Here is a 56,328-nt window from a genome sequence, read left to right as displayed (position 1 = left end):
ACGCCCATGCCCCAGAAGATCAGACCCGCCTTGGCGTTGGCGAAAATCCGGGCCACGCGGCGCAGTTGATCGGGCTCGATTCCGCAGATCGGCGCCATCTTCTCGGGGGTGAACTGGCGCAGGTGCTCCTTCTCGGCCTCCCAGTTCTCGGTCCAGCGGTGGATGTACTGGCTGTCATACAGCTCTTCCTCGACGATCACGTTCATGATCGCGTTCAGCGTCGATACATCGGCGCCGGGCCGGAACTGCAGCATCTCGGTCGCGAATTTGCGCATGCCCACGCCGCGCGGGTCCATCACGATCAGATTGCCGCCGCGCTTGGCGAACTGCTTGAAATAGGTCGCCGCGACGGGGTGGTTCTCGATCGGGTTGGCGCCGATGATGATCGCCACATCGGCGTTCTCGATTTCGTTGAAGGTCGCGGTCACCGCGCCCGAGCCCACGTTCTCGATCAGCGCGGCAACCGACGAGGCGTGGCACAGCCGCGTGCAGTGGTCCACGTTGTTGTGGCCAAAGCGCTGCCGGATGAACTTCTGGAACAGATAGGCCTCTTCGTTGGTGCATTTGGCCGAGCCAAAGCCCGCCACACTGCGCGGATCCTCATCTCGCAGCTTCATCAGCCCCTTGGCGGCCAGGTCCAGCGCCTCGTCCCAGGTGGCCTCGCGGAAATGGGTGCTCCAGTCGGCGGGATCGACGTTCAGGCCCTTCGGCGGCGCATCCTCGCGCCGGATCAGCGGCTTGGTCAGGCGGTGCGGGTGGTGGATGTAGTCGAACCCGAACCGTCCCTTGACGCACAGGCGGCCTTCGTTGGCGGGGCCGTTGATGCCCTCGACATATTTGACCTTGCCGTCCTTGACCTTGAGGCTGACCTTGCAGCCCACCCCGCAGAAGGGGCAGACGCTTTCGGTCTCGCTGTCGTAATCCTTGCTGCCGCCGCGCTGCTGGTCGTCAAGCACGGTGGCGGGCATCAGGGCGCCGGTGGGGCAGGCCTGAACGCATTCGCCGCAGGCGACGCAGGTCGACTCGCCCATCGGGTCGTTCTGGTCGAACACCACCTGCGCGGTATGCCCGCGACCGGCCATGCCGATCACGTCATTGACCTGTACGTCGCGGCAGGCACGGACGCAGAGGTTGCAGTTGATGCAGGCATCCAGATTGACCCGCATCGCCACATGGCTGTCATCCAGCAGCGGGATCTTCTCGGGTTCTTTCGCCGGGAAACGGCTGTCGCTGACATCGTTCAGCTTGGCCATGTCCCAGAAATGGCTGGAGGCATCGTGCGGCTGCTCGGGCTGGTCGGCCACCAGCAGCTCCATCACCAGCGCGCGGGATTTCTCGGCGCGGTCGGTGTCGGTTTTCACCACCATCCCCTCGGCCGCCGGGCGGATGCACGAGGCGACCAGCGTACGCTCGCCCTCGACCTCGACCATGCAGGCGCGGCAGTTGCCGTCCGGGCGATAGCCCGGCGCGGGTTTATGGCACAGATGCGGGATAACCAGGCCCTTGCCGTTGGCCGCTTCCCAGATCGTGGTGCCCTCGGGCACCGTCACGTCTTCGCCGTTCAGATTGAAGGTGACGGTCTTGGTTTCGCTTGCATCAAGCATGGCTGTCTCCCTCAGATCTCATTGGCGAAGTGTTTCATGACCAGGCGGATCGGGTTCGGGGCCGCCTGCCCCAGACCGCAGATCGAGGCATCGCCCATCACCTGGCACAGGTCTTTCAGCAGGTCGGTGTCCCACCTCTCGGCTTGCATCAGTTTGACTGCCTTTTCGCAGCCCGCCCGGCAGGGGGTGCACTGACCGCAGCTTTCGTCCTCGAAGAACCGCAGCATGTTCAGCGCGGCATCCCGCGCGGTGTCCTGGTCGGACAGGACCACCACCGCAGCGGACCCGATGAAGGTGCCGTGCGGCTGCAGCGTGTCGAAGTCCAACGGGACGTCGTCCATCGACGCGGGCAACAGACCCGACGACGGACCACCCGGTTGATACGCCTTGAACACATGGCCCTCGGCCATGCCCCCGGCGGCATCAATCACGTCAAGAATGGTCGAGCCGGCCGGCAGCAGGTAGACGCCGGGTTTCGCCACCCGGCCCGAGACCGAGTAGCTGCGCAGGCCTTTGCGGCCGTTCTTTTCGACCGAATTGAGGATTTCCGGGCCTTCCCGGCAGATCTTGGACACCCAGTAGAGCGTTTCCACGTTGTGCACCAGCGTCGGGCGGCCGAATACGCCGACCTGCGCCACAAAGGGCGGGCGGTGACGCGGCAGGCCCTTTTTGCCCTCAATCGATTCGATCATCGCGGATTCTTCGCCGCAGATGTAAGCGCCCGCACCGCGGCGCAGGTCGATATAGCCTTTCTCGACGATTCCGGCCTGTTCCAGCGCCGCTATCTCGCGCCGCAGGATTTCCAGCACCGCCGGGTATTCGTCGCGCATGTAGATGAAACAAGTCTCAGCCTCGACCGCCCAGGCGGCGATCAGCATGCCTTCGAGGAAAACATGCGGGGTGCGCTCCAGATAGTAGCGATCCTTGAACGTGCCCGGTTCGCCCTCGTCGCCGTTCACGGCCAGGTAACGCGGGCCGTCATTCATGCGGACAAAGCCCCATTTCTTGCCCGACGGGAAACCGGCACCGCCCAAACCGCGCAGGCCCGAGGCCAGAACCTGTTCCTGAACCTCTTCCCAGTCGCCGCCCTCACGCAGTTCTTTCAGCTTGGCGTAACCGCCGTTCTCGACATAGGCCGCGAAGGTCTCATACTCCGGCAGATGGGCGTGGGTGTCGCCGGCCGCGATGGCGGCCTGCACCTTTTCGGGGGTCGCGTGGTCGATATGGTTGTGCCCGATTTCCAGCACCGGCGCGGTGTCGCAGCGCCCCATGCAGGGCGCGCGCAGAACGCGCACTTCGGACGGGTCCAGCCCATCCTCCAGCGCCTTTTTCAACTGTTGCGCCCCGGCCATTTCACAGGACAGGGAATCGCAGACGCGGATGGTCAGGGCGGGGGGTGGCGTTTCACCCTCTTTCACCACATCGAAATGGGCATAGAAGGTTGCGGTCTCGTAGATCTCGGCCTGACCGATCCGCATCTCGACGGCCAACGCGGCGATGTGGTCGGAACTGATATGGCCGTGCGTGTCCTGGATCAGGTGCAGAAACTCGATCAGCAGATCGCGGCGGCGCGGGCGGTCGCCTAGCAGGCGCTGAATCTCGGCCTGCGCCTCGTCGGTGAATTGCCGTCCCTTGGGCGTGTGCCGCCCCTTGCCTTTACCTGACTTCCAGACGCCCTTTGGCGCGCCTGATGGCTTGGTATCCAATGGTGCCATGATGCCCTCCGCTCGAGCCTCGTCTCTCATCAGAATAGCATATCGTCAAATCGCAAAACCCAATGGCACGATAACGACAGTTTATCACCGCAAAGACGTCACGACCTGCCGCAATGCGCCAACGGTGGGCAATTCCGGATCCCGCGCCAGCGTCGCCAGACAGATCGGCTTGCTGACCACAGGATCAACCAGAGGCAGGACACGCGTGCCTTTCAAATCGCCGAGCGCCCGCACCAGAACCCGTGGCACGACCGTCGCCGCCAGCCCTTCGCGCGCCATGACCATCGAGGCAGTAAACCCGCTGGTTTCGGCCACTACACGCGGATGCAACCCCAGTTCGGCAAATATCCTGTCGAGGATGCGCCTGTTCTGCATCTGGGGCTCCAACAAGCTGAGCGGGAACTCGGCGACCTGCGCCCATGGGATCGGGCCCGTGCCCTGAGTCATATGCTCGGGAACGAGCAAAACATAGGTTTCCTCGTACAGAGGCTGCACATAACGCAGGTCAGTGCCGATGCTGTCGCCATAGGTGATCCCGGCATCCAGGCTGCCTTCGTCCAGACGGTGCTGGATTGCCGTGGCCGACATCGTCTCGATCCGCGACAGGATACGCGGATGCGCCTGCTGCAGCCGCTTGACCAAGCGGCCAGTAAACGCGATGGCGGTCGGGATCACGCCCAGGATCAGTGTACCGGTGATCTCGCCCTTGATCGCCTGCACCTCCTGCTCGAGCGCTTTGGCGTCATCCAGTATGCGGCGAGCGCGGCGGACGATCATCTCGCCCTCTTCGGTCAGGCCCTGAAAGCGGTTCGCACGGCGGACGATGGACACGCCCAGCCGATCCTCGAGGTTGCGGATCCGCATCGAGAACGCGGGCTGCGAAATACCACACTCTTCGGCCGCCTTGGCAAAATGGCGATGGCGCGCCAAGGCGCTGAGCAATTGCAGATCGCGGATTTCGAACACGTGCGGGCCTCGGGCGGACAGGAGCGATACCGTAAGATACCGCCAATGCCGGCCCAGAAAAGCTGTTTCGTGATCAGGTGTTGAACAGGAAGTGCATAACGTCGCCATCCTTGACGACATAGCTTTTGCCTTCTGCACGCATCTTGCCGGCCTCTTTGGCACCCTGTTCGCCATTGCACGCTACGAAATCATCATAGGCAATGGTCTCGGCGCGGATGAAACCCTTTTCAAAGTCGCCGTGGATAACACCGGCCGCCTGAGGCGCTGCAGTGCCCCTGCGAATGGTCCAGGCGCGGGCCTCTTTCGGGCCGACCGTGAAATAGGTTTCCAGTTTGAGCAGGTCGTACCCCGCACGGATCAGCCGATCGAGGCCCGGTTCTTCAAGCCCCATCTCTTCGAGGAACATCTGCGCCTCTTCAGGCTCCAGCAGACTGATCTCTTCTTCGATCTTGGCGCTGATGATGACATGCGCATTGCCCTGCGCCGCGGCCATCTCGGCCACACGCGCGGAATATTCATTGCCTTCGGCAGCGTCTTCTTCCGAGACATTGCAGACATACAGGACCGGCTTGGTGGTCAGCAACTGCAGCATCTTCCAGGCTTTTGAATCCTCGTCGGACACCTCGACCAAGCGGGCGGGTTTACCGCTTTCCAGCATCTCTTGCGCGGTGGCCAGCAACCGATCCTGCTGCTGCGCCTCTTTGTCGGTGCCCTTGAGCTTGCGCACGAGGTTGGCGCGACGCTTTTCGATGCTTTCCAGATCGGCCAGCATCAGTTCGGTCTCGATGGTCTCGGCATCGGCCACCGGATCGACCTTGCCTTCGACATGGGTCACGTCGCCATCTTCGAAACAGCGCAGCACATGAGCGATGGCATCGGTTTCGCGAATGTTGGCCAGAAACTGGTTCCCCAGCCCCTCACCTTTTGAAGCGCCTTTGACCAGGCCTGCAATATCCACGAAGGTCATCCGGGTCGGGATGATCTGCTTCGACTTGGCGATCGCAGCCAACTTGTCCAGACGCGCATCGGGAACGGCCACGTCACCCACATTGGGTTCGATCGTGCAGAAAGGGAAATTCGCCGCCTGCGCGGCCGCGGTCTTGGTCAGCGCGTTGAACAGGGTCGACTTGCCGACATTCGGCAGACCCACGATACCCATTTTAAAGCCCATGACGGCCTCCTGATGCCATTCGCGGGCTGCTTCTATGCGGGTCCGGTGCAATGCGCAAGGCACCTGCGGCTGCTGGCCCTGAGTCCAATCCGCAACATCACGAAAATGTAGGGAAAACGTGTGCTTGTTGCCATTGAACACGAGAGAATAGTGTCAAACTTTAACTTTGTAACGAATATCAACAGCGAACATCCCCATGAAAAACCTCCTTTCAAGCGCCGCTTTTCTGGCTTTTTCAACAGCCGCGCAGGCGCAGTCGGTGATTTTCGGCGCCGGCTACGCCGACTATTCCGACAGCAGTTCGATTGACCAGGCGATCTTTTCCCTCGAATACCAGCACCGGCCATTTCACGAGGCCACCCGCTTCAGCGCTGCGCTGGGGGCCGCGCTGTCGGTGGACGAGGATGGAAACACACATATCGGCGCCGGGGTGATCGGGGTCTATTCCTTTGCCGACAGATGGTTCGTGGAAGGCAGCGTGATGCCGGGTTTCTACAGCGAAGCCAACGAATTGAACGACCTTGGCGGGAGTTTCGAAATCCGAAGCCTTTTTGGGCTGGGTTATACGTTGAACAACGGCAATGACATCTCGTTGGCCGTGACCCACAAATCGAACGCCAGCACGCAAGAGGAAAACCCCGGCGTGAACGCGCTGTTGCTGCGGTATCACTTGAACTTCTGACCCCACCGCTCAGGACGGGATTGATTTTCGGCCAAAGTTTCTGCACATCAGGTCCAAACCTGTATGCAAGGATCGTCCATGACCCGTATCGACGCCAAGTTCGCCGCCCTTAAAGCCGAGGGGAAGAAGGCCTTTGTCGCCTATATCATGGCCGGGGATCCCGACTATGACACCTCGCTTGAGATCGTTCGCGGCCTGCCGGGGGCCGGCGTGGACGTGATCGAACTGGGCCTGCCCTTCACCGATCCGATGGCGGACGGCCCCACCATTCAGGCGGCTGGTCAACGGGCGCTGGATGGCGGCATGACGCTGCAACGCACGCTGGATCTGGCCAAGGCGTTCCGGGAAACCGATGACACCACTCCGATCGTACTGATGGGCTATTACAACCCGATCTACAGCCGCGGCGTAGACAAGTTCTTGGCCGACGCCAAAGAGGCCGGCATCGACGGCCTGATCGTCGTCGACCTGCCGCCCGAGGAAGATGACGAGCTGTGCCTGCCCGCGCAGGCGGCCGGTCTGAACTTCATCCGGCTGGCCACGCCCACCACGGATGACAAGCGCCTGCCGCGGGTGCTGCAGAATACCTCGGGCTTTGTCTATTACGTCTCGATCACCGGCATCACCGGCGCGGCCGAAGCCGAGGCCACCGATGTCGGCCCCGAGGTCGCGCGCATCAAGGCGGCGACCGATCTTCCGGTGATCGTGGGGTTCGGCATCAACACGCCCGAGAAATCACGTGCCATCGCCAGCGTTGCCGACGGGGCGGTGGTCGGCTCGGCCATCGTCAGCCAGATCGCCGCCGGCAAACCCGTGGCCGAGGTTCTGGACTTCGTGAAATCGCTGGCAGACGGCGCCCACAGCGCCTGAGGCCAAAATCCCAAACGAATTGCAACCGCTGCAGGGCCGCACGCCTGCGGCGGTTTTTCTTTGCGCCTTTGACCCACCTGACCACATGCGCAACTGGCCGTTGCGCCGCGGCCGAAGAATTGGTAAAGAAACCTAACCAATCTGCAGAAGGGCGCGGCCATGCCTGTCATTACCAATATCGAAGACCTGAAACGCATCTATGAACGCCGGGTGCCCCGGATGTTCTATGACTATGCCGAAAGCGGCAGCTGGACCGAGCAGACCTTCCGCGACAACAGCTCGGACTTCCACGACATCCGCCTACGCCAGAAGGTTGCGGTGGACATGTCCGGCCGCTCGACCGCGTCGCAGATGATCGGACAGGACGTGGCCATGCCGGTGGCCCTGGCACCCGTGGGCCTGACCGGGATGCAGCATGCGGATGGTGAAATGAAGGCCGCCAAGGCCGCGCTGGATTTCGGCGTGCCCTTCACGCTGTCGACCATGTCGATCAACTCGATCGAGGATGTGGCGGAACATACCGGCGCGCCGTTCTGGTTCCAGCTGTACACCATGAAGGACGAAGATTACGTCCGCCGCCTGATCCAGCGCGCCAAGGATGCCAACTGCTCGGCCCTGGTCATCACCCTTGACCTGCAGATCCTCGGCCAACGGCACAAGGACCTGAAGAACGGCCTGTCCGCCCCGCCGAAACTGACCGCCAAAACGATCGCCAACCTGATGACGAAATGGGCCTGGGGCATCGAGATGCTGGGCGCGAAGCGGCGCGAGTTTGGCAATATCGTGGGCCATGTCGAGGGCATCTCGGACGCCTCATCGCTGGGCGCGTGGACCGCCGAGCAGTTCGATCCCAGCCTCGACTGGAAGAAGATCGAGAAACTGATGGAGCAATGGGGCGGCAAGGTGATCCTGAAGGGCATCCTTGATCCCGAAGACGCCAAGATGGCGGCCAAACTGGGTGCCGACGCCATCGTCGTGTCGAACCACGGCGGGCGGCAGTTGGATGGCGCGCTCAGCTCGATCCGGATGCTGCCGCGGATCATGGATGCGGTGGGCGGCGACGTCGAAGTGCATCTCGACAGCGGCATCCGCTCGGGGCAGGACGTGCTCAAGGCGCTGGCGCTGGGGGCAAAGGGCACCTATATCGGGCGCGCTTTCGTCTACGGGCTGGGCGCGATGGGACAAAAGGGCGTGACCACCGCGCTGGAGGTGATCCAGAAGGAACTGGACACCACCATGGCCCTGTGCGGCGAACGCAACGTGGCCGATCTGGGGCCGCACAACCTGCTTGTCCCGCAGGATTTCTGCGGCCGCTGGCAGGAATGACGCGGAAATCGTTTTTACCCCTTTCCAAATGGCCGGATTCGGTCTAAGGACGCCGCTTCACGCGGGGTGACAGCCTTGGAGGCACCCTGCCCTAACATTGGAGATTTATCATGGCTGGTGAGATTCCTGATCTCGTAGCTCTGGAACGGACGGGGACGGGCAAGGGCGCCGCTCGTCAGGCACGCCGCGACGGCATGGTTCCGGGCATCGTATTTGGTGGCGAGAAAGACCCGCTGCCGATCCAGATTCCGTTCAACGAACTGTTCAAGCGCCTCAAGGCAGGCCGCTTCAAGTCGACCCTGTGGAACCTGAAGGTCGAAGGCCACGAAGACGTCCGCGTCATCTGCCGCGACGTTCAGCGTGATGTCGTCAAGGACCTGCCGACCCACCTAGACCTGATGCGTCTGCGTCGTACGACCAAGATCGCCCTGTACATCCCCGTCGAATTCATCAACGAGGAAGAGGCCCCCGGCATCAAGAAGGGCGGCGTTCTGACCGTTGTCCGTCCCGAGGTCGAGCTGGTCTGCACCGCCGGCGACATCCCCGAAAAGATCACCGTCGATCTGACCGGTCTGGAAATCAACGACGTTGTCACCATCTCGTCGGTTGACCTGCCCAACGGCACCAAGCCGACCATCGACCGTGATTTTGTGATTGCGAACATCTCGGCACCGACCGGCCTGGCGTCCAGCGACGATGAAGAAGGCGAAGGTGAAGAGGAAGTCGCAGCCGACGAAGTTGAAGTCGTAGGCAAAGACGAAGAATAAATCCGGATCATTCGGAGTGGAATTTGAAGCGGGGCCTCGTCCAGGGCCCCGTTTTTCTTTGAACGACCGGCTGGCACTGGAAAGGCATCTCGTGCAATTCTGCGCCGGACCGAAACGCACAAGGAATTCGCGATGAAGCTGTTTGTCGGATTGGGCAACCCGGGCGCAAAGTATGCCCGCAACCGGCACAATATCGGTTTCATGGCGGTGGATGCCATCGCCAGGGATCATGGCTTTGGGCCATGGCGTTCGAAATTTCAGGGTGAAATATCCGAAGGAATGCTGGGCCGAGAGAAGGTCCTGCTGCTGAAACCCATGACCTTCATGAACCGCTCGGGCCAATCGGTCGGCGAGGCCATGCGGTTCTTCAAGCTCGACTCAACCGATGTGACCGTTTTTCATGACGAACTGGACCTTGCACCCGGGAAGGTTCGCGCCAAGGCCGGTGGCGGCCATGCCGGGCATAACGGCCTGCGGTCGATCCACGACCATATCGGTGCCGCGTATGACCGTGTCCGGCTGGGGATCGGCCATCCCGGACGCAAAGAGCTGGTTTCGCCCTATGTTCTGGGCGATTTCGCCAAGGCCGACGCCGACTGGCTGGACGATGTTCTGCAAGGTGTTGCAGACGGGGCGGTCCATCTGGCTGCGGGCGATGCGGCCAAGTTCATGAACGCCGTGGCGCTGCGAACAGCGCCACCGCGCAGTTCCACCACGACGCCCAAATCCGAAACCAAGACCTCTCCTGCCCCGCAAGCCGAGACGCAAACGCCCGATGACCGCACGGCGATGCAGAAGCTGTTGGACAAGTTCCGATAGCGGCAAAGACCTTCCGCAACGTAGCAATTGCAGAATTTCCGTCATCACGATCCAATGCCGCCAAACGGGAGGAAAATCATGAAAACAGGTCTGAAGTGGCTGCTGCGAATCGTCCTGACGCTGGTCTTGGCCGCTGCAGTTGTCGGTTTCTGGAAGCGCGAGGAAATCCAGCGCCTTCTGGCGGTGAACTCTCTGTTTTCCGAAGAAAAGATCGTTCAGAATTTCTCTCACATGGACGCGGCGTTTCTGACTGTCGACCTCCCTCGCGGGAATGGTCCCACCTGGGACCTGCCCTATGGAGCTGAATTCGACCTGCCCGCCGAGACGCAAGACTGGATCGAAGAGCGCGCCGTCACATCCCTGCTGGTGATGCAGGACGGGCAGATCCGGTTCGAGGAGTATTTCCTGGGCACATCGCCGGAGGACCGCCGGATCTCGTGGTCGATGGCCAAAAGCTATTTGTCCGCTCTGTTCGGCATCCTTCTTGAGGAGGGCGCCATAGCCTCGCTGGATGATCCGGTCATCAAATATGCCCCCAAGCTGCAGGGCAGCGCCTATGAAACAGCCACGATCCGCAACGTGCTGAACATGGCCAGCGGTGTGACCTTTGACGAAGACTATCTGGACCCGAAATCCGACATCAACCGTATGGGTCGGGTCGTCGCCCTGGGGGGCGAGTTGGATGACTTTGCGGCCTCGTTGAAGGACAGTTTCGCGGCACCGGGCGAGACCTGGCAGTATGTTTCCATCGATACCCATGTCATTGGAATGGTGATCCGAGGGGCGACGGGTCAAAGCGTCGCCGCGTTGCTGGACGAAAAGATCCTGCAGCACCTCGGTCTTGAGCGGGACGGATACTATATCACCGACGGCGCCGGTGTAGCCTTTGTTCTGGGTGGCTTGAATTTCACGACGCGGGATTACGCCCGCTTTGGCCAAATGATCCTGCAGAACGGCGTGCGCGATGGGCGCCAGATCGTTCCGGCCGGCTGGATCAAGGAATCCACCTTGCCAAGCGCGCCGACCGAACCCGGAAAGATCGGCTACGGATATCAGTGGTGGATCCCCGTTGGCGCCCATGACGGTGAGTTTCTGGCACGCGGTGTTTATGGCCAGTACATGTATTTCGACCAGTCGCGCGGCGTGCTGATCGTAGCCACGGGCGCTGATCGGAAGTTCCGCGAGCCCGGGGTCAATGAGCAGAACATCGAAATGTTCCGCAAGATCGCGCAAAGCCTGTAAGGTAGCTTCATGCAAAAGCAGGACAGCATAAATGTTCTGGGCGGCGTGCTGGCTCCGTGTTCACGAAAGCCCCTGACCGGTTTTTTCCGCGACGGGGCCTGCAACACCTGCCCTGAGGATCGCGGCAGCCACACGGTCTGCGCTGTGATGACGGCCGAGTTTCTGGCCTATTCAAAATATGTCGGCAACGACCTGAGCACGCCACGGCCCGAATTCGATTTCCCGGGCCTGAAGCCTGGCGACAGCTGGTGCCTGTGTGCCGCGCGGTTCATGCAGGCCCATGACGAAGGCTGTGCGCCAAAGGTCCATCTTGAGGCGACTCACCAGCGCGCATTGGAAATCGTGCCGCTGCACGTTCTGACCAGCCACCGCGCAAACTCCGAACAGTGAACCGGGAATGAAAAACCCGGCACGGTTGAAGCGTGCCGGGTCTTGTTCTTTGGGCAGCCCTCAGGTTGCGTCGCGACCCTCGGTATCAGACATGTCGAAGTTCAGATACTTGGCGACTGTTTGCACATCCTTGTCGCCACGTCCGCACATGTTCATGCAGATGATGTGATCCTTTGGCAGCTCCGGCGCGATCTTCATGACATGCGCCAGCGCGTGGCTGGGTTCGAGCGCAGGGATGATCCCCTCGGTCGCGCAGCACAGCTGGAACGCCTCAAGCGCCTCTTTGTCGGTGACCGAGACATACTGCGCGCGCCCGATATCGTGCAGCCAGGAGTGTTCGGGGCCAATGCCCGGATAGTCGAGCCCGGCCGAAATCGAGTACCCCTCGAGGATCTGGCCGTCGTCGTCCTGCAGCAGATAGGTACGGTTGCCATGCAGAACACCCGGCCGGCCGCCGGTGAGAGAGGCGCAGTGCTCCATCTTTTCGTTGACACCCTTGCCGCCTGCTTCGACGCCGATGATGTTGACCGATTTGTCGTCGAGGAAGGGGTAGAACAGCCCCATGGCGTTCGAGCCGCCACCGATCGCCGCGATGATCGTGTCCGGCAGGCGACCCTCGGCCTTCATCATCTGTTCCTTGGCTTCCTTGCCGATGATCGACTGGAAGTCGCGCACCATCGCCGGGTACGGGTGCGGTCCGGCCACCGTACCGATGCAATAGAAGGTGTCGCGCACGTTGGTCACCCAGTCGCGCAGTGCGTCGTTCATGGCGTCCTTCAGGGTGCCGCGGCCCGAGGTCACCGGAATCACCTCAGCCCCCAGCAAGCGCATGCGGAACACGTTGGGCGCCTGCCGCTGGACATCATGTGCGCCCATGTAGACCACGCATTTCAGACCGAACTTGGCGCAGACCGTCGCGGTGGCGACACCGTGCTGCCCGGCCCCGGTCTCGGCGATAATCCGGGTCTTTCCCATGCGGCGCGCCAGGATGATCTGGCCAAGCACGTTGTTGATCTTGTGCGCGCCGGTGTGGTTCAGCTCGTCGCGCTTCATATAGATCTTTGCGCCACCCAGTTGTTCGGTCAGGCGCTCGGCGTGATACAGGGGCGACGGACGGCCCACGTAGTTGGCCCACAGATCGTCCATCTCGGCCCAGAAACTCGGGTCGGTCTTGGCCTTCTCGTATTCCTCCTCCAGCGACAGGATCAACGGCATCAGAGTCTCGCTGACGAACCGCCCGCCGAAAATGCCGAAGCGGCCGTTTTCATCCGGGCCGGACATAAAGGAATTGAACAGATCATTGGCCATGGTGGTCTCCATCGTCGTGCCTGTTGTTATTAGGAGGTGCCGGCGGGATTTGCCATCGCAAATCGCACTATTCCGCAGCGGTACTGCCGTTCATCCAGATAGTCAGCGCCTGGTCCCGGGTCGGAATGGCGATGCAGGCAAAGTGACGGAAGTGGTAGATATTGGTCAAACGTGGGGCAGCTTGCATCACCCCTCGGTGCGGGTTCGACTGGGCAAAGGTCAGCATGGCTTCGACGTCGTGCCAAACGCTGAGCGAGAAATACGCGCCCTCATGCGAAAACACCTCGGCATGGAGGCACAAGGGATCGCCCTTGGCCTGGCGCAAGGCCTTGCCCGCGCGCCAGAAAAACTCGGGCCCATGGTACCATCGCTTTAGTGAAACCGCGCCAATTGCAGCCAGCATCCTGCATCCTCCCCTTTGAGAAGGATACGCAAGCGCGTTCTGGTCAGATCACCGTGCCGCCTCAATAAATGAGCGGATCAGGCCCGGATCCTTGACGCCCGGGGCGCTTTCCACGCCCGATGCTACATCCACCTGCCTTGCACCGGTCATACGGATCGCCTCGGCTACGTTGTCCGGGTTGAGACCCCCCGACAGCATCCACGGCGTCCGCCAGTATTTGCGACCGGCGAGCAGACGCCAATCAAAGGGTAAACCGTTGCCGCCGGGCAGCTCAGAGTTCTTTGGCGGTTTGGCGTCAACCAACAACTGATCGGCCACGTCCGAATACAGGTCTATTGCGGCCAAATCCTCGGCTTCCGCCACTCCAATCGCCTTGATTACCGGCAAGCCGTAGCGTGATTTGACCTCGGCCACGCGCTCGGGGCTTTCGGCGCCATGCAGCTGCAGCATGTCCAGTGGAACCCCCGCGACGATTTCATCCAACTGCGCGTCGCTGAAGTTCACCGCTAAGGCCACCTTGGCTACGCCGACCGGCACGTCACTGGCCAGCGCCGCTGCCTGGGCAATCGGTGCATAGCGTGGAGACTTGGGAAAGAAATTGAACCCAATGTAACGCGCACCTGCTTCAACGGCGGCACGCACATGCTCGGGTGCGGTCAAGCCGCATATTTTTACGCTGATCTCGGAAGACATCGGCTCTCAGCTGGCCTCGTCCAGAAGGGCAAGCACATCGTCCTGGCCTTCGTTCTGCTTCTTCTTGAGCTTCTTGACCTCGCGCTCGAGCTTCTTGACCTCGGTCTTTTTGACGGTGGCGTCCTTGCGGTGCTTGTGCTCACGCAGCCATTCCCACAGAAAACCGATGACAAGGCCGGCCACAATCCCGCCAAGAACTACAAGAAACAACGGCAGCGAAGTGGCCAGATTGAAGCCAAGCAAGTCAGACAAGGCGTCCGGCATCAACTGCAACTGAACCATCTGGCGATTGGCCAGCGAGACCGAGACAAGGACGATCCCCAGGACCGCAAGAAAACCGTATCGAATGTAGCGCATCATGAGATCACGCTTTACCGTTCAAACGATCCCTTAGCAACTTGCCGGTCTTGAAAAACGGCACGCACTTTTCCTCGACTTGAACCGTCTCGCCAGTGCGTGGGTTCCGGCCGACCCGCGCATCCCGTTTCTTGACCGAAAAAGCTCCGAAGCCCCGCAGTTCGACACGGTCACCGCGCGCCATCGCGTCTGTGACTTCCTCGAATACGGTATTCACGATCCGCTCGACATCACGTTGGTACAGATGTGGATTTTCGTCGGCGATTTTCTGAATCAGTTCTGAACGGATCATGCGTGCTACCCTCCCAGGTCACCGTGTCATCTCGTCTACTGGTTTGGTCAGTATAGGAAAAAACGGTGCCGGGTGGAATGTAAACTCTGTGTGTCCGGGGTGCATTTTCCAAGAAAGCACCGGAAATTCGCCTGTAGAGACGCGAATCCGGCGGTTCATGCCTGCACCTATCACCGAATAACTCGCAAAACCGGAACACATTGATTCGCAAAAGAAACGGCCCCGCTCGGGATGAGCGGGGCCGTCTGAGTGTTCAAAACTGCAAGTCTGGCTTAGTCGCCGGACTTCAGCGCTGCGCCAAGGATATCGCCCAGCGATGCACCCGAGTCGGAGGAACCGTACTGTTCCACGGCCTCTTTCTCTTCGGCGATTTCGCGCGCCTTGATCGACAGGCCCAGACGGCGGGTCTTGCTGTCCACGTTGGTGACGCGAACGTCGACCTTGTCACCGACCGAGAAACGCTCGGGGCGCTGTTCGGCACGGTCGCGGCTCAGGTCCGAACGGCGGATGAAGGACTTCATGCCTTCGTACTCCACCTCGATACCGCCATCTTCGATCGCGGTCACTTCGACGGTGATGACCGAGCCACGCTTCACGCCGCCCACGGCTTCGGCGAACTTGTCACCGCCCAGGGCTTTGATCGACAGCGAGATCCGCTCTTTTTCGACGTCAACTTCCGAGACAACCGCCTGAACGACGTCGCCCTTGCGGTAGCTCTGGATGGCATCTTCGCCACGCTCGTCCCACGACAGGTCGGACAGGTGAACCATGCCGTCGATGTCGCCTTCCAGGCCGATGAACAGACCGAATTCGGTGATGTTCTTGACTTCGCCTTCGACCTGCGTGCCCTCGGGGTGCGTTTCTGCAAACACTTCCCACGGGTTGCGCTGGGTCTGCTTGAGGCCCAGAGACACGCGACGCTTGGCGCCGTCGATTTCCAGAACCATGACGTCGACTTCCTGGCTGGTCGAAACGATCTTGCCGGGGTGGACGTTTTTCTTGGTCCAGGACATCTCGGACACGTGCACCAGACCTTCGACACCGGGCTCCAGCTCGACGAACGCGCCGTAGTCGGTGATGTTGGTGACGCGACCCTTGTGCACCGAACCCAGCGGGTACTTGGCGCCAACCAGATCCCACGGATCTTCCTGCAGCTGCTTCATGCCCAGGCTGATGCGGTGGGTTTCCTTGTTGATCTTGATGACCTGAACCTTGATGGTCTCGCCGATCGTCAGGATCTCGGACGGGTGGTTCACGCGGCGCCATGCCATGTCCGTGACGTGCAGCAGGCCGTCAACGCCGCCCAGGTCAACGAATGCACCGTATTCGGTGATGTTCTTGACGACACCCTCGACGGTCTGACCTTCGGACAGGTTGCCGATGACTTCGGCACGCTGTTCGGCACGCGATTCTTCAAGGATTGCACGACGCGAGACAACGATGTTGCCACGGCGGCGGTCCATTTTCAGGATCTGGAACGGCTGCTTCAGACCCATCAGCGGGCCAGCGTCGCGCACGGGGCGAACGTCAACCTGGCTGCCGGGCAGGAACGCAACTGCGCCACCGAGATCCACGGTGAAGCCACCTTTGACGCGACCAAAGATAGCACCTTCGACGCGCTGGTCGTCGGCATATGCTTTTTCCAGACGGTCCCATGCCTCTTCACGGCGGGCCATCTCGCGCGAGATGACGGCTTCGCCACGGGCGTTTTCTGCGGCGCGCAGGTAGACTTCGACCTCGTCGCCAACAGCGATTTCAGGAGCTTCGCCGGGATTTGCGAATTCTTTCAGATCGACACGGCCTTCCATCTTGTAGCCTACGTCGATGATGGCTTGGCCCGCTTCGATCGCGATGACCTTGCCTTTGACAACCGAACCCTCTTCGGGGGTGTCCATTTCGAAGCTTTCGTTCAGGAGGGCTTCGAATTCCTCCATGGATGCGTTAGCCATGTGGCGTTGTTTTCCTTTACATAACGTTTTTGCTGGCCGAGCGGTTGTCTCCGCCGGTCTTGTTTCATGATGTCCTCTGGCGTGACCCGGTGCGCATCTGGCTAAACAAACACAAAGGGCCGAGGAAACCCGGCCCTGCTCAGATACGTCGTCCGGGCGTTGACCGCCCTTGTTCAGACAGCGCGCGTATAGGCGGATTCTGGGCACAGCGCAAGCAGAAAGGCCCTTGTTGCAAGCCGACGCGGGATTCCGCTTGCGTTTTCCGGGCCAGCTACTCCTCCCAAATCCGGGCATCCCTCAGCAGCATGGCCTGCTCGATCGCATTCAAACGCGCCAGAGCGTCGGCCGGGGCCTTTGCCCCACCGGCTGCCTTCCAAATCTTGAGAGCAGAGTTCGGACTCCACGGCAAGCAGGCATTCGCAAGCCACTGGCGCAACTGAGGCGGAAGGGTGTCATAGGCCTGCATGGCGGGGCGGTGCCGTCTCCGGCGGTTCAGGCGGCTGCGCAGATTGCGTCTTTGAGTGGTCATGGGCATCGACTGTACCAATGCGAATTTTCAGAGCGGGAACTGGACCGGACGGAATGGGTTGGGGAAACGTTCCAACGTTTATGGTATGTTATTACGTAACATATTTTTGGTGCGCAACCCCGGATTGAGGTCAAAAAAGGCAGGGTTCTGCAACCCTGCCCTCAGCCATTCCGAAGCTCTCAATATTAGCCGAAGCCGGGAGACCTAGAACAGTTGCAGGTCTTTCTTGCCGCTTTGAATCTCAGCTAGATTCGGCATGTTCTGGATGACCACCGGCTCGGGTGCCGCACCCGGCATCGGAACGGTCGGCTGTGCCGCCTTGGCCATCGCAAAAGTGGGTTGCTTGAGTTCTCCGCGAATGTCGCGCAGCAGGGTTTTGTGATCCGGCATCGCTTTCAGGATCTGCGCAAGGTCCACTTTTGCGCCCTTCCACCACTGGAACCAGATGTCCTTCCGCAATGGTCGAATACGATCACGAATTCCTGTGCCATACCCCGTGTCATAGACCTGCTTGCCCAGCAGAACCGTCTGATAGACGCGATGGTCAAACAGCGTTGCAAATTCGACATCGTGCTGCATCGGAAGGCGGTTTTTCCAAAGCTCGAGGTTTTCAGCCAGCCTGTCCGGCACCTTCATCTCGGTCCGCGCGTCGATCCAGTATTGATCATCGTGACGATTGTTCAGCTTGTAATGCAGGCAAATGAAATCCAGCACTTCGTCATAGAGCTTGTTCATCTGACGATTGTACCTGTCCCTCAGTGAGGGTTCGATATCGCGGGTCGGCAAATGCTCGGCGAACCAGCGCACAGCATGGTCGACCATATGGATCGCAGTGCTTTCAAGCGGCTCGATGAACCCACCGGCCAGCCCGATCGCAACGCAGTTCTTGACCCACGCGTTGCGCACGCGCCCGATCCGCATGGGGATCACCCGCGGCGTCGCGCCTTTGCCGCTGTCACCCAGCCACTCCAGATATTCGTCCGCCGCTTGATCATCCGTCCGGTGCGCGGATGAATACACGTATCCCGTGCCCACCCGGTTGTAGAGAGGCACGCGCCATGTCCAACCAGCGCCAAGTGCAGTCGACCGCGTGACGCTTTCGATTTTCCGCGGATTGGGGTGCTCGATCTGCAACGCCATGGCACGGTCGTTCGGCAGATAGTCCGAATAATCCATGAACGGCTCGCCCAGTGCCTGATTGATGATCAGGCCGCGGAAACCGGTGCAGTCCACGACCATTTCAATATCGTGGCGGCCTGCACGCTCAAGCATCAGATGGCTGACACTGCCCTGTTCATTCAACTCGACCGACTGCACCTCGTCGCGGATATGTTCGACGCCACGCTGCGTACAGACCCTGGTCAGCATGCCCGCGAATTTTACGGCGTCCAGGTGATAGGCATAGCCAAACCGCTGCTCGAATTCGGGCTGCCCCAGAAGCCGCGCGCCCTTGCACAGCCGAGCCAGGTCATCATGCGGCGAGATGGACTGAGTGAAATCCCGGTCACCGTTGCCAAACCGAAGGAAGTACTCGGCGGCCTCGAGGCCCTCCAGCATCTGGCCATGGGCAAATGGGTTCACGTAGTCGATGCGCTTTCCCTTTGCGTCCTTGTTCCAGTTGCAGAATTTGACGCCCAGCTTGAACGACGCATTGGTTTCGCGAAAAAAGTCTCGCTCGGAAATTCCGGCCTGCCGGAGCGTGACCGGCATACGCGGCACGGTCGCTTCACCAACGCCGACCGTGGCGATATTCGGGCTTTCGATCAGGCAGATCCGCGGACGGTCCTTGGGTGCTGACGTGCGCGAAAACACCATCTCGAGTAGCAACGCCGTCATCCAGCCAGCCGTACCGCCACCCACGATGGTGATTTTTTGCAAACGATTATTCATGTTGTTCTGTCCCTGTTGGCTGTGAGGATTATGCGGCCGCCTGCCCGTTTTTCCGGGCCTCGGTGGCGACCTCCCCTTATCGCTGAGTGAAACTATAGCAGCTTTCCGGCATCCAGCTAGGGCCAATGGCGGCATCAAGTGGGCCCAAACGGGCGCCGCTGCAAAAGCAACGCATGGTCACGACCTGCTTCCCTTGCACTGAACGGACAGCGATGACGGTTGAGCCTTTCGAGGCGGCCTCAGATGTCCTCGCCTTTCTTCAGAAGATCGTTGATCAATTCGCGTTGCAGATCATGGCTGTCGCCACCGCCGAACTCGGCCGCACCCCCGGAATAGAGAGTGCCATAGGTCAGGGCGATATTGACGGTCTGCGCCAGGCCCGAGATCAGTTGATCCTTGTTCAGCCGTGACAGCGGGTGGATGAACACGGCCCACAAGGTTCCGTTGGCGATCGCATAGCGCGCGTCCAGCGTGCTGTCGAAATTGGCCTGCATCATGCGCTGCAAGTCTTCGGCCGAAAGCTCTGAGGTTCCGCTGATCGCCACCATTGCCCGCATCCGGTCTGCATGCACATCAGTAACAACCAGTACCGGAACATCCGAAATCGTCATGGTAAAGCCCGGACCCTGCGGCTCGGCATCGGGGTCGAGGGCAAAGATGATCTTGCCAAGTCTCTCGTAGGTCATCGGTGGCTCGGCTTCCTGTGCCAACGCATGGCCGGCCAACAAAACCCAGATCAAGGCAAATCGGATCATCCGCTCTCTCCACCATAGACACGTTCAGCCTAAGCGGGGACTGATCAACTGGCCAAACACAGCTTGGTGAGCCGGTTTGGCTGGCTCTCGGCAAGTGCGAACGATCTGCAAGGTTTTCCGTTCGCCCTGCGATTACGCGTCCGCACGCCCGCATTTATCTGTTCAGCACGGGTCGGCGCGCGTGCCGGCCACAACTGAACACGAAAGGAACACATAATGAAATCTGTTGTACTCAGCGCCCTTGTCGCCGTCTTGCCGATGATCGCCGCACCGGCTATTGCGGCGGATGAGATCAATGTCTCGAACGGGATCTCGGCCGGTGGTGCGCCGCTGGCTGCTCACGGGGTCGATTTGGTGGCGCTGGTCACCGACGGCAACCCGGTCGAAGGGTTCGCCACGCATTCGGCCACCTATGATGGCGCGTCCTACTACTTCACTTCGGCTGAGAACCGCGAAGCATTCGAGGCCAATCCCGAGGCATACCTGCCGCAGCACGGCGGCTTCTGCTCGTACGGTGTTTCCGTAGGCAAGAAGTTCGATGGCGATCCGGATCAATACCTGCTGGCCGGTGGCAAGCTGTACCTGTTTCTGAACGCGGCAACTCGCGCCAAGTTCCTCGAAGACGTGTCCGGCACCGCCAAGACCGCGGATGACCAGTGGGCGAATATCAAGTCGATTGCGGTCGGCGAACTGTAATCGGACTGTCGCCAAGCGCTGTCCGCGGTCTCACCTTGCCGCGGGCAGCTTTCCTTGAATAACCGCGACCGCCTTTTCCAGCGCGGCCTCGATGCTCAGGTTCGAAGTGTCCAGAATTACGGCATCGTCGGCCGGTTTCATCGGGGCCGTGCTGCGCTCGGCGTCCCGCGCGTCGCGCTCGCGGACATCGGCCAGAACCTGCGCGCGGGTTACATCCGCGCTTTTGTCTGCCAGTTCCAGATAGCGTCGCTCGGCGCGCACTTCGGGGCTGGCGGTGACGAACAGCTTCACCTCGGCCTCGGGGCAGATCACCGTGCCGATGTCCCGCCCGTCCAGCACCGCGCCGCCGGCCCGCCGGGCAAAGCTGCGCTGGAAATCGACCAGAGCTGCGCGCACCTCGGGGATCACCGCCACTTTCGACGCCGCCTGTGCGATCTCGGCGGTCCGCAGGTCGCCCTGCTCCAACTCCTCGGCCGTGAGGGACCGCGCCGCCTCGACCGGGTCGGTGCCGTCCAACGTGCGTCGGCCGACCGCGCGATAGAGCAGCCCCGTATCCAGATGCGCCAGCCCGAAATGCGCAGCCACGGCCTTGGAGATCGTGCCTTTGCCCGCAGCGGCCGGGCCGTCGATGGCGACGGTAAAGCTCATGTGCGTTCGACCTTGGCGCCAAGGCCCTTCATCAGCGGCTCGAAGATCGGGAACGAGGTCGCGATGGGGCTGCCGTCATCGACCGAGACCGCCTGTTGCGCGCCCATGCCCATCACCATGAACGACATGGCGATGCGATGGTCCAGAAAGCTTTCGCAGGTGCCGCCGCCGGGAACGCCGCCGATGCCCAGCCCGTCGACCGACCACCAGTCATCGCCCTCGTCAACCGTGACGCCGTTGGCCCGCAAGCCACGCGCCATGGCGTCGATGCGGTCGCTTTCCTTGACGCGCAGTTCCTTGACGCCGCCCATCATCGTCTTACCGGTGGCGTTGGCCGCAACCACCGACAGCACCGGATATTCGTCGATCATCGAAGCCGCGCGTTCGGGCGGGACGTCGATGCCCTTCATGTCGGGCGAGTAACGCGCGCGCAGGTCGGCGACCGGCTCGCCGCCTTCCTCGCGCATATTCTCATAGGTCAGATCGGCGCCCATCTCGCGCAGCGTCGTGAACAGGCCGGCGCGCGTGGGGTTCAGGCCGATGCCCGGCACCAGAACGTCCGATCCCGGCGCGATCAGCGCCGCGCAGACCGGGAAGGCCGCGCTGGAGGGATCGCGCGGCACGGCGATCACCTGCGGTTTCAACTCAGGCCGGCCGGTCAGGGTGATGACCCGGCCTTCGTCGGTGTCCTCGACAGTGATTTCGGCGCCGAACCCGGCCAGCATTCGTTCCGAATGGTCACGGGTGGCTTCCTTCTCGATCACCACGGTCTTGCCGGGCGCGTTCAGGCCGGCCAGCAGAACGGCGGATTTCACCTGGGCCGAGGGCACCGGCACTTCGTACCACACCGGCACCGGATCGGCCGCGCCGACGATGGTCATGGGCAGGCGCCCGCCCGAGCGGCCCACGGCCTGTGCCCCGAACAGGGCCAACGGATCGGTCACCCGCGCCATCGGGCGTTTGTTCAGGCTGGCGTCGCCGGTGAAGGTCGCGCTGATCGCGCTGGTCGCCATCGCGCCCATGATCAGGCGCACGCCCGTGCCCGAGTTGCCGCAGTCGATCACATGATCCGGCTCGGCAAAACCGCCCACGCCGACGCCGTGCACCGTCCATTCGCCATTCCCGTGCGAGATCACCTCGGCCCCGAAGGCGCGCATCGCCTTGGCGGTGTCCAGAACGTCTTCGCCTTCCAGCAGGCCCGAGATCCGGGTCTCGCCCACGGCCATCGCCCCAAGGATCAGAGAGCGGTGCGAAATCGACTTGTCGCCCGGCACTTCGGCCGTGCCGGTCAGCGGGCCGCAGGGATACGAGGTCATCGGGATGGGCGTGCCGTGTCCGGACATGAGGGCTCCTTTTGCGCAATCAGTGCCCCTGCCGATTAGCGAATTGGCGCCGCAGCGTCCAGCCGCAATCACCCGTTGCGGCGGAAGGTCAGGTAGTGCGGCGTGCGGCCTTCACGCAGGGCCTTCTGCTCGTAGCGGGTGGAAATCCAGTCGTCCCACGGCTGGCGCCAATCCTCCGGCCCCTCGGCCAGCCATTCGAAACCGGCGCGGGGCACCTCCTCGAGCGTCTGGCGGACGTAGTCCGGGATGTCGGTCGCCACGCGGAAAATCGTGCCGGGTTTCAGCACACGGGCCAGCGGCTCCAGGTGCTCGGAGGTCACGAAGCGGCGGCGGTGGTGCCGCTTTTTGGGCCACGGATCGGGGTAGAGCAGAAACGCGCGCGAAATGCTAGCATCGGGCAGCACGTCGAACAGGTCGCGCACATCGCCGGGATGTACCGCCAGGTTGGTCACTTCGGCCCGGCGGATCTTGCCCAATAGCATGGCCACGCCGTTGATGAACGGCTCGGCCCCTATGATGCCGATATCGGAGTTCTGCTGCGCCTGATGCACCAGATGCTCACCACCGCCGAACCCGACCTCAAGCCATACCGGCTTGCCGCCGAACAGCGCGTCCAGGTCGATCGGGGTGCGGTCGGGGTTGCTGTCCCAATCCACCGCGCCCGGCGACAGGGCGGCCAGGTCCTCGGACAGATAGGTCTTTTGGCTGGGCTTCAGGGTCTTGCCCTTGAAGCGGCCATAGAAGTTTCTGCGGGGGCGTTCGGGTGACTGGGTGCTCATGCCGGTGCCCTTACTGCGGTGGGGTTTGCGTTGCAAGGGGAGGGCTGTGCCGGAGGGGCGACCTTCGAAACGAAAAAGGCGCGCCACATCGGACGCGCCTTGCCGTGTTTGATTTCCCGGTGCTGGCTCAGACAGCCTTTTTCAAGGCCTCAACCAGATCGGTCCGCTCCCAGCTGAAGCCGCCGTCCGCATCCGGCTCGCGCCCGAAATGCCCATAGGCCGCCGTGCGCTGGTAGATCGGCTTGTTCAGTTGCAGATGTTCGCGGATGCCGCGCGGGGTCAGGTCCATCACCTGTCCGACCGCCTTCTCGATCTCGGCGTCGGCAACCTGTCCGGTGCCGTGGGTGTCAGCGTAGATCGAAAGCGGCTTGGAAACGCCGATCGCATAGCTCAGCTGGATCGTGCAACGCTCGGCCATGCCGGCGGCCACGACGTTCTTCGCCAGATACCGCGCCGCATAGGCCGCCGACCGGTCGACCTTGGTCGGGTCCTTGCCTGAAAACGCCCCGCCCCCATGCGGAGCCGCACCGCCATATGTGTCGACGATGATCTTGCGCCCGGTCAGACCAGCATCCCCGTCCGGGCCGCCGATGACGAACTTGCCGGTAGGGTTCACATGCCATTCCGTCTGGTCGCTCAGCCAGCCATCGGGCAGAGATTCGCGGATGTAGGGCTCGACGATCTGGCGAATATCGTCCGAGGTCAGCGCCTCATCCAGATGCTGGGTGGACAGCACGACCGAACTGACACCGACTGGCCGCCCGTCACGGTAGATCACCGACAGCTGCGATTTGGCATCGGGACCCAGAGCGGGCTCGGACCCGCTCTTGCGCACCTCAGCCAGGCGGCGCAGGATGGCGTGTGCATATTGGATCGGAGCCGGCATCAGGGCTGGGGTTTCGGTAGTGGCATATCCAAACATGATGCCCTGGTCACCGGCGCCTTCATCCTTGTCAGCAGACGCATCGACACCTTGGGCGATGTGCGCGGACTGCTCGTGCAGCAGATTCGTCACCTCGACCGTTTCGTGGTGAAACTTGTCCTGCTCGTAACCGATGTCCTTGATGCAAGCGCGGGCAATCTCTTCGATCTTGCCCATGTAGTCGTGCAGTTTTTCGTGATCCGACAGACCGACCTCGCCGCCGATGACCACCCGATCGGTGGTGGCAAAGGTTTCGCACGCAACGCGCGCTTCGGGCTCTTCGTTCAGAAAGGCATCCAGGACCGCATCTGAAATTCGGTCGCACACCTTGTCGGGATGCCCTTCGGAAACGGATTCCGAAGTGAAAATGTAGTTCTGTCGGGACATGAAAGCGCTCCATTAAGATTTCCCCGTCACGCCAGGAAGCCGTTGTGACAGGCATTCGACGGGATACGCCCGAAGAAACAGGGGGTCAATCGGTAATTATGCCCTGCCAAACCGAACGTTGCGCCCAAACAGCAGCAGAAGCACCAACAATAGCCCAAGCGTCGGCCCGTCGCCGGTTCGCGCATACAGTGTCGGAGGCAATGGCGCCGGAAGATGAGCATCCACGAAACCCGCCTGTCCCAAAGGCAGGGAGGCGATTACGTTGCCATAGGGATCGACCATCGCCGAAACACCGGTATTTGCCGACCGCGCCAGCGGCAGACCCTGTTCGATGGCCCGCATCCTTGCCTGCGCCAGATGCTGGAATGGTCCTGTACGGGTCCCGAACCAGGCATCATTGGTTATCTGCAGAAGGAAATCCGGACGCCGCGGCGCCGCCGAAACATCCTGCGGAAAGATCGCCTCGTAGCAGATCAGCGGCAGCGCCAGACCCAGCTTGCCGGCGTTCAGCATCGCCGCTCCGGGCCCGGCGCTGAAGCCACTTCCCGTGGTCGCGGCCATACCGTGTATTCCGAACCTGTCCATCAGATCGCCAAGGGGAACATACTCGCCGAAGGGCACCAGATGATGCTTGTCGTACAGGCCGGTCTGACGCCCCTGCTCGTCGAGATAGATCATTGAGTTGTAGATGCGCGGCCCGTCTCCGCGTTGGATACCGAGGATGACGGGCGTTCCCTGAGCAGCCTCGGCAATCGCTTCCAGATAGGGACCCGCACTGCCCAGCCACGCCGGAACCGACGTCTCGGGCCATACGATCAGGTCCGGACGCGGATCGGCGGCAGTGAATTCAATCTGTCGAGCAAAAAACAGCGGGGCAAAAGACGGGTCCCATTTCTGCTCTTGCGGCGCGTTGGGCTGGACCAGACGAACACTATGACCGGTCTCTGCAAACCTCGGGCGGTTGCTGGCTTGAACCAGCGCCAAACCGGCAAAGATGACAACTGCCACTACGGGCCAAAGAATCGCCTTGCCGTTGCGAGGACCGGCGACGGCAGCGCCCAACGGCAGGGCAAGCAAAAAGGTCGCGGCCCCAAGGCCATATGGACCAACCCATGCCAAGAGTTGCCCGGCCGGGGCATCCACCCAAATCTGTGCCATTCCCGCCCAAGGAAACCCGGTCAGAACGTAGCCGCGCGCCATTTCAACCAGCGACAGGGTCAGGGCCAGAACGATGACCTTCCGCGGCCCCACCTCTCGGGTTCCGCGCGCGAGCCAAAAAGCAAACGCCCAGAACAAGGCCAAGCCAGCAGCCATGAACACAAGCGCAAAAGGGGCCATCCAGGCATAACGCTCAGCGTCGATCTGAAAGGGCTCGATGATCCAGCTCAGGGCATTGGCGAAGTAACCGGTTGCGAAAGCCCAGCCCACCCATGCCGCGCGAGCGCGCGTGGCACTGGCCAGAAACAACGGCGCGACGGATGCAAGCGCAATGCAGGTGATTATCCAATAGCCATACGGCGCCAAGCCAAAGGCCGCCAACGCGCCGAGTATCGCGGCCAGTACCACGCGCAGCCAATGCGGCCACCGCAAGGCAGGATTCATGCAGCCATATCCGGCAGCATCACCCGCAGGCGCTTGATGCGCCGCGGATCCGCGTCGATAACCTCGAACTCGGGGCCTTCGGGGTGCAAAACCACCTCGCCGCGAGCTGGAACCCGCCCAGAAAGCATGAAGACCAGCCCGCCCAGGGTCTCGATCTCTTCCTCGTCCACATCCTCGTGGCTGGTCAGCGACCGGCCGATTTCGGCCTCGAAATCCTCAAGCGGCGCCTTGGCCTGAACGATATAGCACCCGGGCTTTTCTTGCACCCACAGCTGATTTTCGTCGGCGTCATGCTCATCGGCGATTTCTCCGACGACCTGTTCGATCAGATCTTCGATCGTGACAAGCCCGTCGACGCCACCATATTCATCGATCACCAACGCCATGTGGCGACGCTCGGTCTGCATCTTGGTCAGCAAAACACCGATCGGCATCGAAGGTGGAACGAACAGCAGCGGGCGGAGCATCGAGATCAGATCGAATTCCGCCGACCCACCGTTGAACCCATGCGTCAGGGCAAAATCCTTGAGGTGAACAAAGCCCAGCGGCGTGTCCAGCGTCCCCTCGTAGACCGGTATTCGGGACAGACCGCTATCCCGGAAGACCTGGGCCAGTTCCTCTTTGGTGATGGTCGAAGGCACTGACACAATATCGGCGGAAGGAATTGCCACATCCTCGACCCGCATGCGCCGCAGATTGATCATGCCGCGTGGCTGAGGGGTCACGGCCTCATTCCCGTTCACGACGACTTCGGCGTCATCCTCGGCGGAAGAAAAAGCATCAAGAATACGAGAGAAAAGCCCGCTTTTCTCTTTGGTTTCATCGCTGCTCTGCGAGTGCGCGCTCTGCGCCGCTCCAGAACTGCCGTCAATATCGCCCATTTTCCTGTTCCAATAGATCGGGCACCAAGGCCCACATTACCCATTATATGGGTCATCAATACCCAATTTGCCAAGTATCTCGACCTCGGCACGTTCCATCAAAGTGGCGTCAAGGTCACGAATGTGATCATACCCCAGTAAATGCAACACTCCGTGAACCAGCAAATGGGTCACGTGGTCATCCATGGATTTCCCGGCCTCCTGAGCCTCGCGCCAGCAAGTGTCATACGAAATCGCGATGTCACCAAGCGCGATGTCACCCGTGAAATCCGGCTGGGGCACAAGCGGTGTGCCGCCGGGCTGATCCGCAGCAAGGTCCTCGGCGGGCCAGCTCAGCACATTCGTCGGCGCAGGTTTTTCACGAAATTCAGCGTTCAACTCGGCAATCCGGGCGTCGTCGCAGCCCAGAACGCTGACTTCGCACAAATCGGCATCCACACCGCAATGCGCCAGCGTCGCGGCCACGGCCCTGCGCGCCAACGGCTCAAGACCCTGCCAGCGCGGGTCTTCGATCGTGATTTCCAAGTTCATCTCGTGACGCTCCGAGGCCGATTTGCCCGGGCCCGACGGTTCAACCCGTTTCCCGGCCCGAGTCGGCCTCATACGCCTCGATGATTGCCGCGACAAGCGGATGGCGCACCACGTCCTTGGATGTGAAGTAGTTGAAGCTGATATTCGGGATCGTCTTCAGCAGCCGCTCGGCATCCGCAAGCCCCGAAGCCACGCCGCGCGGCAGATCCACCTGCGACCGGTCGCCGGTGATCACCATCCGGCTACCCTCGCCCAAGCGCGTCAGGAACATCTTCATCTGCATCGTCGTGGCGTTCTGGGCCTCGTCCAATACAACGAAGGCATTGGCCAGTGTCCGCCCGCGCATGAACGCCAGCGGGGCGATTTCGATCCGCTTTTCCTCGATCAGCTTGGCCAGTTGCTTGCCAGGCAGAAAGTCATTCAACGCGTCGTACAGCGGCTGCATATACGGATCGACCTTGTCTTTCATGTCTCCGGGCAGGTAACCCAGCTTTTCGCCGGCTTCGACGGCTGGGCGGCTGAGGATGATTCGATCCACATGTCCGCCGATGAACATCGACACACCCACGGCCACGGCAAGGTAGGTCTTGCCCGTTCCCGCCGGGCCGATGCCAAAGGCGAGTTCGTTGTTGAACAGCGACTGCACATAAGCTTTTTGCGCGTCAGTACGGGGTTCGACCAGCTTTTTGCGGGTCTTGATTTCGACAGTTCCACCCTTGAACATTTCAAGCTGGTCGCCATCACGCGAGCCGGTTCCGGCTTCGGAATTGCCCATCCGCAATTCGCGATCAACGTCGGCAGCTTCGACGTCGCGCCCGCCTTCCAGCCGGGTGTAGAGGGCCTGCAAAACCTCGATCGCCTGCTTCTGAAGCTCGTCTTCGCCCATGACGACCAGTTGGTTGCCGCGTCGCACGATCTGAACGGACAGTTTCCGCTCGATCTCGGCCAGATTGCGGTCGTATTCGCCGCAAAGATCAATCAACAATCGGTTGTCAGGGAATTCAACAAACGCCTCGTTCGCGGGCATTTCATCTTGCGGTGGGGTAAGGGCACCGATGGCCAATCCGTTCTCCTGTCTTGGCGTTGTCACCCCAAGCGTAGACAACAAGAGTCGGTCGGCGCAAGCCACAGATTCAAAAATCTGAGCAACTGATCGCAAATCGGTCAGGCGGAAAGGAATTCACGGCCCGGCGCAATGAAATCTCAGGCCGGAATCCGCCCTTGGGATCAGAACTTGTAGTTCAACCCGACGCGAATCCCCTGGTAGCTGGGCGTGGATTTGGTCGAGAACCCCGAGCCAAAATCGACGACCTTCGACTGGAACTGCACATATTCGAATTCGCCGGTGACGGACCAATTGTCGTTCAACTGATGCTCGGCCCCGATGCTGGCAACGAATCCGTTGCGTCGGTCATCGCTTGCGAAAGACTGAGTGGTGCCGCCGCTGGACAGGCTGTTGGTCGTTTCGATTTCACCCTGAACGAACCCGACGGTAACGAAATACAGAACCGAACCGCTGGGGTTGGTCAGCCCGTTCTTGAACCGCAGCGACAGCACATCCGATATCTCGGAACCTCCCTGAACGGTCGTGTTGCCTATCTGCGTGGTGACACTGTCATCCAGCGAAGCGAAATCGTAACCGATCTCGAACCCGTAGACGTAATCGCGCCCGCCACGGGCAGGCAGAACACCGCGCCAACCGCCCCGTATCCCGCCGTAGGCACCGCTCAGGTCAAGTTTGCCGATGGGAAAGGTGCCCGCATTGGTGGCCAGCCCGAACTGGTCTGTTCCGCCCGATCCATACCCGGCGCTGAACCCCAGATAGAAGGCGCTGACGTCTTTGGAATAACGCTCCGGCCCCAACACGACCGGATCGGAAACGGCGCCGTCCAAATCCCCCGCATGAGTGGGAATACCTGCGCTGGCGGCCAGCAATAGGCCGGCCAGAACACGGCCCGCCCCTGTTTGTCGAATACCTGCCTGACGTGTCACTCGTACCCTCCATTGCGGTGCCCGGGCGACCGGAAGCCCCGCCGATGTAAAGCCCGAAGGCCACCTGAAACACGGCCCCGAGAATTCTGGCTATTCTCCGACCATAGTTCCAAGCGATAAATCAAGGGTAAATTTTGGAAACAAACGCCACGAGTGTTGCGTGAGCGGTGAACCGCGGCCCTGTCACAGCACCTCGCCGGCCAGTGAATTGGCCCCTGAGGCCGTGATCCGGACGTTGCGAAGATCTCCCGCCGAAAGATCGGCTCCGGAAACGTGGACGGCATGCAGGTACTCGGACTTGCCCACCATCTGTCCGGCCAGACGCCCGGGTTTCTCAAACAGAACCCGGACTGTCCGACCAACCATCGCATCCTGGACCTCGCGCTGGTGCCGGGTGATCAGAGCCTGCAAGCGTTGCAGACGGTCGTCAGCTTCCTGCGGGTCGACCTGCGGACGCTCGGCCGCAGGCGTGCCCGGCCGGGTCGAATACTTGAACGAATATGCATAGCCGTAGCGGACCTGCTCGACCAGATCCAACGTGGCCTGGAAATCCTCTTCGGTTTCTTCGGGGAAGCCCACGATGAAATCGCCCGACATCAGGATATCGGGGCGCGCTTCCCGGATCCGCTCGATCAGACGCAGATAGCTTTCGGCGGTGTGGCTGCGGTTCATCCGCTTGAGGATCTTGTCCGACCCCGACTGCACCGGCAGGTGCAGATAGGGCATGAGCTTTTCGCAGGTGCCGTGCGCCTCGATCAGGTCGTCGGTCATGTCGTTGGGATGCGAGGTGGTGAACCGGATGCGCTCCAGCCCGTCGATCTTGTTCAATTCCCAGATCAGCCCGGCCAAAGTCATGTCGCCATCGGGTCCGGCACCGTGATAGGCGTTGACGTTCTGGCCCAGCAGCGTGATCTCGCGCACCCCGCGCTCGACCAGATTCCGCGCCTCGCGCAGGATGCGATCGGCGGGGCGGCTGACCTCGGCCCCGCGGGTATAGGGCACGACGCAGAAGGCGCAGAACTTGTCACAACCCTCCTGCACGGTCAGAAACGCCGTCGGGCCGCGTTTGGCCTTGGGACGGTTCTTGAGCTTCTCGAACTTGTCTTCTTCGGGGAAATCGGTATCCAGCGCCTTTTCGCCCGCACGCGCCTTGGCCTCCAACTCGGGCAGGCGGTGGTAGCTTTGCGGGCCGACGACGAGATCGACCAGCGGCTGCCGGCGCATGATCTCTTCGCCCTCGGCCTGCGCCACACAACCGGCCACGCCGATCTTCAGATCGGGTTTTTCGGCCTTCAATCCCTTGAAGCGGCCCAGTTCGGAATACACCTTCTCGGCCGCCTTTTCGCGGATGTGACAGGTGTTCAGCAGGATCATGTCCGCATCTTCGGGCGACTGCGTTTCCACATAGCCCTGCCCGCCCAACGCCTCGGACATGCGTTCGCTGTCATAGACGTTCATCTGACAGCCATAGGTCTTGATATACAGCTTTTTCGGTTCGGACATGGGCTGGGCCTTTTGCGTTCGCTGGACCGGCGTCGTCTATACCCATCGAACGCCGCTTGCAATGCTGGCGCAATTACCCGAATTTGACGGATATTTCCAGCAAGGCAGGCTACACGCGGGCAATGAAATACGAATCCCTCGACCACTTTCTGAAATCGGGCCGGGCAGCGTTGACCAAGGGGCCGGTCGCATTGGTTTTTGCCGAAGACGATGTCGAGCTTGATGGGACCTTGCGCCATCACTTGGACTTGGGGTTCAAATCCGTGATCGTATTTGCACCGGCCCAGTTTTCGATCCTGCCTGAAATCCTGGACCGGGTGCACCGGGTCACGATGCGCTGCTCGCCCAGAAACGTGGTGTTCGACACCATAAATCGCGTCATTCAGGCGGCGCCAAACATCTGGCTGTACTACTGCTACAACTCGGAATACCTGTTCTTTCCGTTCTGCGAAACGCGCACGGTCGGCGAGATGCTGGCCTTTCACGCCGAGGAGCGGCGCGACGCGATGCTCTGCCACGTGATCGACATCTACGCCGACGACCTGTCCGCCTATCCCAACGGTGTGGCCCCGGATCATGCGATGCTGGACAGTACTGGATATTATGCTCATTCCCGGCACGACCGATCGGGACAACCGCTGGAGCGTCAGTTGGACATGTCCGGTGGCCTGCGTTGGCGGTTTGAGGATCACATCCCGTACGAACGGCGCCGGATCGACCGGATCGCGCTGTTCAAAAGCTGCAAGGGTCTGACCCTCCAACCCGATCACACCTTTAACGAGCCCGAGTACAACACCTATGCCTGTCCCTGGCATCACAACCTGACGGCCGCCATCTGTTCCTTCCGCGCCGCCAAAGCGCTGAAAAGCAATGCGGGATCGACCTTTGATATTCCCAGTTTCCGCTGCCCGTCCTCGGTTCCTTTCCAATGGAACTCGCACCAGTTGCTGGACCTTGGCCTGATGGAACCCGGCCAGTGGTTCTGAGGGGGCCGGAACGGCTCAGCGATTGAGCAGGACCGGGAACCAGTCCTCGCGCAGTCGTTGCCCAGCCCGCATGTCATGCCCCGGAAACGGCGGCGACGTCCGGCCCGGACGCTCGACATACCGGGCGTCATCCCCGACCAGCCGCAGCGAGAAGGCGCGGCGCCGGCTGTCGGACTGGTTCCCTCGGGCACCGTGCAGGGTTCGAAAGTTGAAGGCGACCGCATCGCCGGGTTCCATGTCGAACTCAACGATCCGCATCCCTTCGGCCTCGGGGTCTGGCACCGCGATGTACTGGCCCTCGTCAGGAAAGAAACCCTCTTCCGAAACCCAGCGCGTCGGCAACACTTCCTTTTCCCACAGATGCGACCCGGCCACGCACCGCAGAGTCGCCTGCGTCACCGGGTCGAGCGGCGACCAGAAGCTTATCGTCTTACACCCTTCCACAAAGTAATAGGGTCCATCCTGATGCCACGGCGTGGCCATCGAGGTGCCGGGTTCCTTGACCAGAACGTGGTCGTGGAACATCTGGACCGAACGGGACTCCATCAGGTCGGCAGCGACCTCGGCAACCGGAGAGGCTTGAATGACCTGCCGAAACTCGGGGATACGAGACCAGTTGCAGTAGTCGTCAAAGAAACGGCCGGTTTCGCCTTCTTTCTTGTTTTCCGACGCATATGGCCCGGGATCAGCCATGTTGCGTGCCACCCCTTCCCGCAAGGCATCGACGTGATCGGCGAACAGTCCCTTGACCAGAACAACCCCGTCATTGCGATAAGTTTCGATCATCTCCGGGGAAACAAGAGGGTGTGGCATGTCGGTCTCCGTCATTTGCTGAGGCCGATTTGCACATGTCCGGCACCCCTGTTCAAATCATATCTTTCAAAATAAGCATTAACTCCATGTTATATATCACGTTGCGCCAGTACGATTATGTTTGCGCCATAGGGCGACATGGAAGCCTGTCCGCCGCGGCACAGCACCTGAACGTTTCGCAACCTGCGCTTTCAAACGCGCTGACCCGGGTCGAAGAACACCTGGGCCATCCGCTGTTCTCGCGCCGACGCGGCGCGGCAATGTCGCTGACGCCTCAGGGGCGCAAGTTCATCGACAAGGCCGAAGCCTTGCTGACGAGCGCTGCCCAGATCGAAGAGGCGGAAGCCCCGGTTGCCGGAACAAGCCGTTTGAAGTTGGGCTGCTTTGTGGATCTTGCGCCGTTCCTGCTGGCGCGGGCAATGCAGACGATCAGGGACACTCTTCCCGATATCGTTCTGACCCACGGGGTAGACACTTTCGAAGGCTTGATCGGCGGATTGACCGACGGCCGCTTCGATCTGGCGCTCACCTATGATTTGGGCCTCGATGCCGGTTTCTCACGCCACAAGCTGCTGGACAGTACGCCAAACGCGCTGGTCAGTCCCGCGCACCCTCTGGCCGGGCAAGGCAGCGTTTTGCTTGCCGAGCTTGAGCAATACCCGCTCATCCTGTCCAAAGAAGGTCTGTCAGCGCAGCATGTCCTGGGTCTGTTCCGACGTCATGGACTGCACCCCAGCGTGTCCTACCGCGCGGAATCGCTCGAGATCCAACGCAGTCTTGCGGCCCATGGTGAAGGGGTGGGCATCAGCTATGCCAGCCCGCAAAACGGCCGCAGCTATGATCGGATGCCGCTGCTGAGCCTGCCGATCATCGACCCCGATGCAACCGAGGCCGTGATTCTGGCTCGTCACGGCACCGGCCCTGCGGACACGACAGTCGCCGCTGCTGAACAGGCTCTGGTTAGGTCGCTTGGGAAACTGTGATCAGCGCTTTTTGCGCAGCCGGATGACAACGTCCACCGACGCGATCTCGACCCCGGCCGGTGCTTCGGGCAGTCGCTGGATAACCAGTTGGTCGGACGGCGCATCGCTCAGGCGGCCCTCGTCCTCCCAGAAGAAATGCGGGTGGTCATGGGTGTTGGTGTCGAAATAGCTTTTTGAGCCGTCCACGGTGATTTCCTGCAGAACGCCGGCATCGCAGAAGGCACGCAGGGTATTGTAGACCGTAGCAAGGGAAACGGCGTCGCCCTTGTTCTTGGCCGACTCGAACAGGCTTTCGGCGGTGACATGTCGGTGGCGGCCATCGCCCACCAGCAATTCGGCCAAGGCAACACGTTGGCGCGTCGGGCGCAGCCCGGCGTCAACCAACCAGTTCGTAGCGATGTCCCGGCTTTGAGCTGTCATGAAACCATTACCCAATTTCCCCTGCCCCAATATATAAGTGCCGACCACCACCAATTTCAAATGAAATTCATTCGCAACCAACGGCTCCGGCGGGCCGGATGTGTTCGGGTGGTCTTGCAGGACCTTGCAAACGGGTGATAGACGAGGCCAGATTGAATAAACAGACCCCTGGCAGGAGACGCGGCAGAATGGCCCAATTCCCAAGCAGCTTTGACAAGGACGACCTGCTGAAATGCGCCCGCGGCGAACTCTTCGGCCCCGGAAATGCTCAGCTTCCGGCTCCCCCGATGCTGATGATGGACCGCATCACCGACATTTCAGGCGACGGCGGCGCGCACGGCAAGGGGCATGTCGTGGCGGAATTCGACATCACACCGGACCTTTGGTTCTTCGATTGCCACTTTCCCGGAAACCCGATCATGCCGGGTTGTCTGGGTCTTGACGGACTGTGGCAATTGACCGGTTTCAACCTCGGCTGGCGTGGCTGGCAGGGTCGCGGCTATGCGCTGGGTGTGGGCGAAGTGAAACTGACAGGCATGGTGCGCCCCGACCGCAAGATGCTGACCTATTACGTGGACTTCACCAAGGCAGTCCAGACCCGCCGCCTGACCATGGGTGTGGCGGATGGCCGGGTCGAAGCGGATGGCGAAGTCATCTATCAGGTCAAGGACATGAAAGTTGCATTGTCGGAAAGCTGACCCCAGCTGACTGACAGTCAACAGGGAATGGAACACAGGAGAACGCAAATGCGTCGCGTCGTCGTCACCGGGTTGGGGGTTGTCTCTTCCATTGGGAACAATGCCGAAGAGGTTCTGGCCTCGCTCAAGGCGGGTAAGTCCGGCATCGAGGCCAGCGAGCAGATGGTCGAGCACGGCTTCCGCAGCCAGGTTGCAGGGACGCTCAAGATCGATGTGTCGGAACAGGTCGACAAGCGCACTTTGCGGTTCATGGGACCAGGCGCCGCGTATGCCCATATCGCAATGAGCCAGGCAATCGCTGACGCGTGGCTGAGCGAAGATCAGGTCGTCAATCCGCGTACCGGTCTTGTTGCCGGGTCCGGCGGACCGTCCACCAGCGCCATGCTGACCGCACACCAGACCGTTCTGAAAACCGGCGCAACCAAGCGCATCGGACCGTTTGCCGTTCCGAAATGCATGTGCTCGACGATCTCGGCCAACTTGGCGACCGCGTTCAAGATCAAGGGTATCAACTACTCGATCACCTCGGCCTGTTCGACGTCGCTGCATTGCATCGGAAACGCGGCCGAGCAGATCATGCTGGGCAAACAGGACGTAATGTTCGCCGGTGGCGGCGAAGAACTGGACTGGACCCTGTCCTGCCTGTTCGATGCGATGGGCGCGATGTCCTCGAAATACAACGACACGCCCGAAAAAGCCTCGCGCGCGTTTGATCAGAACCGCGACGGGTTCGTGATTTCGGGCGGCGGCGGCATCGTCGTTCTGGAAGAGCTGGAACATGCTCTGGCCCGGGGCGCGAAGATCTATGCCGAGGTGACGGGCTATGCCGCAACCTCGGACGGGCACGACATGGTCGCGCCCTCGGGAGAAGGCGGAGAGCGCGCAATGCGCTTGGCCTTGTCCACCCTGCCCGAAGGCCGCAAGGTCGGCTACATCAACGCGCACGGGACCTCGACACCGGTCGGAGATGTGGGCGAAGTCGAAGCCGTCCGCCGGATTTTCGGCGAGGGCAATGTGCCGCCGATCTCCTCGACCAAGTCGATGACCGGCCACGCTCAGGGTGCTGCCGGCGCGCTCGAGGCGATTTTCTGCCTCTTGATGCTGCAGCATGATTTCATTGCGCCGTCGATCAATGTCGACACGCTGGCCGAAGGCATCCAGCCCGGCGAAATTGCAACTGAGGTTGTTGAAAACGCAGGTTTGGACAGTGTCATGACCAACAGCTTCGGCTTTGGTGGCACCAACGGTTCCATGATTCTGTCCAAGTATAACGGGTGATTATGATGTCGGATTCTATGAAGGGTAAGCGCGGGCTGATCATGGGCGTCGCCAATGATCGGTCGATCGCCTGGGGCATTGCCAAGGCCATGCACGAGGCAGGCGCTGAACTGGCATTCACCTACCAGGGCGAGGCTTTCGGAAAACGGCTGGAACCTCTTGCACAGAGCTTGGGCAGCGACTTCATGGTCGATGCGGACGTGACCGATGACGCATCGCTGGACCGGGCCTTCGACGAACTGGCCGCCCGTTGGCCAACGATTGATTTCCTCGTCCATGCCATCGCCTACTCGGACAAGACCGAGCTGACCGGGCGGTTCCTGAACACCACGCGGGCGAATTTCAAGCACTCGCTGGATGTCTCGGCCTATTCATTCATCGAAGTGGCCCGTCGCGCCTATCCGATGATGAAGGAAAACGGCGGGACGCTGCTCACCCTGACCTATCAGGGTTCGAACAAGGTCGTGCCGAACTACAATGTCATGGGAGTTGCAAAGGCTGCTCTAGAATCGGCGACGCGCTATCTAGCGAATGATCTGGGCCCCGACGGGATCCGGGTCAACGCCATCTCGCCCGGACCTATGAAAACCCTGGCCGGCGCGGCCATCGGGGGGGCTCGCAAGACCTACAAGTTCTGCGACCAGAACGCCCCGCTGCGATCGAATGCTACGCTCGAAGCGGTTGGCGGCACGGCCGTTTATCTTGCATCAGACGCAGGGGCCTGCACCACCGGTGAAATCATTCGCGTAGACGGCGGTTTCCACATCTTGGGAATGCCTCAGCCCGACTTCATGTGACGCGATCTTTCCCTGTCGTTGCCAAGATTTTACCAAACTTCCGCGGCAGGGATATCACATGAGCAAACTAGACTGGATAATCGCGACCAATTCGCGTGCATCTCACTCTCGTCGCAAGACCGGAGTGCTCAGCAGCCGCGCGCGTGGGCTGCTGCTGACCCTGACGACATTGTTGGTATTGTGGATCTTCTATACCCAACCGCAGCTTCGCGAGGCGGTTGGGTCATTGTTGGGCGGCTGAACGCGCGCTGATCAGTTGATCGAAACGACCTCGATGTCGAAGATCAGATCCTGGCCCGCCAACGGGTGATTTGCGTCCAGGGTCACGGTTTCTTCGTTGGCGTCCACCACCGTCACAGGCAGCGCCTGACCATCGGGGGTCTGCATCTGCAGCTGGGTGCCGGGGTCCAGCGGGATGTCGTCCGGGATGCCTTCGCGCGGGACGTCCTGGCGCATCGCGGGATTGATCGGCCCATAAGCGTCCTGGCAATCCACTTCGACACGTTTTTTCTCGCCAATTTCCATGCCCGGCAGTGCGGCGTCCAGACCGGGAATGATCTGGCCGGACCCCACGGCGAACTCAAGCGGATCGCGTCCTTCCGAGCTGTCAAAAACGTTGCCGTCCCGCAAAGTTCCAGTGTAGTGAATGCGAACCGTGTCGCCTTGTTTGATCGCGGTCATGACTGTCTCCGACCTGAGTTTGGAATGAGCGGTCCAACCTAGAGACTGACCCGGCAATGTAAACCCTTTTACGCTTTAACCCGCGCATGGCCTGTGCCAACCTGCCCCGGAAGATGGGGAGAGGCAGATGGCGATCACAACCTGCGTTTTCGATGCGTACGGAACCCTTTTCGACGTGGCCGCAGCCGCGCGTCAGGCGGCCGCCGAACCGGGCCAGGATGCGCTGCGTGACAAGTGGCCTGAACTGGCCAACCACTGGCGGTTGAAACAGCTGCAATACACGTGGCTGCGTGCTGTGGCGGACGCACATGCCGATTTCTGGGACGTAACGCAGGATGGCCTGGACTGGGCGCTCGAGGCGACAGGCCTGCAGGGGGACCCAGCGCTGCGGCAGAGACTGCTGGACCTGTATTGGGAACTGCAGGCCTATCCCGAGGTTCCGGCCATGCTGAAGGCGCTCAAGGATGGCGGGATGCAGACCGCAATCCTGTCAAACGGATCGCCGCCCATGCTGGAAGGCGCGGTCAGATCTGCGGGTATCGGCGGCGTATTGGACGACATACTGTCAGTCGAAAGCGTCGGCGTCTTCAAACCGCATGCCCGGGTCTATGATCTTGTGTGCGACCGTTTCGGGTGCGAACGATCGAACGTTCTGTTCGTCAGCTCGAATGGTTGGGACGCCGCCGGAGCCAGCGGGTACGGGTTCGTTACGGCCTGGGTCAACCGCGCCGGCGAGCCGATGGACCGCTTGCCGTGGACCCCGGCGCATGTCCTGTCCGACCTGACCTCGATTCCGGAACTGGCAGGCGTTTGATGCCACAATTCACGACGTCTGACGGTCTGCGCCTGACCTACGAAGATACAGGCAGCGGCAAGCCGCTGCTGTGCCTTGCCGGCCTGACCAGAAACAGCCGGGATTTTTCCTTCTTCACGCCGTACGCCAACGGACTGCGTGTCATTACGATGGACTATCGGGGGCGCGGAGACTCGGATTTTGATCCGGATTATCGCAACTATACCGTTCCGCGCGAGGCACAGGACGTGATCGAGTTGTTGGATCATCTGAAGCTCAATCGGGCCAGCATCCTTGGCACCTCGCGTGGCGGGTTGATTGCCATGACCCTCGCCGCAATTCGCCCCGAACGTCTGAGTGCCGTCATTTTGAATGATGTGGGCCCCGTAATCGAACCGTCGGCCATCGGGCGCATCATGGATTATGTCGGCAAGGCTCCTGCCGCAACAACGCTGGAACAGGCCGCTTTTGCGCTGAAACAGGCAATGGACCCGCAGTTTCCGGGCGTATCGATTGAAACCTGGAGAAAGCAGGCCGCATTCCAGTACGAAGAAACCGGCACCGGCCTACGGTTGCGCTATGACCCCGCATTGAGAACCGCGTTGCAAGAACAGATTGCAGCGGGCCCGCCCGCTGATTTGTGGCCATTGTTCGAAGCCCTGAACCCGCTTCCCACCGGAGTGATCCGTGGAGCGAACTCGGACTTGCTGAGCGCCGAGACCCTTGCAGAGATGCACCAGCGTCATGCGGGGTTGATTTCGGCCGAAGTGCCCGAACGGGGCCATGTTCCATTTCTGGACGAACCGCAGTCCATTACCGTCATTCGCAAAGTACTGGATTTGATATGAGCACAATTGACCTGATCGAAGCCGCTGCCGTGCGCCTGCAAGGGCACGCGCGCGAAACCCCGATCCTGACGTCGCCGTTTCTGGACGAACTTGCTGGGCGGCGCGTTCTGGTCAAGCCCGAGTGTCTTCAACACACCGGAAGCTTCAAGTTTCGCGGCGCGTGGTCTGCGATTTCCGCCCTGGATGCCGAGGCTCGCAAACGCGGGGTCATCGCGTATTCATCAGGCAACCACGCGCAGGGCGTGGCACATGCCGCTACACTTCATGGTGTTCAGTCCGTCATCATCATGCCGTCCGACGCACCGGCTCTGAAAATCAAAAACACCCGAGCTTTGGGCGCCGAGGTCATCCTTTATGATCGCGCCAATGAAAGCCGAGAAGAGATCGGCGAGGCGTTGTCCCGGGAGCGCGGTCTTACGTTGATCCGCCCGTATGACGAACCGCAGGTGATCGCCGGTCAGGGCACCGTCGGCCTCGAGGTGGCGCGGCAGGCGCACGATCTCGGTGTGACCGATGCCGATGTTTTGGTATGCTGTGGTGGCGGTGGATTGACCTCAGGCGTGGCACTTGCCCTGGAAAAACACGCGCCAGGTCTCAAGGCGCGCCCCTGCGAGCCCGAAGGATTCGACGATGTCAAAAGATCCTTGGCCTCAGGGTCCGTTCAGACCAACAACGCAGCCGCAGGCAATATCTGCGACGCGATCCTGACACCGCGGCCCGGTGATATCACCTTCCCGATCCTCCGTCGCCTCTGCGGACCGGGATTGGCGGTATCCGAAGACGAGGCTCTCCGCGCCATGGCCTTGGCGTTCCTGCGCCTCAAGGTCGTTCTGGAACCGGGTGGGGCAGTCTCGTTGGCGTCGGCGTTGTTCCGCAAGGACGAGATCCAGGGCGACGCCGTTATCGTCGTGGCATCGGGCGGGAATGTCGATCCGCAGGTCTTTGCCCGCGCGTTGGAATTCCTTACCTGACAACGGGTTAGGACAGATGCAATAAATCGCGGCGTAAACTGTCGGAATGATCGCAGCAAAAAAGGCTGACCAGATGCACATCGCTGATTTCGGAGATGTTCAGATTCACTATCGCTTGGACGGTGACCCGGATGGTCCACCTCTGGTCTTTGCCAATTCGTTGGGCACCGACATGCGCTTGTGGGACCCCGTGCTGCCTCTGCTCCCCAAAGGTCTGCGCATCATCCGCTATGACAAGCGGGGGCACGGCCTGTCCTCGCAACCGGATGGTCCCTATTCGATGGGAAGTCTGGTGCGCGATGCCGAGCGGCTCCTGGACTTTCTCGAGGTGCGGGATTGCGTCTTCGTCGGCCTGTCGATCGGCGGAATGATCGCGCAGGGGCTGGCCGTCAAGCGGATGGATCAGATCCGGGCGATGGTCCTGTCCAACACGGCCGCCAAAATCGGGACGCCCGCCATGTGGGCCGATCGGATGGCCGCCGTTCGTGCAGGTGGGATCGAGGCGCTGGCCGACGCAACCATGGAGCGCTGGTTTTCGAAAGCATTTCGGGAAACCCCCGATGTCGAGCTATGGCGCAATATGATGGTACGCCAACCGGTGCAGGGGTATCTGGGCTGCTGCTCCGCCATCTCGGGCACGGATTTCTATACGCCAACCAGCGGGCTCAGACTGCCGACGCTGGGAATTGCGGGCTCGGAAGATGGCTCGACCCCTCCCGATCTGGTGCGCGAAACCGTCGACCTGATCCCCGGCTCCCGGTTCGAGCTGATCCGCAAGGCCGGGCACCTGCCCTGCGTCGAGCGGCCCGAGGTCTACGCCGAGCTGCTGAACGCTTTTCTGCGAGAAACCGGACATATCTGAAGGAGGTCACGGTGGCGGAATTTCTTCTTGTTCACGGGTCTTGCCACGGCGCATGGTGCTGGCGCGATCTGATACCGGAACTTGAGAATCTGGGGCATTCGGTCCGGGCGATCGACCTGCCCAGTCATGGATCGGACCCGACCCCAGTATCCGAGGTCACGCTCGAGACGTGTCGAGATGCGGTGTTGAATGCCACGACCCCGCAAACGATTCTTGTCGGCCATTCCTGGGGCGGCTACCCGATCAGTGCGGCCGCCGAATTCGCCTCAGATCGGATGCGAGCCCTGATCTATGTCTGCGCCTACGTGCCGGTCTCCGGGCTGTCGATGATAGAAATGCGCCGGCGTGCACCAAGACAGCTGATTGGCGATGCGGTCGAGAAATCGGCAGACGGACTGTCCTACAGCGTGTTGCCGGATCGGGTGCAATCTCTCTTCTATCACGACTGTCCGGCCGACGTTGTCACCTATGCCCTGGCCCGCCTGTGCCCGCAGGCCAACCGCCCGCAGGACACGCCGTTGGACCTGAGCGATCGTTTTGACGGAATTCCCAAGGCCTATGTCCGCACCATGGATGACCGGACGATTCCAACTGAGTACCAGGAAGAGATGAGCCATTGCGCGCCGCCCGAATTGCGCCTGACGATCGACAGTTCCCATTCTCCATTCTTCTCGCATCCCGCGGATCTGGCTCGACACCTGAACGAAATCGCCACCCGCGTCTGAGATCCGGCCCGGCCAAGGCTGACGTGCCGTCAGTCGAGAATTTCGCCTCGATCACAAAAGACCGGGTTACAACACGACAGGCGGGCGACTAAGGTCCTGCAAAATAAGTCATTCGTGCGGTTTCATGCGTCTTCCTTTTCTGTTCGTTCTCGGCACTGTCATGATCGATGCCATGGGCATCGGACTGGTCATGCCGATCATGCCTCAGCTGATCGTCGAGGTTCAGGGCGGCTCTCTGGCATCGGCAGCCATCTGGGGTGGGATCCTCAGCACTGCCTTTGCTGCGATGCAATTCCTGTTCGGTCCGGTGCTGGGCAACCTGTCGGATGCTTACGGACGCCGCGCGGTCCTGCTGGTTTCCCTGTTTGTCATGAGCTTGGACTACGTGGTCATGGCCTTGGCCGGCAGCATCTGGCTGCTGCTGATCGGCCGCATCGTGGGTGGCATCACCGCGGCCACCCACTCTACCGCAGCGGCCTTCATGGCGGACGTTTCGAAACCTCATGAAAAGGCCGCCAATTTCGGTCTCATCGGAGCGGCTTTTGGTGTAGGTTTTGTCCTCGGCCCTTTGATGGGAGGATTGCTGAGCGAATACGGAACCCGCGCCCCATTCTGGGCGGCTGCCGGATTGTCATTTGCGAACTTCCTGCTGGGCCTCGCGGTCATGCCTGAGACGGTAACGGACAAAAACCGCCGCAGATTCCGCTGGCACCGCGCGCGTCCTGACAGCGCATTGCGGGCCATCGCCGCCCTGCCCGGCATCCGACCGTTGCTGTGGGTATACTTTTTGTACTCGGTATCGATCTACGTCTATCCCGCCATCTGGTCATACTTCACGACCGAGCGTTTCGGTTGGTCACCGCAGATGATCGGGTTGTCACTCGCGGTCTACGGATTGGGCATGGCGGCGGTTCAGGGCGGCTTGATCCGCCCCGCCACCCGCCACTTGGGAGAGCGGACCACGATCGTTTGGGGCATGATCTTCGAGATCGTCAGCTTTCTGGCCCTGGGTTTTCTCACAAACGGCACGATTGCGTTGATGCTGATTCCGATCACCGCACTGGGCGCCGTCGTGACGCCGGCCCTTCAGGCACAGATGTCACGTGCAACCCCGGATTCGCAGCAGGGAGAGCTTCAGGGGGTTCTGGCCGCGCTCCACGCGCTGTCGATGGTGATCTCCCCGTTGGTGATGACCACCGTTTTCGCCCAATTCGCGCGCGTTGATGCAGCATTCTACCTTCCAGGGGCCCCGTTCCTGTTGGCATTGCTGCTGATGCTGGCCGGATTCGTCCTGTTTCTGCGCGCACATCCCAGCGAAACGTAACAACGACACGGGAATGACGGTTTCAGCCTTGCGGACCGCAGGTTCCCGCGTCACCGTGGCCCAAACCAAACGAGGGATCCATGCAGACCATCAAAGCCGCCGTATGCCGCGCCTTCAACGAACCGCTTGTCATCGAAGACATCCAGATCGCGCCGCCCGGCATGGGCGAGGTCGAAGTCACGCTGGATGCAGTGGCGATCTGCCACTCCGACATCACCTATGCCAGCGGAGCTTGGGGCGGGTTTCTGCCCGCCGTCTACGGGCACGAGGCTGCCGGTGTGGTCTCGGCCGTCGGAGAAGCCAGTGGAGGGTTCAAGGTTGGCGATGCGGTCGTGGTGACCCTGATCCGCGCCTGCGGGTCCTGCCCGTCCTGCGCCAGCGGCAAGCCGGTGATCTGCGAAACACCCTATGACACCGTCAAGGGCCCGCTGCGCACAGCTGACGGTGGGCCGCTGGAGCAGGCCATGGCCTGTGGTGCTTTTGCAGAAAAAGTCGTGGTCAGCCACCGCCAGATCGTCAGGATACCCGACGCGATGCCCAAGGACGTGGCCAGCCTGCTGTCCTGCGGGGTGATCACCGGTGTGGGGGCGGCGGTCAACGCCGCGCAGTTGCGCCCGGGTCAGGATGTCGTGGTCATCGGCGCTGGCGGGGTGGGTCTGAACGCCATCCAGGGCGCGCGGCTGGCAGGGGCCCGGAGGATCGTGGCCGTCGACATGACCGAGGAAAAGCTGGAAATTGCCAAGGAATTCGGAGCCACGCATGGGGTTCTGGCCACGCTGAAAGAACCGTGGAAGGCGGCCTACAAAGCTCTGGGCGGTCGCGGGGCCGATGCGGTTCTGATCACCGTCGGTGCGATCCCCGCCTATGATCAGGCGCCCCGCTATCTGGGTCGCGGTGGCAAGGCGGTGATGATCGGCATGCCGCATTCCGGCGCGCAATCCAGCTATGAGCCGGTCATTCTGGCGGCCCTGGGTCAGGGCATGGTCGGGTCGAAGATGGGCGACGTGGTGATCCAGCGCGACATTCCGTGGATGATCGATCTGTATGAACAGGGGCGGCTGAGGCTGGACGAGCTGATCTCGGGTCGCTGGACGCTGGAGCAGATCAACGAGGCCATCGAGGACACCAAGACCGGGTCGGCCAAGCGCAACGTCATCGTTTTCGACCGGGGCTGACGGCCCCGGACCACCGGCGGGAGGAGACCGGATGAAACTGCAGGATCTCGACATCATCGTGACCGCTCCGCCCGCGCCGGGCTGGGGCGGGCGCTATTGGATTCTGGTGAAAGTCACCACCGATACCGGCATCACGGGCTGGGGCGAGTGTTATGCCTCCTCGGTCGGTCCCGAGGCGATGAAACACGTCATCCGTGACGTCTTCGACCGCCACATGGCCGGCGAAAACCCCGAGAATATCGAGCTTATGTTCCGTCGCGCCTATTCAAGCGGCTTCACCCAGCGCCCCGACCTGACGGTGATGGGCGCCTTCTCGGGGCTGGAAATTGCGTGTTGGGACATTCTGGGCAAGGACCGGAACCGCCCGGTATACGCTCTGATCGGCGGCCGGATGAACGACCGCATCCGTGCCTACACCTATCTGTACCCGCTGCCGCAACACAATCTGACCGATTTCTGGACCTCGCCCGAACAGGCCGGGGAAAGCGCCGCCGAAATGGTCCGGCGCGGCTTCACCGCGGTCAAGTTCGACCCCGCCGGCCCCTACACGATGCGCGGCGGGCATATGCCCGCCATGTCCGACATCTCGATGTCGGTGGCCTTTTGCAAGGCGATCCGTGACGCCGTGGGCGACAAGGCCGACCTGCTGTTCGGCACCCATGGCCAGTTCAACACTGCAGGCGCCATCCGTCTTGGGCAGGCAATCGAGCCCTACTCGCCGCTGTGGTTCGAAGAACCCACCCCCCCGGACATGATCGAGGACATGGCCCGCGTCGCCCGCAGTGTCCGCATCCCCGTGGCCACGGGCGAGCGGATGACGACCAAGGCCGAGTTCGGCGCGGTTTTGCGCGCCGGCGCGGCCGAGATCCTGCAGCCCGCCCTGGGCCGGGCCGGTGGGATCTGGGAGATGAAGAAGGTCGCCGCCATGGCCGAGGTCTTCAACGCGCAGATGGCGCCGCATCTCTATGCCGGGCCGGTGGAATGGGCCGCTAACATCCATCTCGCGGCCTCGATCCCGAACCTTTTGCTGCTCGAGACCATCGAAACGCCATTTCATGACCAGCTGATAAAGGGCTCGATCCGGGTCGAGAACGGCTTTGTCGAGCCGCCTTCGGCCCCCGGCCTGGGCATCGAGGTCGACGAGGAACTGGCCCGTGCCCACCCCTATTCCGGCGACGGTCTGCACCTGCAGATGCAGGAAGGCCCCTGCGACTATGTCAACGGCAATGCGTTTCAGGGCGGGGCCCCGGCAACCGAGGGATGACAATTTCAGACAAGTTGGTGCATACTGCGTCCACCCCTTATTTCCATCCCCAAGGTACCACGTGACTTTCACTGACGCCGAATTGACGACCCCACAATCCGAATTGCCCTCGGAAATGGAGGAAAGCGCCGCGCAAGCTGCGGCTTTCCTCAAGACGCTGGCGCATCAGGGCCGCTTGATGATCCTGTGCCATCTCGCGGCTGGAGAACGCTCGGTGGGCGAGCTTGAAGCCTTGCTCAAGTTGCGCCAGGCCGCGGTCAGCCAGATGCTGGCGCGTCTGCGAACCGAAGGCCTGGTTTCAACCCGCCGAGAGGGCAAGACCATCTACTATTCGCTGCGCGACGGCAAAGCCAAGCAGGTGATCGAGTTGATGCATTCCCTGTTCTGTAGCCCGCAGGCCTGAACCTGTCAGCGTGATACGTAGCCTGCGATCACCTGCAACAGCTTGAACGCGGTCGCAGCATCGTTTTCTACCACGGCCAGGAACTCTTCCTCGCCGATTCGCAGACAGGTCAGATCGGTTTCGGCCACCATGCTGAGTGCGCGGGGCTCTTTGCGGATCAGGCCCAGTTCGCCCACCAGGGTGCCGCTGCCGACGCGGGTCACCAGCCGATCCTCCTCGGGCGGCTGCGGCAGGTACAGACCCGCTTCGCCGTCGATGATCATGTAGGCACCATCGGTCGGCTGGTCATCCTTGAGGAACACGACTTCGCCGGCCTTTGCCTCGTACCAGCGCGCACCAAAGGCGAGCAGCCGCAGCTGACGACGATCCAGCCCCGAAAACAGCGGTGTCTGTTCCAAAGCACGCAGCTTTCGCGTGAGGTCCGCCGAGGCTGCACTGTCACCTTCAACATCCGACGGAACCTGATCGGATACCACGCGCCCCTGTCGGATCTCGACAAACATGTCGAAAGCGCCGGGGTTCTTGAACTGTTCGTTCAGGTAGATGATCGTGGCGTCCGGAAGCAGCTCTCGCAGGTTTCGGAACACAGCCACCTGCGTGTCCATGCCATAACTCGCCAGCGCGTTTTCCAGTATCAGGATATCCGGCTTCTTGATCGTCGCGCGGGTAAAGGCCAAAGGCTCGGCCAGCGCGGCCGGCAGGTTCTGCCCGCCCAGCGCGACCGGTACATCGTAGATCAGCTCAACCACCAGCGGACGGGCTCCGTTTTCGGTCAGCACGTCTGCGATCACTTTCCGAACCTCGTCCGACCGCGCGCCCCCAATCTGGCTGACCTTGCCGAACAGCGCATTCTCCATAACCGTCAATCCGGGCGCAAAGGTGGCCGGGTCCAGCGGCTCGAACACGTCGTTCAGGCGCTCCATCAACTTGTCGGAATGGCTGTGCCGCAGTTCGAGGATGCGGTTCTTGAGCTCTTCGGAAAAGGCCGGCCCAATCTGTTCGGCCGAGATCACGAAAGGCACCGCCAGCAGGCTGGCCAACTGGTCATCGTCCAACCCCGATGCGCCGGTTTCCCGGGTCCTCTCTACCAGATCGACAGCGGCTTCGTAGGTGGCGGCCTCAAGACCCAGCTTGCGGAACAACGGGTGATCCGTCCCGTCCAGACCAAAGATCTGACGCAGCATTTCGATCACGTCACGTGTCAGGCCGACCAGTGTTTCATCCAGACCCAACTCGCGCAACTGCCCGAGGAAAACGGTCTGCCGGGCCAGCAACTCTTGAGTCACCTGCACGCGTGGCACAGCAAACAGCAGGTTTTCGGCAACGGGCAGCGCAGCGTTGTACGTCATGCGGTCGAAAATCAGGGCTTGCGACTCCAGACCGGCCTTTTTGACAGCGTCCTGCACCAAAGGCCGCAGCTCGATCAGCTTGGCAGCAAGGTCGGGGTGTTTTTCGGGATCGAAACCCAACTCGGCCCCGCGTTGGAACAAGGTGGGCCCGGAGCCCAGTCCGTCGATCAGCTTCAACCACCAATCGCGCAGCTGCTCGGCCGTTTCGAACCCTGCCAGGGAAGGGTCCAGCCAAGTGGCCCGGAAGGGATCGGGGCTGTTGCCCGCACGCAGCGTTTCAAGGTGGTCCGCGTCCTCCGGTGGAGCGGTCAGAGGCCTGAGCTGCATCGGCATCATCACGTTGCCGCCAACGGCTCCCTGGAACATCACCGGTCGCGATGTGGCATGACCGATCCGGGCCGCCACAACGGCCTGGTGCAGCGAGGACAGGTTAACACCCCCGATTTCGACCCGGCCCGAACTTGGCAGGATCTCCCGGGTCAATAGATCCGCCAGGGCCCGGCGGTCCTCTTCGCTGGGGGCCGCGATCCCTATGGTCTTGCCGGCAGGGAAGGTCAGGTTCAGATCATCCAGAACCTGATTGCCATCCAGATCACGCACCGAGACCTGCTCCAACTCGATCGGGCCATTCAGGTGCGGTCGGCTGTCGGGCTCGCCTTCGAACAGGGTTTCATCCAGCATGCCGCTCGGGGCGAACCGTTCGATGACCACCTCCCAGCGCAGAGACATGTCCTGTGTCTGGTTGTAGTAGGTCAGCAGCTCCTTCCAGGGCGAGCTGAGGTCCTTGTAGGCAGCGAGCGCGGCCACGAGAGCACCGAGCGAAACTGACCCTTGCAAAACCAGCAAACCACCGACCAGGTAGAACAGAAACGGAGTCAATTGAGAGATGAAGTTGTTGATGAACTTCATGAAGAATTTTTTCTGGTAGATCTCGAACCGGATACTGAACAGCCGGGACAGTTGATCTGAAATCAGCGCCCGGCGATGGCGCCAGCCGCCGTTCTGCCGCAGGGTTGCCGCGCCCGCTGCATTCTCGCCGATCTGAGCGGCCAGTACGCGAACCTCCTGGATCCGGCGCTTGTTCAACAGGTTGATCTGGCGCTGCAATCGCGGGATCAGCCAGGCCTGCAATGGGATCAGCGCGACAGCTGCCAACCCGAACCAGACGCTTTGCAGGAATAGAAAGGACAGGATTGTCAGCATCTGCCCCGCCTGAAGGACAGGCTGGCTGATCGCATCGCCCATCAGCCCGCCCATCGGCTCGCTTTCGGCGGTGATCATCGAGACCAGTTCGCCCTGACTGACGCGCTCGAAATAGGGTTGAGGAAACAAAAGTGCGCGGTTGATCAACTGGTATCTGAACCGGCGCAGCATTCGTTCGCTGAGAACGCCTTTCATCGTGTTGATGCGCATCTTCATCAAACCATGCGCCAACACCGCCGCCAAAAAGGCGAAGCACAAAATTACCAGAAACGTCGTCTGCGACAGACTGTATCCCCAGACATCCACGATCTCGCTGGAGGCGCCGATTGCGTCGTTGATGATGCGTTTGGGCAATTCAAGCGTCAGGTACAGCAGCGGGAACAAAGTTGCCGTCACGGCCAGCAGAACAAGCTGATCACGCTTGGAATACTTCCAAATAAATCCAAAAATTGAACGTTCTATGGCCCCTGCCCCTACTGGTGACCCGAAACTGTTTTGCAGCGATCCTGCCGCGGTCAAAGCAGCACGACGGTACTGCAATCGCGCTTGGATAGGCAAATGGTTTCCAAGGCGAAAACTATTTCGACTTGTGTGAACTAGTTCATTTGCGATCCTGTCTCATAGCCCTTAGTCTGAAGGTCAGGACGATATCGGGAGGGTAGTTTTTGCCTGCTACACTTGGCACTGTGTTGCTTCTGCTGTGTGCACTGCAGATCAAACACATGTTTGCCGATTTCTACCTTCAAACGCCCAAGATGCTGTCTGGGCGGGGGGAGTACCTGCATGTCGGGCGCGCACAGCATGCTGCGGTGCATGTTGTGGGTTCAGTCGTGGTTTTCCTGATATTCGGCGCGCCGCTTTCATTCATTTTGATCATCGGTGCGCTTGAGTGGATCGTGCATTTCAATATCGATTTCGCCAAAGCCAGCTATTCCGACAAGAAACAATTGCAACCTGATCAGGCCGCCTTTTGGCGGGCCGCCGGTTTGGATCAATGCCTGCACAACCTCACTTACATCGCGATGGCCTGGGCCTGGGTTGAATTCGTCGCGCGCTAGTCAGAACTCGACCGAACGATTGCGTTTGACCGCGCGCAGAACCACATTCGTCTGTGCACTTGCGACGGCCGGCAAACGAAACAGAAACCTCTCCAAAAAGACGTTGTAGGCGGCAAGATCGGGACACTGCACTCGCAGGTGATAGTCTGCCTGACCGGTCGTTGCGAAACATTCCTGAACTTCCTTGCAGGTTTCGATTGCCCGGATGAACTCCACGATCTTGTCGGGATCATGCCGCGTCAGATGCACATGTACGATCGCCTCGAACCCCAACCCCAGCGCGACCGGGTTCACAACTGCGCCGTAGCGTTCAATGATCCCGGCCTCTTCCAATGCGCGCACCCGTCTCCAAAGGGCCGAGGTCGACATACCGACCGCATCGGCAAGGTCCGCATTCGACACGCGGCTGTCCCTTTGTAGCAGGGTCAGAATCCGGCGATCCCTGTCGTCCAACTGCATCATTTGGTAAACCTTTTCGTCTTCTTAGCGTTTATCGGCAAATTTTTTCGAAATGATATCAAGCTTGCGGACCCATTGGCACAACATTTCGCAAATACCGAACTACAGTTGTTCAATCTCAAAGCCAATCCAGGTCCAAGCCATGAGCCGCCACGACAGCACTCTTCGCACTTATCAACTCACAGACCGGTACGAACAGACCGAGGGTCGCGTGTTCCTGACCGGCACGCAGGCGCTGGCGCGCATCCTGATGGATCAGGCGCGGCGCGACCGCGATGCAGGGCTGAACACGGGCGGGTTCGTCTCGGGCTATCGCGGCTCGCCCTTGGGCGGGCTGGACCTGGAGCTGTGGCGCGCGCGCGAACGGCTGAAATCCGACCGCATTACGTTTATGCCCGCCGTGAACGAAGATTTGGGCGCAACCGCCGTTCTGGGAGCGCAGCAGGCGACGCTGGACCCGCAGTGCGAATTCGAAGGCATCTTCTCGATGTGGTATGGCAAGGGGCCGGGCGTCGACCGCTCGGGCGATGCGCTGAAGCACGGCAATGCCTATGGCTCGGCGCCTAAGGGCGGCGTTCTGGTCGTGGCCGGTGACGACCACGGCTGCGTCAGTTCATCCATGCCGCACCAGTCCGACGTGGCCTTCATGGCATGGTTCATGCCCACGCTGAGCCCCGCTTCGGTCGAGGAGTATCTGGAATTCGGCGAATACGGCTTTGCGCTGTCGCGGTTTTCCGGCACCTGGGTCGGGTTCAAGGCGATCTCGGAAACCGTCGAAAGCGCCCGCTCGGTCGAGCTGCGCCCCGACCGGCAGTTCATCCTGCCCGAGATCGACCTGCCCCCGGGCGGCCTGCACGTGCGCGCCGCCGACCTGCCCTCGCCCGAGATCGAGACCCGCATCCAGCACAAGCTGCGCGCCGTGCGCGCCTTTGCCGAGGCCAACCCGATCGACCGGCGCATCTATGACATCGACCACGCCAAGTTCGGCTTCGTCACCACCGGAAAGGCGCATCTGGACCTGATGGAGGCGCTGCGCCTGCTGGGACTGGACGAGGCCGCCTGTCGCCGTCTGGGCATCGACATCTACAAGGTCGGCATGGTGTGGCCGCTGGCGCGGCGCAACGCGCTGCGCTTCGTGAAGGGCAAGGCCGAGGTGCTGGTGGTCGAAGAAAAGCGCGGCATCATCGAAAGCCAGTTCAAGGAATATTTCTATGACTGGCCCGGCGACAAGCCGCACAAGATGGTGGGCAAATACGACAGCCACGGCGAGCCGCTGATCCCCTGGACGGGTGAACTCAGCCCGCGGATGCTGGTGCCCATCGTGGCCGACCGCCTGCACCGGTTTTTCCCCGAAGAGGACCTGCCCGCCAAGGCCAAGGCGCTGACGGACCAGCCGCCGCAACTGATCAATGTGCCGGGCGCGACCCGCACGCCCTATTTCTGCTCGGGCTGCCCGCACAACACCTCGACCAAAGTGCCCGACGGCTCGATCGCGGCCAGTGGCATCGGCTGCCACGTCATGGCCTCGTGGATGGATCGCCACACCGTCGGCTATGCCCAGATGGGCGGCGAAGGCGTGCCGCATGTGGTGGCGTCCAAGTTCAACGGCGGCAAGCACATCTTCCAGAACCTCGGCGAGGGCACCTGGTATCACTCGGGCTCGCTGGCGATCCGTCAGGCGGTCGCGGCCGGGACCAACATCACCTACAAGATCCTCTACAACGACGCCGTGGCCATGACCGGCGGCCAGCCGGTGGACGGCCCGGTCAGCGTGGCCGGCATCGCCCAGACCTGCCGCGCCGAGGGCGTGGAACGTATTGCCATCGTGTCTGACGATATCTCGAAATTCCACCACGCGGATTTTCCGTCGGAAACCACGTTCCACGACCGCGCCGAACTGGACACCTTGCAACGCGAGTTGCGCGAGATCCCGGGCGTGACCGTTCTGATCTATGAACAGACCTGCGCCACCGAAAAACGCCGCCGCCGCAAGCGCGGCACGATGGAGGACCCCAAGCGGTTCGTCTGGATCAACGATCTGGTCTGCGAGGGCTGTGGCGACTGCTCGGTCGAGTCGAACTGCCTGAGCGTCGAGCCGCGCGAAACCCCGCTGGGCCGCAAGCGCAAGATCAATTTGAGCTCGTGCAACAAGGATTTCTCGTGCCTCAACGGATTCTGCCCCAGCTTCGTGACCATCGAAGGCGGCGAACGCCGCAAACGCATGGCAAAGCTGGATCTGGCAACACTCGAGGACGGGCTGCCCGACCCTGCCCTGCCCCGTCTGGACAAACCGTTCGAGCTGCTGGTCACCGGCGTCGGCGGCACGGGTGTGGTAACGGTGGGGGCGCTGATCACGATGGCGGCCCATCTCGAGGGGAAAGGCGCTTCGGTCCTGGATTTCACAGGCTTTGCACAGAAATTCGGAACCGTTCTCAGCTATATCCGTTTGGGCGACACTCCGAACGCATTGAACCAGGTCCGCATTGATCAGGGCGCGGCCGATGCGGTGATTGGTTGCGACGTTGTCGTCAGTTCGGCCCCCAAAGCCTCGGCGCATTACCGCAAGGGTACGCGCGTGGTCCTGAACCGGGCGGAAATGCCGACCGGCGACATTGTTCTGCGCCGCGACGCTCAGTTGCAGGTAAATGCCCGTGAACAGGCCATTCAGAACGTGGTCGGGGCGGAAAACCTGTTCGGTTTCGACGCCAATGCGGTGGCTGAAACCCTGTTGGGTGATGCGGTGTTTGCCAATGTGATCATGCTGGGTTTTGCGTGGCAGCACGGTCTTGTGCCGGTATCGCAAGTCGCGCTGGGTCAGGCGATTCTGCTGAACGGCGTCGCTGTCGAGAAGAACCGTCTGGCTTTTGCAATCGGGCGCAACATGGCGGTTCGTCCGGACGTTCTGGCGCTGCCTTCCGACGACGTTGGTTCAGCAGAAACTCTGGATCAGATGATTGCGCGCCGCACCGCCTACCTGACCGAGTATCAAAACGCGAAATACGCGCAGGCCTACGCCGATCGTATCGCCGCCCTCCGCTCGGCGCTGCCGCAGGCTGACGAGACCCTGCTGCGCAGCGTCGCTCGCAACCTGTTCCGCTTCATGGCCTACAAGGATGAGTTCGAAGTCGCGCGGCTGATGACTTCGGACCATTTCGCAAAGGATCTGGCCAACCAGTTCGAGGGCGATTTTGCGGTCCGCTTCCACATGGCTCCGCCCCTGCTGAGCCGCAAAACGGATGCCCGGGGCCGACCGCTGAAAAAGGCGTTCGGACCTTGGATGCAGCCGGTTCTGCGGGGCCTGTCAAAGATGCGGGCACTGCGCGGAACAGCTCTCAATCCGTTTGGCTATCATGCCGAAGCGCGCCTGCACCGCGATCTGCTGAATTGGTACCAGGGGCTGTTGGACCGCCTTGTGGCAGAGTACGGGGATCGGGATACCGAAACGTGGCAAAGCATCCTGTCCTGCGCTGACGAGATCCGCGGTTACGGCCCGGTTCGGATACAAGCGGCCGAGACCGCCAGACGAAAGGTCGATGACTTGTTGCGCGCGCCGCGCGCTCAGGCCGCCTGATCCAGCGCCGAGGCTTTGTAGGCCGCAAGCCAAGCCGCATCCAGCCGGTCGACAACGGCTGGATTGAACCGGTCTTCGACCTCCCAATACCGGCCGGATGGCACCATGTAGCCCGCCTCGTACTCGGCCTGCAGCAGAGCATCGACGTGTTCAGTGCGCGGCCGGGCCTCGGGGATCTTTTCGGTATGAGAGACGGACGGATAGACCAGCCGGCTGGGTCCAACGGACAACCGCACCACGTTGCAATCCTGACGCGCCGCCAGCAGCGCCAGCCGTGCCGATTTCGCCTCGAGCGAGCGCAGGGTGACGTCGGCGCGCAGGGGATCGGCCGTTCCCTGGCCGTAGAAATGCGTATTGCCCGAGCGCGGATAGACCATGTCGCAGCCAAAGAAGGCCATCACCGATGGTTTGAGAGCACCCAGCGCCCAGTACCCGGCGGTAAAGGCCATGGTGCCACCGGCATAGACGAAGCCGCCATACGCGTTCTGGATCGGAACATAATCCTGCGCCGTCACGATGCGTTGCGTCGCTGTCAGACAGTCGGGGCGGTTCTCGGCCGGAAAATCCTCGGGATGGATCAGGAAATCCCAATCTTCGCGGATGCGCCAGGCGTTGTTGATGACCACGATGTGAGTGAACGGCCCACGCGCCCATTCCCGTGCCGCCAGCGCTGCGGGCGCACTTCCCAAGATCAGAACTCTGGTGTCATTCTCCGCCATCGCGCCCGCCCTTTCTCAGTGTTTCCAGAGAGCTAGCGCATTTGTCCGGCTTGGCTAGCCAAGGACGGAAAAACTGCTTTCCTCGTTGATGGGTCGCTTGCGGGAGTAAAAGCCCGCGTCGATGGTGCGTTTGATATGGGGCAGCTCGAATTGCAGGGGCTGGGCGTCGTGATCCGCCCCGCCCTCGCAATACTCGACCAACGCGGCCATCATCTTGCCCGCGATCGGCGCGTTCTTGTACTGGTTCCCGCTGGTGCCGCAGGCCATGTAGAAGCCCGGCAGGCTGGATTTGTCATAGATCGGGATCCAGTCGGTCGAGGCGTCGTACAGATCGACCACTCCCCGCGTTCTGGACGGAATGCCCAGGCTGGGAACGCGCTGCGCGTATCGCATAGCCTGCGTCGTCCACTGGTCGGTGAAGTCGTGGTTGTAGTGCACATCGTCCTCGCACCACTGATGCGGGTCGCAGTCCGGGTCTTCCGAGCCGATCAGGATATGGTTGCCATGTTCCGGCCGGCAGTAGCAGGCGATATCGCCGTCCGATACGATGGTTCCCTGACGCTCGAAATCGAACCCTTCCGGCGCGGGAACGTGGACCACCTCCTGCCGCAGCGGGCGGGTTTCGATGGTCATGTCGTCCAGCACACCCGCCATGCGGTTGATGATCGACGATCCCGGCCCGGCCACGTTGATCACCACCGGCGCGTGAATCTTTTCGCCCGAGGCCAGCCGGACGCCTTTGACCTTGCCACCTTCCTGCAAGATTTCGACGACCTCGACCCCGGTCCGCACCTGCGCGCCGTGTCGCTTGGCAGCATCTAGAAGGTTCTGCGCCGACAGGGCCGGATCGGTGACATAGCCGGCCTTGGGCCAGAACACCGCCTCCTGCATCCTGCTGCCATTGGGCTGACCAAAAGCTGGATCGTCCATCCGTTTGGCCGGGGCAAAGCTGTCCAGTGTATAGATCGGCAGGCGGTCGAGAATCTGTTCAGCCGACCATTCCTCGAAGGGGCACTCCAACTCGGCGCTGTATTTCATGTGCTTCGACAGGTGGCCGTTGGCCTCAGTCTTCATGACCAGGCACCCGGTCTCGCGAAATTGCGCCAGATCGGCCCCGTCGGGCAGGCCCAGATAGTCGGGCCAGTCGCGCCAGTAGTGATAGCCCTCCCATGCGAAGGCGGTGCCGTCGAAGGTGGAATAATGCATCCGGATGATCGCGCAGGACCCGGCGGTCGAGCCATGCCCCACCTGCGCGTTGCGGTCCAGCGACAGGGTCTTCCAGCCGGCCTTGACCATCTCGAACGCGATCGCAGCGCCGATCACGCCGGTTCCGATGATGATTGCGTCAGGCTGGCTCATGATCCGATCCTCCTTCCCAGCAGCGCTTGGCATAGGCGCTGAATTCCTCGATTTCCGCGGGCCGCGGCTCGACCCCGGTAAAGACGTACAGGTAATGCGGCACCAGAGACAGGCGCGTCGCCAACGGCTCGTTCAACTGCGCCAGATCATAGCCGATCTGCATGTAGTACAGCACGCGCGCACGGGTTTCGGCCTCGACCGCCTCATAGCCATGTCGGGCGAACATGGCCCACAGCGCGGCCAGGCGGCGGGCATCGGACTGGTCCAGCATCCGCCGCACCTTGCCCGACCGCCGCGCCCAGTCGCGCACGGCAAAATCCAGCGCCGTGTCGAACAGGGCGGTGTTGACCACGCAGCGATGCACGTTGCAGACGGCAGCGGTGATGGTCTCGGCCGGCGCTTCGGCCTGCGCGATCAGGGCGGCGGTGTTGGTGGCCTGCCAGCGATCCAGCAGCGCGTCCAGCAGGTGCTGCCGGGATTTGAAGTACCAGTAGAAGGACGACCGCGACACCGCCATGCGCTCGGCCAGGTTCAGCACCTTGACCTGCTCGACCCCATCCGAGATCAGCACGTCCAT

56 protein-coding genes and 1 riboswitch (2 of these 57 cut by a window edge) are annotated in these 56,328 nt (G+C 61.3%); of the genes, 25 read left to right on the top strand and 31 right to left on the bottom strand.

What is annotated here, in order from left to right:
* From fdhF to ychF, 4 genes are all read right to left on the bottom strand, one after another.
* Positions 1-1,604 carry the 5' portion of a formate dehydrogenase subunit alpha gene (fdhF, locus tag ACR0MM_RS08540; protein WP_480695611.1) on the bottom strand. Its footprint begins 1,180 nt before the window's first position, so 1,604 of the gene's 2,784 nt are visible here — the first part of the coding sequence; the start codon lies at positions 1,602-1,604; its stop codon lies beyond the left edge, outside the window.
* An 11-nt stretch (positions 1,605-1,615) separates the two neighbouring features.
* The gene (locus ACR0MM_RS08535; RefSeq protein ID WP_480695609.1) at positions 1,616-3,319 is read right to left on the bottom strand and encodes an NAD(P)H-dependent oxidoreductase subunit E; all 1,704 of its coding nucleotides are present in this window, start codon (positions 3,317-3,319) and stop codon (positions 1,616-1,618) included.
* A gap of 84 nt (positions 3,320-3,403) precedes the next feature.
* Positions 3,404-4,285, bottom strand: coding sequence for a LysR family transcriptional regulator (locus tag ACR0MM_RS08530; protein ID WP_480695607.1), 882 nt, complete (start codon positions 4,283-4,285; stop codon positions 3,404-3,406).
* A gap of 73 nt (positions 4,286-4,358) precedes the next feature.
* Complete coding sequence (gene ychF, locus ACR0MM_RS08525) at positions 4,359-5,456, bottom strand: redox-regulated ATPase YchF (RefSeq protein ID WP_480695605.1); 1,098 nt, start codon at positions 5,454-5,456, stop codon at positions 4,359-4,361.
* A gap of 196 nt (positions 5,457-5,652) precedes the next feature.
* Between ychF and ACR0MM_RS08520 the strand changes: the two genes are divergently transcribed.
* From ACR0MM_RS08520 to ACR0MM_RS08490, 7 genes are all read left to right on the top strand, one after another.
* On the top strand, positions 5,653-6,138 hold the full coding sequence (locus tag ACR0MM_RS08520) for an acyloxyacyl hydrolase (protein ID WP_170340476.1): 486 nt from the start codon (positions 5,653-5,655) through the stop codon (positions 6,136-6,138).
* A gap of 78 nt (positions 6,139-6,216) precedes the next feature.
* A complete protein-coding gene (gene trpA / locus ACR0MM_RS08515) occupies positions 6,217-7,008 on the top strand; it encodes a tryptophan synthase subunit alpha (RefSeq protein WP_260064923.1) in 792 nt (263 codons plus the stop codon).
* 159 nt (positions 7,009-7,167) lie between these two features.
* Positions 7,168-8,334, top strand: a complete 1,167-nt coding sequence (locus tag ACR0MM_RS08510; RefSeq protein ID WP_480695603.1) for an alpha-hydroxy acid oxidase — start codon at positions 7,168-7,170, stop codon at positions 8,332-8,334.
* A gap of 110 nt (positions 8,335-8,444) precedes the next feature.
* Positions 8,445-9,101 (top strand): 50S ribosomal protein L25/general stress protein Ctc, encoded by a 657-nt coding sequence (locus tag ACR0MM_RS08505; protein WP_093964607.1) that lies wholly within the window; start codon positions 8,445-8,447, stop codon positions 9,099-9,101.
* A gap of 132 nt (positions 9,102-9,233) precedes the next feature.
* Positions 9,234-9,920, top strand: a complete 687-nt coding sequence (pth, locus tag ACR0MM_RS08500) for an aminoacyl-tRNA hydrolase (RefSeq protein WP_170436376.1) — start codon at positions 9,234-9,236, stop codon at positions 9,918-9,920.
* Between the two features lie 78 nt (positions 9,921-9,998).
* Positions 9,999-11,162 carry a serine hydrolase domain-containing protein gene (locus ACR0MM_RS08495; RefSeq protein WP_170436373.1) on the top strand — a complete coding sequence of 388 codons (1,164 nt, stop codon included), beginning with the start codon at positions 9,999-10,001 and terminating at the stop codon, positions 11,160-11,162.
* A 9-nt stretch (positions 11,163-11,171) separates the two neighbouring features.
* Positions 11,172-11,552 carry a DUF2237 family protein gene (locus tag ACR0MM_RS08490; RefSeq protein WP_170364903.1) on the top strand — a complete coding sequence of 127 codons (381 nt, stop codon included), beginning with the start codon at positions 11,172-11,174 and terminating at the stop codon, positions 11,550-11,552.
* Between the two features lie 60 nt (positions 11,553-11,612).
* Here ACR0MM_RS08490 and trpB read toward each other — a convergent pair whose 3' ends face one another.
* From trpB to ACR0MM_RS08445, 9 genes are all read right to left on the bottom strand, one after another.
* Positions 11,613-12,860 (bottom strand): tryptophan synthase subunit beta, encoded by a 1,248-nt coding sequence (gene trpB, locus ACR0MM_RS08485; protein ID WP_480695601.1) that lies wholly within the window; start codon positions 12,858-12,860, stop codon positions 11,613-11,615.
* Between the two features lie 67 nt (positions 12,861-12,927).
* Positions 12,928-13,263, bottom strand: coding sequence for a hypothetical protein (locus ACR0MM_RS08480; protein WP_480695599.1), 336 nt, complete (start codon positions 13,261-13,263; stop codon positions 12,928-12,930).
* A gap of 48 nt (positions 13,264-13,311) precedes the next feature.
* The gene (locus tag ACR0MM_RS08475; protein ID WP_170340460.1) at positions 13,312-13,956 is read right to left on the bottom strand and encodes a phosphoribosylanthranilate isomerase; all 645 of its coding nucleotides are present in this window, start codon (positions 13,954-13,956) and stop codon (positions 13,312-13,314) included.
* Between the two features lie 6 nt (positions 13,957-13,962).
* Positions 13,963-14,313 carry a lipopolysaccharide assembly protein LapA domain-containing protein gene (locus tag ACR0MM_RS08470; RefSeq protein WP_170340535.1) on the bottom strand — a complete coding sequence of 117 codons (351 nt, stop codon included), beginning with the start codon at positions 14,311-14,313 and terminating at the stop codon, positions 13,963-13,965.
* A 7-nt stretch (positions 14,314-14,320) separates the two neighbouring features.
* Positions 14,321-14,605 carry an integration host factor subunit beta gene (gene ihfB / locus ACR0MM_RS08465; protein ID WP_050603110.1) on the bottom strand — a complete coding sequence of 95 codons (285 nt, stop codon included), beginning with the start codon at positions 14,603-14,605 and terminating at the stop codon, positions 14,321-14,323.
* A gap of 272 nt (positions 14,606-14,877) precedes the next feature.
* Complete coding sequence (gene rpsA, locus ACR0MM_RS08460; RefSeq protein ID WP_480695597.1) at positions 14,878-16,554, bottom strand: 30S ribosomal protein S1; 1,677 nt, start codon at positions 16,552-16,554, stop codon at positions 14,878-14,880.
* Between the two features lie 271 nt (positions 16,555-16,825).
* Positions 16,826-17,083 (bottom strand): DUF6525 family protein, encoded by a 258-nt coding sequence (locus tag ACR0MM_RS08455; RefSeq protein ID WP_480695595.1) that lies wholly within the window; start codon positions 17,081-17,083, stop codon positions 16,826-16,828.
* Between the two features lie 204 nt (positions 17,084-17,287).
* Positions 17,288-18,973 (bottom strand): tryptophan halogenase family protein, encoded by a 1,686-nt coding sequence (locus ACR0MM_RS08450; RefSeq protein WP_480695593.1) that lies wholly within the window; start codon positions 18,971-18,973, stop codon positions 17,288-17,290.
* A gap of 239 nt (positions 18,974-19,212) precedes the next feature.
* Positions 19,213-19,728, bottom strand: a complete 516-nt coding sequence (locus ACR0MM_RS08445) for a hypothetical protein (RefSeq protein ID WP_480695591.1) — start codon at positions 19,726-19,728, stop codon at positions 19,213-19,215.
* 216 nt (positions 19,729-19,944) lie between these two features.
* On the opposite strand from ACR0MM_RS08445, the gene ACR0MM_RS08440 reads away from it, so the two are divergent.
* On the top strand, positions 19,945-20,424 hold the full coding sequence (locus ACR0MM_RS08440; protein WP_480695589.1) for a YHS domain-containing (seleno)protein: 480 nt from the start codon (positions 19,945-19,947) through the stop codon (positions 20,422-20,424).
* Between the two features lie 30 nt (positions 20,425-20,454).
* Here the strand turns inward: ACR0MM_RS08440 and cmk are convergent, their stop codons facing one another.
* The 10 genes from cmk to miaB all read right to left on the bottom strand — a co-directional run bounded on the left by cmk (position 20,455) and on the right by miaB (position 31,012).
* Positions 20,455-21,072 (bottom strand): (d)CMP kinase, encoded by a 618-nt coding sequence (gene cmk / locus ACR0MM_RS08435; RefSeq protein WP_480636638.1) that lies wholly within the window; start codon positions 21,070-21,072, stop codon positions 20,455-20,457.
* Complete coding sequence (gene aroA / locus ACR0MM_RS08430; protein ID WP_480695587.1) at positions 21,069-22,415, bottom strand: 3-phosphoshikimate 1-carboxyvinyltransferase; 1,347 nt, start codon at positions 22,413-22,415, stop codon at positions 21,069-21,071. Before aroA ends, cmk begins: the two co-directional genes overlap by 4 nt.
* 68 nt (positions 22,416-22,483) lie before the next feature.
* Positions 22,484-23,194 (bottom strand): tRNA (guanine(46)-N(7))-methyltransferase TrmB, encoded by a 711-nt coding sequence (gene trmB / locus ACR0MM_RS08425; RefSeq protein ID WP_480695585.1) that lies wholly within the window; start codon positions 23,192-23,194, stop codon positions 22,484-22,486.
* Positions 23,195-23,321: 127 nt separating this feature from the next.
* Positions 23,322-24,503 carry a methionine adenosyltransferase gene (gene metK, locus ACR0MM_RS08420; RefSeq protein ID WP_480695583.1) on the bottom strand — a complete coding sequence of 394 codons (1,182 nt, stop codon included), beginning with the start codon at positions 24,501-24,503 and terminating at the stop codon, positions 23,322-23,324.
* 5 nt (positions 24,504-24,508) lie between these two features.
* A riboswitch (SAM-SAH riboswitch) is annotated at positions 24,509-24,557 on the bottom strand.
* 42 nt (positions 24,558-24,599) lie between these two features.
* Positions 24,600-26,105, bottom strand: a complete 1,506-nt coding sequence (gene lnt / locus ACR0MM_RS08415; RefSeq protein WP_480695581.1) for an apolipoprotein N-acyltransferase — start codon at positions 26,103-26,105, stop codon at positions 24,600-24,602.
* Positions 26,102-26,986 (bottom strand): hemolysin family protein, encoded by an 885-nt coding sequence (locus tag ACR0MM_RS08410; RefSeq protein ID WP_170357079.1) that lies wholly within the window; start codon positions 26,984-26,986, stop codon positions 26,102-26,104. Before ACR0MM_RS08410 ends, lnt begins: the two co-directional genes overlap by 4 nt.
* Positions 26,987-27,022: 36 nt before the next feature.
* Positions 27,023-27,517 (bottom strand): rRNA maturation RNase YbeY, encoded by a 495-nt coding sequence (gene ybeY, locus ACR0MM_RS08405; RefSeq protein WP_170390860.1) that lies wholly within the window; start codon positions 27,515-27,517, stop codon positions 27,023-27,025.
* A 40-nt stretch (positions 27,518-27,557) separates the two neighbouring features.
* Positions 27,558-28,580, bottom strand: a complete 1,023-nt coding sequence (locus tag ACR0MM_RS08400; RefSeq protein ID WP_093964591.1) for a PhoH family protein — start codon at positions 28,578-28,580, stop codon at positions 27,558-27,560.
* A gap of 164 nt (positions 28,581-28,744) precedes the next feature.
* Positions 28,745-29,509, bottom strand: a complete 765-nt coding sequence (locus tag ACR0MM_RS08395) for an outer membrane protein (protein ID WP_480695579.1) — start codon at positions 29,507-29,509, stop codon at positions 28,745-28,747.
* A gap of 183 nt (positions 29,510-29,692) precedes the next feature.
* Positions 29,693-31,012, bottom strand: coding sequence for a tRNA (N6-isopentenyl adenosine(37)-C2)-methylthiotransferase MiaB (gene miaB, locus ACR0MM_RS08390; protein WP_480695577.1), 1,320 nt, complete (start codon positions 31,010-31,012; stop codon positions 29,693-29,695).
* Positions 31,013-31,134: 122 nt separating this feature from the next.
* Between miaB and ACR0MM_RS08385 the strand changes: the two genes are divergently transcribed.
* Positions 31,135-31,998: a glycosyltransferase family 2 protein gene (locus ACR0MM_RS08385; protein WP_170369744.1), complete on the top strand. Its 864-nt coding sequence runs from the start codon at positions 31,135-31,137 to the stop codon at positions 31,996-31,998.
* Between the two features lie 15 nt (positions 31,999-32,013).
* Here ACR0MM_RS08385 and ACR0MM_RS08380 read toward each other — a convergent pair whose 3' ends face one another.
* Positions 32,014-32,811 carry a phytanoyl-CoA dioxygenase family protein gene (locus ACR0MM_RS08380; RefSeq protein WP_480695575.1) on the bottom strand — a complete coding sequence of 266 codons (798 nt, stop codon included), beginning with the start codon at positions 32,809-32,811 and terminating at the stop codon, positions 32,014-32,016.
* Between the two features lie 86 nt (positions 32,812-32,897).
* Here ACR0MM_RS08380 and ACR0MM_RS08375 point away from each other — a divergent pair, with 86 nt between their 5' ends.
* Positions 32,898-33,794, top strand: coding sequence for a LysR family transcriptional regulator (locus ACR0MM_RS08375; RefSeq protein WP_480695573.1), 897 nt, complete (start codon positions 32,898-32,900; stop codon positions 33,792-33,794).
* Here ACR0MM_RS08375 and irrA read toward each other — a convergent pair whose 3' ends face one another.
* Positions 33,795-34,214 (bottom strand): iron response transcriptional regulator IrrA, encoded by a 420-nt coding sequence (irrA, locus tag ACR0MM_RS08370; RefSeq protein ID WP_170364932.1) that lies wholly within the window; start codon positions 34,212-34,214, stop codon positions 33,795-33,797.
* Between the two features lie 188 nt (positions 34,215-34,402).
* Between irrA and fabA the strand changes: the two genes are divergently transcribed.
* Genes fabA through ACR0MM_RS08350 form a run of 4 tightly spaced genes read left to right on the top strand, consistent with a single transcriptional unit; the run spans position 34,403 to position 37,228 of the window.
* On the top strand, positions 34,403-34,912 hold the full coding sequence (gene fabA, locus ACR0MM_RS08365; protein WP_093964585.1) for a bifunctional 3-hydroxydecanoyl-ACP dehydratase/trans-2-decenoyl-ACP isomerase: 510 nt from the start codon (positions 34,403-34,405) through the stop codon (positions 34,910-34,912).
* Positions 34,913-34,960: 48 nt separating this feature from the next.
* A complete protein-coding gene (gene fabB / locus ACR0MM_RS08360) occupies positions 34,961-36,190 on the top strand; it encodes a beta-ketoacyl-ACP synthase I (RefSeq protein WP_480695571.1) in 1,230 nt (409 codons plus the stop codon).
* Positions 36,191-36,195: 5 nt separating this feature from the next.
* A complete protein-coding gene (locus ACR0MM_RS08355) occupies positions 36,196-36,987 on the top strand; it encodes an enoyl-ACP reductase FabI (RefSeq protein WP_093965010.1) in 792 nt (263 codons plus the stop codon).
* A 58-nt stretch (positions 36,988-37,045) separates the two neighbouring features.
* Positions 37,046-37,228, top strand: a complete 183-nt coding sequence (locus ACR0MM_RS08350) for a hypothetical protein (protein ID WP_480695569.1) — start codon at positions 37,046-37,048, stop codon at positions 37,226-37,228.
* Positions 37,229-37,239: 11 nt separating this feature from the next.
* On the opposite strand, the gene ACR0MM_RS08345 is transcribed toward ACR0MM_RS08350, so the two are convergent.
* A complete protein-coding gene (locus ACR0MM_RS08345; RefSeq protein ID WP_170339858.1) occupies positions 37,240-37,668 on the bottom strand; it encodes an FKBP-type peptidyl-prolyl cis-trans isomerase in 429 nt (142 codons plus the stop codon).
* Positions 37,669-37,795: 127 nt separating this feature from the next.
* Between ACR0MM_RS08345 and ACR0MM_RS08340 the strand changes: the two genes are divergently transcribed.
* From ACR0MM_RS08340 to ACR0MM_RS08300, 9 genes are all read left to right on the top strand, one after another.
* A complete protein-coding gene (locus tag ACR0MM_RS08340) occupies positions 37,796-38,482 on the top strand; it encodes a haloacid dehalogenase type II (RefSeq protein WP_170339856.1) in 687 nt (228 codons plus the stop codon).
* Entirely contained in the window at positions 38,482-39,309 is an 828-nt protein-coding gene (locus ACR0MM_RS08335) for an alpha/beta fold hydrolase (protein ID WP_480695568.1), read from the top strand. The genes ACR0MM_RS08340 and ACR0MM_RS08335 overlap by 1 nt, the downstream gene beginning before the upstream one ends.
* Complete coding sequence (locus ACR0MM_RS08330) at positions 39,306-40,280, top strand: threonine ammonia-lyase (protein WP_480695566.1); 975 nt, start codon at positions 39,306-39,308, stop codon at positions 40,278-40,280. The genes ACR0MM_RS08335 and ACR0MM_RS08330 overlap by 4 nt, the downstream gene beginning before the upstream one ends.
* Positions 40,281-40,353: 73 nt before the next feature.
* A complete protein-coding gene (gene pcaD / locus ACR0MM_RS08325) occupies positions 40,354-41,142 on the top strand; it encodes a 3-oxoadipate enol-lactonase (RefSeq protein WP_170365203.1) in 789 nt (262 codons plus the stop codon).
* An 11-nt stretch (positions 41,143-41,153) separates the two neighbouring features.
* The gene (locus ACR0MM_RS08320) at positions 41,154-41,867 is read left to right on the top strand and encodes an alpha/beta fold hydrolase (protein WP_480695564.1); all 714 of its coding nucleotides are present in this window, start codon (positions 41,154-41,156) and stop codon (positions 41,865-41,867) included.
* Positions 41,868-41,991: 124 nt separating this feature from the next.
* The gene (locus ACR0MM_RS08315) at positions 41,992-43,191 is read left to right on the top strand and encodes a TCR/Tet family MFS transporter (RefSeq protein ID WP_480695562.1); all 1,200 of its coding nucleotides are present in this window, start codon (positions 41,992-41,994) and stop codon (positions 43,189-43,191) included.
* 80 nt (positions 43,192-43,271) lie between these two features.
* Positions 43,272-44,366, top strand: a complete 1,095-nt coding sequence (locus ACR0MM_RS08310; protein WP_480695560.1) for a Zn-dependent alcohol dehydrogenase — start codon at positions 43,272-43,274, stop codon at positions 44,364-44,366.
* Positions 44,367-44,397: 31 nt separating this feature from the next.
* Positions 44,398-45,630, top strand: coding sequence for a mandelate racemase/muconate lactonizing enzyme family protein (locus ACR0MM_RS08305; protein ID WP_170405012.1), 1,233 nt, complete (start codon positions 44,398-44,400; stop codon positions 45,628-45,630).
* Between the two features lie 115 nt (positions 45,631-45,745).
* Entirely contained in the window at positions 45,746-46,033 is a 288-nt protein-coding gene (locus ACR0MM_RS08300) for an ArsR/SmtB family transcription factor (protein ID WP_170340532.1), read from the top strand.
* Positions 46,034-46,038: 5 nt separating this feature from the next.
* Here the strand turns inward: ACR0MM_RS08300 and ACR0MM_RS08295 are convergent, their stop codons facing one another.
* Positions 46,039-49,035 carry a cyclic nucleotide-binding domain-containing protein gene (locus ACR0MM_RS08295; protein ID WP_480696010.1) on the bottom strand — a complete coding sequence of 999 codons (2,997 nt, stop codon included), beginning with the start codon at positions 49,033-49,035 and terminating at the stop codon, positions 46,039-46,041.
* Positions 49,036-49,250: 215 nt separating this feature from the next.
* Here ACR0MM_RS08295 and ACR0MM_RS08290 point away from each other — a divergent pair, with 215 nt between their 5' ends.
* On the top strand, positions 49,251-49,643 hold the full coding sequence (locus ACR0MM_RS08290) for a DUF3307 domain-containing protein (RefSeq protein ID WP_093964572.1): 393 nt from the start codon (positions 49,251-49,253) through the stop codon (positions 49,641-49,643).
* On the opposite strand, the gene ACR0MM_RS08285 is transcribed toward ACR0MM_RS08290, so the two are convergent.
* Complete coding sequence (locus ACR0MM_RS08285; RefSeq protein WP_244952314.1) at positions 49,644-50,105, bottom strand: Lrp/AsnC family transcriptional regulator; 462 nt, start codon at positions 50,103-50,105, stop codon at positions 49,644-49,646. It abuts the gene before it with no gap.
* A gap of 139 nt (positions 50,106-50,244) precedes the next feature.
* On the opposite strand from ACR0MM_RS08285, the gene ACR0MM_RS08280 reads away from it, so the two are divergent.
* Entirely contained in the window at positions 50,245-53,673 is a 3,429-nt protein-coding gene (locus tag ACR0MM_RS08280; protein ID WP_480695557.1) for an indolepyruvate ferredoxin oxidoreductase family protein, read from the top strand.
* Here ACR0MM_RS08280 and ACR0MM_RS08275 read toward each other — a convergent pair.
* The 3 genes in view from ACR0MM_RS08275 to ACR0MM_RS08265 are tightly spaced (at most 54 nt apart) and all read right to left on the bottom strand, a layout consistent with a single transcriptional unit that may run on beyond the window.
* Positions 53,661-54,392: a hypothetical protein gene (locus ACR0MM_RS08275; protein WP_480695555.1), complete on the bottom strand. Its 732-nt coding sequence runs from the start codon at positions 54,390-54,392 to the stop codon at positions 53,661-53,663. The two genes, ACR0MM_RS08280 and ACR0MM_RS08275, sit on opposite strands and share 13 nt — an antisense overlap.
* A gap of 54 nt (positions 54,393-54,446) precedes the next feature.
* On the bottom strand, positions 54,447-55,751 hold the full coding sequence (locus ACR0MM_RS08270; protein WP_480695553.1) for an NAD(P)/FAD-dependent oxidoreductase: 1,305 nt from the start codon (positions 55,749-55,751) through the stop codon (positions 54,447-54,449).
* On the bottom strand, positions 55,738-56,328 hold the 3' portion of the coding sequence (locus ACR0MM_RS08265) for a TetR/AcrR family transcriptional regulator (protein ID WP_170340396.1). 96 nt of this gene lie beyond the right edge of the window; only the last 591 of its 687 coding nucleotides appear in the window; its start codon lies off the right edge, out of view; the stop codon is at positions 55,738-55,740. Before ACR0MM_RS08265 ends, ACR0MM_RS08270 begins: the two co-directional genes overlap by 14 nt.

The organism is Ruegeria sp. BC6 (genome assembly GCF_056539185.1).
The sequence above is the reverse complement of the archived record's forward strand: the minus strand, read 5'-3'. Positions and strand labels throughout refer to the sequence as shown.

Excerpts from the sequence above, each read along its gene's own strand:
- ACR0MM_RS08535 (WP_480695609.1), bottom strand. The coding sequence starts at position 3,319 with ATGGCACCATTGGATACCAAGCCATCAGGCGCGCCAAAGGGCGTCTGG.
- ychF (WP_480695605.1), bottom strand. The coding sequence starts at position 5,456 with ATGGGCTTTAAAATGGGTATCGTGGGTCTGCCGAATGTCGGCAAGTCG.
- ACR0MM_RS08520 (WP_170340476.1), top strand. The coding sequence starts at position 5,653 with ATGAAAAACCTCCTTTCAAGCGCCGCTTTTCTGGCTTTTTCAACAGCC.
- trpA (WP_260064923.1), top strand. The coding sequence starts at position 6,217 with ATGACCCGTATCGACGCCAAGTTCGCCGCCCTTAAAGCCGAGGGGAAG.
- ACR0MM_RS08510 (WP_480695603.1), top strand. The coding sequence starts at position 7,168 with ATGCCTGTCATTACCAATATCGAAGACCTGAAACGCATCTATGAACGC.
- ACR0MM_RS08505 (WP_093964607.1), top strand. The coding sequence starts at position 8,445 with ATGGCTGGTGAGATTCCTGATCTCGTAGCTCTGGAACGGACGGGGACG.
- pth (WP_170436376.1), top strand. The coding sequence starts at position 9,234 with ATGAAGCTGTTTGTCGGATTGGGCAACCCGGGCGCAAAGTATGCCCGC.
- ACR0MM_RS08495 (WP_170436373.1), top strand. The coding sequence starts at position 9,999 with ATGAAAACAGGTCTGAAGTGGCTGCTGCGAATCGTCCTGACGCTGGTC.
- ACR0MM_RS08490 (WP_170364903.1), top strand. The coding sequence starts at position 11,172 with ATGCAAAAGCAGGACAGCATAAATGTTCTGGGCGGCGTGCTGGCTCCG.
- trpB (WP_480695601.1), bottom strand. The coding sequence starts at position 12,860 with ATGGCCAATGATCTGTTCAATTCCTTTATGTCCGGCCCGGATGAAAAC.
- ACR0MM_RS08480 (WP_480695599.1), bottom strand. The coding sequence starts at position 13,263 with ATGCTGGCTGCAATTGGCGCGGTTTCACTAAAGCGATGGTACCATGGG.
- ACR0MM_RS08475 (WP_170340460.1), bottom strand. The coding sequence starts at position 13,956 with ATGTCTTCCGAGATCAGCGTAAAAATATGCGGCTTGACCGCACCCGAG.
- ACR0MM_RS08470 (WP_170340535.1), bottom strand. The coding sequence starts at position 14,313 with ATGCGCTACATTCGATACGGTTTTCTTGCGGTCCTGGGGATCGTCCTT.
- ihfB (WP_050603110.1), bottom strand. The coding sequence starts at position 14,605 with ATGATCCGTTCAGAACTGATTCAGAAAATCGCCGACGAAAATCCACAT.
- rpsA (WP_480695597.1), bottom strand. The coding sequence starts at position 16,554 with ATGGCTAACGCATCCATGGAGGAATTCGAAGCCCTCCTGAACGAAAGC.
- ACR0MM_RS08455 (WP_480695595.1), bottom strand. The coding sequence starts at position 17,083 with ATGACCACTCAAAGACGCAATCTGCGCAGCCGCCTGAACCGCCGGAGA.
- ACR0MM_RS08450 (WP_480695593.1), bottom strand. The coding sequence starts at position 18,973 with ATGAATAATCGTTTGCAAAAAATCACCATCGTGGGTGGCGGTACGGCT.
- ACR0MM_RS08445 (WP_480695591.1), bottom strand. The coding sequence starts at position 19,728 with ATGATCCGATTTGCCTTGATCTGGGTTTTGTTGGCCGGCCATGCGTTG.
- ACR0MM_RS08440 (WP_480695589.1), top strand. The coding sequence starts at position 19,945 with ATGAAATCTGTTGTACTCAGCGCCCTTGTCGCCGTCTTGCCGATGATC.
- cmk (WP_480636638.1), bottom strand. The coding sequence starts at position 21,072 with ATGAGCTTTACCGTCGCCATCGACGGCCCGGCCGCTGCGGGCAAAGGC.
- aroA (WP_480695587.1), bottom strand. The coding sequence starts at position 22,415 with ATGTCCGGACACGGCACGCCCATCCCGATGACCTCGTATCCCTGCGGC.
- trmB (WP_480695585.1), bottom strand. The coding sequence starts at position 23,194 with ATGAGCACCCAGTCACCCGAACGCCCCCGCAGAAACTTCTATGGCCGC.
- metK (WP_480695583.1), bottom strand. The coding sequence starts at position 24,503 with ATGTCCCGACAGAACTACATTTTCACTTCGGAATCCGTTTCCGAAGGG.
- lnt (WP_480695581.1), bottom strand. The coding sequence starts at position 26,105 with ATGAATCCTGCCTTGCGGTGGCCGCATTGGCTGCGCGTGGTACTGGCC.
- ACR0MM_RS08410 (WP_170357079.1), bottom strand. The coding sequence starts at position 26,986 with ATGGGCGATATTGACGGCAGTTCTGGAGCGGCGCAGAGCGCGCACTCG.
- ybeY (WP_170390860.1), bottom strand. The coding sequence starts at position 27,517 with ATGAACTTGGAAATCACGATCGAAGACCCGCGCTGGCAGGGTCTTGAG.
- miaB (WP_480695577.1), bottom strand. The coding sequence starts at position 31,012 with ATGTCCGAACCGAAAAAGCTGTATATCAAGACCTATGGCTGTCAGATG.
- ACR0MM_RS08385 (WP_170369744.1), top strand. The coding sequence starts at position 31,135 with ATGAAATACGAATCCCTCGACCACTTTCTGAAATCGGGCCGGGCAGCG.
- ACR0MM_RS08380 (WP_480695575.1), bottom strand. The coding sequence starts at position 32,811 with ATGCCACACCCTCTTGTTTCCCCGGAGATGATCGAAACTTATCGCAAT.
- ACR0MM_RS08375 (WP_480695573.1), top strand. The coding sequence starts at position 32,898 with ATGTTATATATCACGTTGCGCCAGTACGATTATGTTTGCGCCATAGGG.
- irrA (WP_170364932.1), bottom strand. The coding sequence starts at position 34,214 with ATGACAGCTCAAAGCCGGGACATCGCTACGAACTGGTTGGTTGACGCC.
- fabA (WP_093964585.1), top strand. The coding sequence starts at position 34,403 with ATGGCCCAATTCCCAAGCAGCTTTGACAAGGACGACCTGCTGAAATGC.
- fabB (WP_480695571.1), top strand. The coding sequence starts at position 34,961 with ATGCGTCGCGTCGTCGTCACCGGGTTGGGGGTTGTCTCTTCCATTGGG.
- ACR0MM_RS08355 (WP_093965010.1), top strand. The coding sequence starts at position 36,196 with ATGTCGGATTCTATGAAGGGTAAGCGCGGGCTGATCATGGGCGTCGCC.
- ACR0MM_RS08350 (WP_480695569.1), top strand. The coding sequence starts at position 37,046 with ATGAGCAAACTAGACTGGATAATCGCGACCAATTCGCGTGCATCTCAC.
- ACR0MM_RS08345 (WP_170339858.1), bottom strand. The coding sequence starts at position 37,668 with ATGACCGCGATCAAACAAGGCGACACGGTTCGCATTCACTACACTGGA.
- ACR0MM_RS08340 (WP_170339856.1), top strand. The coding sequence starts at position 37,796 with ATGGCGATCACAACCTGCGTTTTCGATGCGTACGGAACCCTTTTCGAC.
- ACR0MM_RS08335 (WP_480695568.1), top strand. The coding sequence starts at position 38,482 with ATGCCACAATTCACGACGTCTGACGGTCTGCGCCTGACCTACGAAGAT.
- ACR0MM_RS08330 (WP_480695566.1), top strand. The coding sequence starts at position 39,306 with ATGAGCACAATTGACCTGATCGAAGCCGCTGCCGTGCGCCTGCAAGGG.
- pcaD (WP_170365203.1), top strand. The coding sequence starts at position 40,354 with ATGCACATCGCTGATTTCGGAGATGTTCAGATTCACTATCGCTTGGAC.
- ACR0MM_RS08315 (WP_480695562.1), top strand. The coding sequence starts at position 41,992 with ATGCGTCTTCCTTTTCTGTTCGTTCTCGGCACTGTCATGATCGATGCC.
- ACR0MM_RS08310 (WP_480695560.1), top strand. The coding sequence starts at position 43,272 with ATGCAGACCATCAAAGCCGCCGTATGCCGCGCCTTCAACGAACCGCTT.
- ACR0MM_RS08305 (WP_170405012.1), top strand. The coding sequence starts at position 44,398 with ATGAAACTGCAGGATCTCGACATCATCGTGACCGCTCCGCCCGCGCCG.
- ACR0MM_RS08300 (WP_170340532.1), top strand. The coding sequence starts at position 45,746 with ATGGAGGAAAGCGCCGCGCAAGCTGCGGCTTTCCTCAAGACGCTGGCG.
- ACR0MM_RS08285 (WP_244952314.1), bottom strand. The coding sequence starts at position 50,105 with ATGATGCAGTTGGACGACAGGGATCGCCGGATTCTGACCCTGCTACAA.
- ACR0MM_RS08280 (WP_480695557.1), top strand. The coding sequence starts at position 50,245 with ATGAGCCGCCACGACAGCACTCTTCGCACTTATCAACTCACAGACCGG.
- ACR0MM_RS08275 (WP_480695555.1), bottom strand. The coding sequence starts at position 54,392 with ATGGCGGAGAATGACACCAGAGTTCTGATCTTGGGAAGTGCGCCCGCA.
- ACR0MM_RS08270 (WP_480695553.1), bottom strand. The coding sequence starts at position 55,751 with ATGAGCCAGCCTGACGCAATCATCATCGGAACCGGCGTGATCGGCGCT.